The organism is Streptomyces rubradiris, from assembly GCF_016860525.1.
In the GTDB taxonomy this organism is placed as follows: Bacteria; Actinomycetota; Actinomycetes; order Streptomycetales; family Streptomycetaceae; genus Streptomyces; species Streptomyces rubradiris.
In genome coordinates this window covers 1,804,499-1,861,312 of record NZ_BNEA01000001.1, presented here as the reverse complement: position 1 = coordinate 1,861,312, position 56,814 = coordinate 1,804,499, and the positions used below count along the sequence as shown (strand labels likewise).

Here is a 56,814-nt window from a genome sequence, read left to right as displayed (position 1 = left end):
GCTGCCGCACCGCGCTCAGCAGGGTCGACTCCCGTACTTCCGCCGTCAGCGCCGGGGCCGGGGCCGCGCCCAGCACGCCCGCCGCCACCCCCGCCACCACCAGCACCGCGACCGCGTTCACCGCCGCGCCCCCGACCCCGTCCGCCGCCCGCAGCGGGCCCCGGTCCAGCCGCCCGCGCAGCCGCCGCGCCGGCCGGCCCGCCAGCCCGCGCCCCAGCACCGCCGGCACCAGCAGCGTCACCGCGGCGAGCGCCGTGACCGCCGCCGAACCCCGCACCTGGCCCGTCGTCCACGGCAGCAGCCACATCCCGACGGCCGCGCCGCCCGCGAACCCGGCCAGCGAGACGCACCCGGCCACCAGCCCGCGCCGGTATCCCGACACCGCGGAGCAGACGGCCACCACGGCGAGCAGCAGATCCAGCAGGTTCACGGCAGCCGCCTTTCCCGTCCCCCGGAACTGACCCGGACCGGGACGAAGGTTCCGCCAGGTGGCAGAGCGCGCGGCGCGGGTACGGCCCGGCGGCTTGACAGTGGGATCATGCGTGTCCTCCGAAGAGCCCCGCAGGCCCCGGCACGGCCCGCCGCGGGGAGCCCCCGTACCGCACGGCGGATACCCGGGGCGCTGCTGGTGCTGCTCGGCTGCCTGCCCGGGCTGCTCGCCGTCGGCGCTCTGGTCCTGTGCGCCCGCGGCGCCGAGCGCGCCGCCGCCCGCCCCGACCGCCCCGCCGCCGGAGCCCGGCCGCCCGCCGGGCACCGGGCCGCCCGGCCGCGCATCGTGCCGCGCTCCGCCTGGCTGGACCGCGTCACCGGGCACACCCAGCCGCCCCCGCGCTACGACGACAAGGTGGTGGCCGTCTTCCTGCACCACACCGACTCGCCCAACGACTACGCCTGCGCCGACGCGCCGCGCATCATCCGCGGCCTGTACGCCGGCCAGACCGGCGCCCGGCACTGGGACGACATCGGCTACAACTTCCTCGTCGACCGCTGCGGCACCATCTACGAGGGCCGGGCCGGAGGCGTCGACCGGCCCGTCACCGGCGCCCACTCCCAGGGCTTCAACCACCGCACCGCCGGGATCGCCGCCCTCGGCACCTTCACCGCCGGCGTCCCCGTGCCCCGGGCCATGACCGAGGCCATCGCCGCCCTCGCGGCCTGGAAGCTCGGGCTCGCCGACATCGACCCGCGCGGCCGGGCCCGGCTGGTGTCCAGCAGCGGAGAGAGCCGCTACCGGTCGGGTGCCACCGCCACCCTGCCCGCCCTCGCCGGGCACGACGCCGGATTCCACACCAGCTGCCCCGGCGCGGCCCTGACCGCCCGCCTCCCGGCCATCCGGGAACGGGCCGCCCAGCTCCAGGGCCGCCCGGCCGCGACGCCCTCCCGGAAGCCGGTCACCACGCCACCCCGCAAGCCGGCCGTGACGCCGCCCCTGAAGACCCACGGCCCGCGCACCTCCCCCCGCCCCACGGCCGCGCCCAGCACCGGCGTCAAAGCCGGCGGCGGCCCCGGCCGGGCCGAGCCGACCGGAGGCGGGAGACACGGGGAACAGCCGTGAGGCCGTCATGTCCGCAGCCGCTCCCACAACCGGGGAAACCGCTCGGCGAGCACCCGGTCGTCCTCCAGGTCCAGCGGCGTGCCCTCGGGCTCGGCCGGGGCCGGGGCGAGGCCCAGCTCGGGGGCGACGGTGCCGGTCAGCCGCTCGTACGCCTCGTCCGCCGCGTACCCCAGCTCCTCGCCGTCGCCGTCGATCTCCTCGTCGAACTCGCCCAGCAGCCCGGCCAGCGCGTCCGGGTCGTGCAGGGCCCCCTCGAACACCTCCCGGCCCTGGCCGATCAGCCAGCACCGGAAGAAGTCGAACGCGTCGTCGCTGCACCCGTCCAGCAGCAGCCAGGCGGCACCCCACAGGTCCCAGCGGTAGGCGCGGTTGTAGCGGGCCTCGAAGTGGCGGGCGAAGTCCAGCACCTGCTCCGGGTCCAGCCGCAGCAGCCGCTCCACGAGCAGGTCGGCCTGTTCCTCGGGGTCCCCCTCGGCGGCCCCGCGGCTGGAGTCGATCAGCTCCCAGAACTCCGTCTCGTCCATCACGCCACCAGCATCGGGCCTTACCCGGTGGCACGCACCCGGAGTACGGCCGGGGTGCTCAGCCGTCCCCGCGGTGGTACAGGGCGGCGGCGCGGGCCGCGTCCGCCGCGAACCGCTCGCGCAGCGCGGCCGGTGCCAGTACCTCGGCCTCCGGCCCGAGCGCCGTCAGCTGCTCGTACGCGACCTCCTCCGACTCCACGGGCAGTGTCACCGTCACCCGGCCCGCCGCGTCCGGCGCGCCCGGCTCCGCGAGGGCGGTCCGCGCGGCGAGCGGATCCACGGCGTGCGGCAGCCGGCGCACGCCCTGGGGGGAGAGCCGTACGACGACCTCGGCACGCAGGATCGACCGGGCGAACCGCTCGGCCTGCTCCGCCCAGAAACCCGGCAGATCGAACTCCGGATCGCGGTCGAACCGCTCGCCCAGCGGGTCCACGGCGGTGAACCGGTCGATCCGGTACGTGCGGAAGGAGCCGTTTCCGGCCACCCGCGCGCACAGGTACCAGACACCGGCCTTCAGCACGAGCCCGTACGGTTCCAGCCGCCGCTCCACCGTGTCCTCCGCGCGCCGGTACCGGGCGAGGACCCGGCCGTCGTCCCACACCGCCTCGGCGAGCACCGGGAGCAGCGCGGGCGTCTCGGGCTCCCGGAACCAGGCGGGCGCGTCCAGGTGGAAGCGCTGCGCGGCGGCGTCCGGGGCGTCCCGCAGCGAGGGCAGCAGGGCCGCCGACACCTTCAGCCGGGCCGCCGAGGCGGCGTCCGCCAGGCCCATCTCCCGCAGCGCCCCCGGCACCCCGCTCAGGAACAGCGCCTCGGCCTCGCCGCGGGCCAGCCCGGTCAGCCGCGTCCGGTACCCCCCGACCAGCCGGTACCCCCCGGCCCGCCCCCGGTCGGCGTACACCGGCACGCCCGCCTCGGACAACGCCTGGGCGTCCCGCGTCACGGTCCGCTCCGACACCTCCAGCTCCCGCGCCAGCTCGGCGGCGGTCATGACGGGCCGGGACTGGAGCAACAGAACCATCTTGATGAGCCGCGCCGCACGCATGCGCCCATGATGGCAAAGAGGCCCCCGCCGAAGCGGGGGCCTGCTCACCTGACCGGTCCGTTACAGCCCGTACTTCTCCCGGGCCTCCTTGACCGCCGTCGCCTTGATCTCGCCGCGGCGGGCGAGCTGGGACAGGGCGGCCACGACGATCGACTCGGCGTCGACGCCGAAGTGGCGGCGGGCGGCCTCACGGGTGTCCGACAGGCCGAAGCCGTCGGCGCCCAGCGAGGACCAGTCCTGCTCGACCCACTGCGCGATCTGGTCCGGGACCTGGCGCATGTAGTCGGACACCGCGAGCACCGGACCCTCGGCGCCCTGCAGGGCCTGGCGGACGTACGGCACCCGGTCCTCGCCGCGCAGCAGCGCCGCGTCGGCCTCCAGCGCGTCCCTGCGCAGCTCGGTCCAGGAGGTCGCGGACCACACGTCCGCGGCCACGCCCCACTCCTCGGCCAGCAGCTTCTGCGCCTTGAGGGCCCAGTGGATCGCCGTGCCGGAGCCCAGCAGCTGGATGCGCGGGGCGTCCGCCGCCACGGTGATGCCCGCGGACTCGGCCGTGTTGAAGCGGTACAGGCCCTTGACGATGCCCTCGTCGATGCCGAGGCCCTGCGGCTTGGCCGGCTGCGGCAGCGGCTCGTTGTAGACCGTCAGGTAGTAGAAGACGTTCTGGTCCTCGCCCGGCTTGGCCTCGCCGTACATCCGGCGCAGACCCTCACGGACGATCACCGCGATCTCGTAGGCGAACGCGGGGTCGTACGTCAGCGCGGCCGGGTTGGTCGCCGCGATCATCGGGGAGTGGCCGTCGGCGTGCTGGAGGCCCTCGCCCGTCAGGGTCGTACGGCCCGCCGTCGCGCCGACCAGGAAGCCGCGGCCGAGCTGGTCGCCGAGCTGCCACATCTGGTCGGCCGTGCGCTGCCAGCCGAACATCGAGTAGAAGATGTAGAACGGGATCATCGCCTCGCCGTGCGTCGCGTACGACGTCGAAGCGGCGATGAAGTCGGCCATCGAACCGGCCTCGGTGATCCCCTCGTTGAGGATCTGGCCGTTCTTGGCCTCCTTGTAGTACATCAGCTGGTCACGGTCGACCGGCTCGTACGTCTGGCCCTTGGGCGAGTAGATGCCCAGGGACGGGAAGAGGCTCTCCATGCCGAAGGTGCGCGCCTCGTCCGGGACGATCGGCACCCAGCGCTTGCCCGTCTCCTTGTCGCGGACCAGGTCCTTGACCAGGCGGACGAACGCCATCGTGGTGGCCACGTTCTGGGAGCCGGAGCCCTTGTCGAAGGAGGCGAACGCCTTCTCGGCCGGGGCCGGCAGCGCGGGCAGCGTGTGGGTACGGCGGGCCGGGGCCGGGCCGCCGAGGGCCGCGCGGCGCTCCTGGAGGTAGCGCACCTCCGGGGAGTCGGCGCCCGGGTGGCCGTAGGGCACCACGCCGTCGACGAAGTCGCTGTCCTTGATCGGCAGGCCGAGCCGGTCGCGCATCGCCTTGAACTCGTCCACCGTCAGCTTCTTCATCTGGTGGTTGGCGTTCTTCGACGCGAAGCCCTCGCCGAGGGTGTGGCCCTTGACCGTCTGGGCCAGGATCACGGTCGGCGCGCCCTTGTGCTCGACGGCGGCCTTGTACGCGGCGTAGACCTTGCTCGCCTCGTGACCACCGCGCGAGAGGTGGAAGCACTCGAGGATCTTGTCGTCGCTCAGCAGCTTGGCCATCTCGGCCAGCGCCGGGTCCTTGCCGAAGAAGTCCTCGCGGATGTAGGCGGCGTCGCGGGTCTGGTACGTCTGGACCTGCGCGTCCGGCACCTCGCGCAGCCGGCGGACCAGCGCGCCCGTGGTGTCCAGGGCGAACAGCTCGTCCCAGGCCGAGCCCCACAGCGTCTTGATCACGTTCCAGCCGGCGCCGCGGAACTGGGCCTCCAGCTCCTGCACGATCTTGAAGTTGGCGCGGACCGGGCCGTCCAGGCGCTGGAGGTTGCAGTTGATGACGAAGGTGAGGTTGTCCAGCTCCTCACGGGCGGCCAGCGCGAGGGCGGCCGTGGACTCCGGCTCGTCCATCTCGCCGTCGCCGAGGAAGGCCCAGACGTGGGAGGCGGAGACGTCCTTGATGCCGCGGTTGGTCAGGTAGCGGTTGAACCGCGCCTGGTAGATCGCCGACAGCGGGCCGAGGCCCATGGACACCGTCGGGAACTCCCACAGCCAGGGCAGCCGGCGCGGGTGCGGGTAGGAGGGCAGGCCGTTGCCGCCGGCCTCCTGGCGGAAGTTGTCGAGGTGCGCCTCGTTCAGGCGGCCGTCGAGGAAGGCGCGGGCGTAGATGCCGGGGGAGGCGTGGCCCTGGATGTACAGCTGGTCGCCGGAGCCGTCGCCCTCCTTGCCCTTGAAGAAGTGGTTGAAGCCGGTCTCGTACAGCCAGGCGGCCGAGGCGAAGGTCGCGATGTGGCCGCCGACGCCGTGCTTGCTGCCACGGGTCACCATGGCCGCCGCGTTCCAGCGGTTCCAGGCGGTGATCCGGGCCTCCATCTCCGGGTCACCGGGCAGGGCCGGCTCCGCGGAGGTGGGGATGGTGTTGACGTAGTCGGTCTCGAGGAGCTTCGGCAGCGCGATGCCGCCCGCCTCGGCGCGCTCCAGCGTGCGGCGCATCAGGTATGCGGCGCGGTGCGGTCCGGCTTCCCTGGCCACGGCGTCCAGGGAGGCCTGCCATTCGGCGGTCTCCTCCGGGTCGCGGTCGGGGAGCTGGTCGAGCGCGCTCGGCTGGATGGCGTTGGGGTCGGTCATGTCGCCGCCTTCCTCAGTCGAAGGGGGTTCCCTCATCGTCAAGGGTTCGGGGGTGCCCTAGGTCTTTGGCAGGACAGGGCAGTGGACTTCGGTGGAAGTCCGTCGGCGACTGTAACCCTCTGATCGATGATCGATCAAAGGGTTGAGGGGGAAAAAGTCTCGAATCCGAGAAAGTAGGCACCCGGTGCCTTGGAAATGGGCACCCGGTGCCGCTCTGGAGGGGGGTTTTCGCAGGTGAGCGGGGGTATGCTCGGCTGGGTCAGGCGCGCGGCGCGCACCCCAGCACATGCGCCTTCACCAGCTCGGCGATCCGCGGATCACGGCGCTGGAACGCCTGCACCAGCTCCTCGTGCTCCTCGGCGTACGACTGCTGGACCGTGCCCAGCCAGCGGATCGACAGCGCCGTGAACACCTCGATGCCCAGGCCCTCCCAGGTGTGCAGCAGCACCGAGTTGTGCGCGGCCCGCACCAGCTCCCGGTGGAAGCCGACCGTGTGCCGCACCTGGGCCGTGCCGTCGGCCTTCCGGTCGGCCTCGTACAGCGCCGCGACGTGCGGCTCCAGCGCCGAGCAGTCCTCCGCGAGCCGCTCCGCCGCCAGCTCGGCGGCGATCGCCTCCAGGCCCGCCCGGACCGGGTAGCTCTCCTCCAGGTCGGCCGCCGTCAGATTGCGGACGCGCACGCCCTTGTTCGGGGCCGACTCGATCAGCCGCAGCGACTCCAGCTCGCGCAGCGCCTCCCGCACCGGGGTCTGGCTGACCTCCAGCTCGGTCGCGATCCGCCGCTCCACGATCCGCTCACCCGGCTGCCAGCGCCCGCTGACGATTCCCTCCACGATGTGCTCGCGGATCTGCTCGCGCAGCGAGTGGACGACGGGCGCGGTCATGACGGCTCCTTAGGGAGGGGCCGTCCTGCGGCCCCCGGGGCTTTGACGCTTAGACAATACGGCTGGTTCGCTGCGCGGGAAGGGCGCCTGGGGGCGCTTCGACGCAGGTGAGACGAGCCTTACACGCTGCGCACCCGGACAAACACGAACACCCCGCCCGGAAAAAGCTCCGGACGGGGCGTTCGTACGCTGATCAGGCGCGATGGAGTCAGAGGCCGAGCTCGACCTCGAACTCGCCCGCCTCCAGGATCGCCTTGACCGCGGTCAGGTAACGGGCCGCGTCGGCGCCGTCGACCAGACGGTGGTCGTAGGAGAGGGTCAGGTAGGTCATGTCGCGGACGCCGATGACCGTGCCCTCCTCGGTCTCGATGACGGCCGGACGCTTGACCGTGGCACCGATGCCGAGGATCGCGACCTGGCCCGGCGGCACGATGATCGTGTCGAACAGCGCGCCGCGCGAACCGGTGTTGGAGATGGTGAAGGTCGCGCCGGCCAGCTCGTCCGGCGTGATCTTGTTGCTGCGGACCTTGCCCGCGAGTTCCGCCGTGGCCTTGGCGATGCCCGCGATGTTCAGGTCGCCGGCGTTCTTGATGACCGGGGTCATCAGGCCCTTCTCGGAGTCCACCGCGATACCGACGTTCTCGGTGTCGAAGTAGGTGATGGTCCCCTCGGCCTCGTTGATCTTGGCGTTGATGACCGGGTGGGCCTTCAGCGCCTGCGCGGCGGCCTTGACGAAGAACGGCATCGGGGAGAGCTTGACGCCCTCGCGGGCCGCGAAGGAGTCCTTCGCCCGGGCGCGCAGCTTCATCAGGCGGGTGACGTCGACCTCGACGACCGACGACAGCTGCGCCTGCTCGTGCAGCGCCTTGACCATGTTGTCGCCGATGACCTTGCGGATGCGGGGCATCTTGACGGTCTGGCCACGCAGCGGGGAGGCCTGAAGCGCCGGGGCCTTCTTCGCGGCGGCGGCCGGGGCGGCCGCGGCGGGGGCCGGGGCAGCGGCGGCGGCCTTCGCGGCCTCGGCGGCGGCGAGGACGTCCTGCTTGCGGATGCGGCCGCCGACGCCGGTGCCCTTGACGGTGGCCAGGTCGACGCCGTTCTCGGCGGCGAGCTTGCGCACCAGCGGGGTCACGTACGCGCCCTCGTCGGTCGCCTGGGTGGCGGTCGGCGAGGTCGGCGCGGTGGCCGGGGTGACCGGAGCCGGAGCCGGAGCCGGGGCGGGCGCCGGAGCCGGGGCGGCAGCGGCGGGAGCCGGAGCGGCGGGGGCCGGGGCCGGGGCGGGCGCCGGGGCAGCGGCCGGAGCCGGAGCCGGAGCCGGGGCGGGAGCCGGAGCCGGGGCAGCCGCGGGGGCGGCCGGGGCGGCCTCGGCGGCGGGGGCCGGAGCGGCACCCGGGGCACCGATGACGGCGAGCTTGGCGCCGACCTCGGCCGTCTCGTCCTCGCCGACCACGATCTCCAGCAGCACACCCGAGGCGGGGGCGGGGATCTCGGTGTCGACCTTGTCCGTGGAGACCTCGAGCAGCGGCTCGTCGGCCTCGACGGTCTCGCCGACCGACTTCAGCCAGCGGGTCACGGTGCCCTCGGTGACGGACTCGCCCAGCGCGGGCAGGACCACGTCGGTGCCCTGCGCGCCACCGGCCGGGGCGGCCGGAGCGGCCTCGGCGGCGGGCGCCGGAGCCGGGGCCGGAGCCTCGGCGGCCGGGGCGGGGGCGGGCTCGGCGGGGGCCTCGGCGGCGGGGGCCTCGGCGGCCTCGGCGGCCGGGGCCGGAGCGGCGGCGGGCGCACCCGTGCCGTCGTCGATGAGGGCCAGCTCGGCGCCGACCTCGACCGTCTCGTCCTCGGCCACCTTGATGGAGGCCAGGATGCCGGAGGCGGGGGCGGGGATCTCGGTGTCGACCTTGTCGGTCGAGACCTCGAGCAGCGGCTCGTCGGCCTCGACGCGCTCGCCCTCGGCCTTCAGCCAGCGGGTGACAGTGCCCTCGGTGACGCTCTCGCCGAGCGCCGGAAGGGTTACGGAAACCGCCATGGTTTCGGTTGCTCCTAACGAATTGCGGAAGTCTGTGGTCGTCGCGCCCGATGACGGAAGGCGTCAGTCGTGCATGTGGAGGGGCTTGCCGGCCAGGGCCAGGTGGGCCTCGCCGAGCGCCTCGTTCTGCGTCGGGTGGGCGTGGATGAGCTGGGCCACCTCGGACGGCAGCGCCTCCCAGTTGTAGATCAGCTGCGCCTCGCCGACCTGCTCGCCCATGCGGTCGCCCACCATGTGGACACCGACCACGGCACCGTCCTTGACCTGGACGAGCTTGATCTCGCCCGCGGTCTTCAGAATCCGGCTCTTGCCGTTGCCGCCGAGCGGGAACTTGATGGAGACGACCTTGTCCGCGCCGTAGACCTCCTTGGCCTTGGCCTCCGTGATGCCGACGGAGGCGACCTCCGGGTGGCAGTACGTCACCCGCGGAACACCGTCGTAGTCGATCGGAACGACCTTCAGACCGGCCAGGCGCTCCGCCACCAGGATGCCCTCGGCGAAGCCGACGTGCGCGAGCTGGAGGGTGGGGACGAGGTCACCGACGGCGGAGATGGTCGGGACGTTGGTGCGCATGTACTCGTCGACGAGCACGTAGCCGCGGTCCATCGCGACGCCCTGCTCCTCGTAGCCGAGGCCCTGGGAGACCGGGCCGCGGCCGACGGCGACGAGCAGCAGCTCGGCCTCGAACTCCTTGCCGTCCGCCAGGGTGACCTTCACACCGTCCTGGGTGTACTCGGCCTTCTGGAAGAACGTGCCCAGGTTGAACTTGATGCCGCGCTTGCGGAAGGCGCGCTCGAGAAGCTTGGAGGAGTTCTCGTCCTCGACCGGGACGAGGTGCTTCAGGCCCTCGATGACCGTGACGTCGGCACCGAAGGACTTCCACGCCGAGGCGAACTCGACGCCGATGACACCGCCGCCCAGGATGATGGCGGACTTCGGCACGCGGTCCAGGACCAGGGCGTGGTCGGAGGAGATGATGCGGTTGCCGTCGATCTCCAGGCCCGGCAGGGACTTCGGCACGGAGCCGGTCGCCAGCAGGATGTGGCGGCCCTGGACGCGCTGGCCGTTCACGTCGACGGACGTGGGGGAGGACAGCCGGCCCTCGCCCTCGATGTACGTCACCTTGCGGGAGGCGATCAGACCCTGCAGACCCTTGTACAGGCCCGAGATGACCTCGTCCTTGTACTTGTGGACGGCCGGGACGTCGATGCCCTCGAAGGAGGCCTTGACGCCGAACTGCTCGCTCTCGCGGGCCTGGTCGGCGACCTCGCCCGCGTGGAGCAGAGCCTTGGTGGGGATGCAACCCTTGTGCAGGCAGGTGCCGCCGACCTTGTCCTTCTCGATCAGGGCGACGTCCAGGCCCAGCTGAGCCCCGCGCAGGGCCGCGGCGTAACCACCGCTACCACCGCCGAGGATCACTAGGTCGAAAACGGTGCTGGCGTCGTTCGCCACGTCACGTCCTCCATGCATGTGCGCCGTGCGCCGGTCGGCGATGACCGGCAGGCGGCTGGTGTCCGGCCGCTTGATGCTTCGGCCCTTCGGTGGGGGCCCTGTCCTGCCGGGCTCCATCTTTGCACTTGTCGGACGAGATCGAGACGCCGGGCCGGTGTGTGAGACGTCCCACGTTCGGCGTCCGAAGGGGCGTGGGGAACCGGACAACCGACCCCCCACGCCCCGAACCGGGCTCGCGGGCGCCCTTAGCCGAGGTCACCCTCGGCCGTGAGCTCGGCCAGCCGGACCAGCGTCCGCACCGCCGAACCCGTGCCGCCCTTCGGGGTGTAGCCGAACGGGCCGCCCTCGTTGAACGCCGGCCCGGCGATGTCCAGGTGCGCCCAGGCGATGCCCTCGCCCACGAACTCGCGCAGGAACAGGCCGGCCACCAGCCCGCCGCCCCAGCGCTCGCCCATGTTCGCGATGTCGGCCACCTGCGAGTCCATGCCCTTGCGCAGGTGCTCCGGCAGCGGCATCGGCCAGGCCGGCTCGCCGACCTCCTCGGCCGCCTCGTGCACCGCGGTGCGGAACGCGTCGTCGTTGGCCATGACACCGAACGTCCGGGTGCCCAGCGCCAGCATCATCGCGCCGGTCAGCGTGGCGACGTCCACGATCGCGTCCGGGTTCTCCTGCGAGGCGGCCCACAGCGCGTCGGCGAGAACCAGCCGGCCCTCGGCGTCGGTGTTGAGCACCTCGACCGTCTTGCCGCTGTACATGCGCAGCACGTCACCCGGGCGGACGGCGGAGCCGGACGGCATGTTCTCGGCCAGCGCCAGCCAGCCGGTGACCTCGACCTCCAGGCCGAGCCGGGCGGCGGCGACGACCGCGGCGAACACGGCGGCGGCACCGCTCATGTCGCACTTCATCGTCTCGTTGTGCCCGGCCGGCTTCAGCGAGATGCCGCCCGAGTCGTAGGTGATGCCCTTGCCGACGAACGCCAGGTGCTTGTCCGCCTTCGGGTGCTTGTACGACAGCTTGACCAGGCGCGGCGCGGCCGCCGAGCCGCCGCCGACGCCGAGGATGCCGCCGTAGCCGCCCTTGGCCAGCGCCTTCTCGTCGAGCACCTGCACCTTGATGCCGTGCTCCTTGGCCGCGGTCTGCGTGAGCGCGGCGAAGGCGGCGGGGGTGAGGTCGTTCGGCGGCATGTTGACCAGGTCGCGGGCGCGGTTCAGCTCCTCGGAGACCGCGACCGCGCGGGCGAGCGCGCCCTTGTGGGCGGCGTCGCGCGGCTTGCCGCCGAGCAGCGCGGCCTCGGCCAGCGGCGCCTTGCCGTTCTTGGCCCTGGCGTTCTTCGCGTCCTGGGCGCCGCCCTTGTAGACGTCGAAGGAGTAGGCGCCGAGCAGCACGCCCTCGCCGATGGCGCCGATCGCGCCGGGGCCGTCGACGGGCAGCGCGAACGCGGCCTTCCTGGTCCCGGAGAGCGCGCGGGCGGCCACACCGGCGGCCTTGCGCAGCGCCTCGGCGTCGTAGCCGGCGTCGTCGTCCGAGGGCTCCGCGCCCAGGCCCACCGCCACCACGAGCGGGGCCTTGAAGCCGGCCGGCGCGGGCAGCTTCGTCAGCTCGCCCTCGGCACCCGAGGCGCCGAGGGTCTCCAGGACGCCGGCCAGCTTGCCGTCGTACGCCTTGTCCACGGCCTCGGCGCCCGGCGCGACGACGGGCCCCTGGGCGCCCTTGGCGACACCGATCACGATCGCGTCGGCCCGCAGGCCGGGCGCCGCGGCGGTGCTGAGAGTCAGAGCAGTCACGGTGGTGAGTTCTCGCTTCCGATGTGAAGTTGCAGTGGCCGAAATGGGGTGGGTCGACCGGGCCCGACAGCCGACCCTAGGTCCAGGCCTGGGGACAGATGGCAACCGGGGCCTTCACCCTGTCGGCGAACACCCGGAACGAGACTACGCGCGTGGGTGCGGTCGATCATTCCTTCGGGTGGTCACCCGCGTGTGGCGTCGCGTCCGGTCCGGGTTCTCCGCCGCACGCTAGCGGCCCAGCGAGAGCACCACGAGCGCGGTCGTCGCCGCCGTCTCCGCGAGCGCGCCGAACACGTCCCCGGTGACCCCGCCGAACCGGCGCACACACCGCCGCAGCAGCGGTTCGGCGACCGCGAGACCGGCGGCCACCGCGAGGGCGGTGCGCACGCCGTCGTACCAGCCGAGGCAGGCGCCCGCCGCCCCGGCCGCCGCCGTCACCGCGGCCGCGGCCCCCAGCGCGGCGGGCCCCGGCACCACCCCGGCCACGGCCGCGCCCAGCCCCTCCGGGCGGGCGGCCGGCACCGCGGCGCGGGCGGCCAGGGTGAGCGCCAGCCGGGCCGTGACCGCCGAGACCACGGCCGCCAGGGCGCCCCGCGCCCAGGAGCCGTCGTAGAGCTGGGCCAGTACGGCCACCTGGGCCAGCAGCACCAGGACGAGGGTGAGCACTCCGAACGGCCCGATGTCCGACTGCTTCATGATGCGCAGCGCGTCTTCGGCGGGCTTGCCGCTGCCCAGCCCGTCGGCGGTGTCGGCCAGCCCGTCCAGGTGCAGCCCCCGGGTCAGCGCGGCGGGTACGGCGACCGAGGCGACGGCGGCGAGCGGCGCACCGGCGCCGAGCAGGAGCAGCAGCAGGCCGAGCCCGGCCGCGCAGCCGCCGACGACCAGCCCGGCCACCGGGGCCCACAGCATCCCGCCGCGCGCCGCCGCCCGGTCCCACCGGCGCACCCGCACGGGCAGCACGGTGAGCGTGCCGAAGGCGAACCGCAGCCCGTCGGAGACGGAGGCCGGAGGGGACGGGGACGACGAGGACGACGAGGACGACGAGGACGACGAGGACGACGTGAACACCGGCGCAGGGTACCGGGCGGTTCGGGACCCCGGTTTCCCGCCTGTCCGGGCTTTTGGCGGCTGGGCCGGTGCCGGGCTCAGGTCCGCACCGGTGGGGCGCCCGGCCGGCCGGGCGGGGTCCGGTGCGGGCGGGGGCGGGCCGGGGCGAGCTCCCGCAGGGCCGCGAGCAGGCACAGCAGGCCCACCGCGGTGAGCGCGGCCAGGTGTTCCTTGCCCGCCAGGTTCTCCTTCAGCAGCACCTCGGCGACCATCGCCAGGGTCACCGTGCCCGCCGTCGCGTAGGCGCCGTACCGCCAGCCCACATACACCGCGAGCCCCACGACCGCCGCCGACGGGCCGGTGTCCACCACCTGCGCGTCGGTCCACGGCAGCCCGAACGGGGCGTGCGCGCCGAGGGTGACGCCGAGGCGCGCGTACAGGGTCCCGGCGAGTGTGGCGGCGTAGGCGATGGCCAGCGTCCGCCACCGGCCCAGGCACAGCTCCGCGATCCCGAACACCAGCAGGATCTGCGCCAGCGCCCCCCACACCGGCAGGTCCGGCGCGGGCACGAACAGCGACAGCGGGGTGCGCAGCAGGGCCGTCCCCAGCGGGTCGCCGGCCCGTACGGCGCCCAGGTCCTGTACCAGTGGGTCTCCCCACGGCTGGTGCTGCGCGTGGTGGAGGAACCCCGTCAGGCCCACCGCGGCCGCGGTCAGCGGCAGCGCGGCCGGCCCCCGCCGGCGCAGGGCCTCGCGCACGGTGGCGTACAGCGGGCCCCACTCGGCCCGGGCCCAGCGGGCGAGCGTTCTCCTCATACGATCCTCATCCCCGTACGGTCGTCGGTGCGTTCCGCACCTGCCTGCGGCGCGGCCACCCGGGCAGGCCCGGCGCCTCCAGGAAGCCCTCCGCGCGGGCCGAGGCGAGGCCGATGCGCGGCAGGTCCGCGGTCTTCTCGAAGAGCAGGAACCGCGGTTCCCAGGCGGGCCGGTACTTGGCGTTGGCGCGGTACAGCGACTCGATCTGCCACCAGCGGGAGAAGAAGCCGAGCAGCGACCGCCACAGCCTCAGCACCGGTCCGGCGCCGAGGCGCGCGCCACGTTCGAAGACCGAGCGGAACATCGCGAAGTTGAGCGAGACCTGCGTGATCCCGATCTCGCGGGCGCGCCGCAGCAGCTCGATGACCATGAACTCCGTCAGCCCGTTGGCGTGGCCGTCGACGTCCCGTTCCCGCCGCATGAGGTCCAGCGACAGCCCGTGCGGGCCCCACGGCACGAAGGACAGCAGCGCCCGCAGCCGCCCCTCGGCGTCCACGCACTCCAGCATCACGCACCGGCCGTCGCGGGGGTCCCCGAGCCGCCCCAGCGCCATGCTGAAGCCGCGCTCGGTCGCGCCGTCCCGCCAGTGCTCGGCGCGCTCCACGAGGTACGCCATCTCGGGCGCCGGGATGTCCTCGTGGCGCCGGACGCGCACCCGGTACCCGGCCCGCCGCACCCGGTTGTACGCCTGCCGGACGGTACGCATGGCCCGCCCCTCCAGCGTGAACTCGGCGACCTCCACGACCGCCTCGTCCCCGAGTTCCAGCGCGTCCAGGCCGTGCCGGGCGTAGACCGTGCCGGCCTCCTCGCTCGCGCCCATCACCGCCGGGATCCATCCGTGCGCCCGCGCCTCGGCCAGCCACGGCGCGATCGCCCCCGGCCATGCCTCCGGGTCGCCGAGCGGGTCCCCGGAGGCCAGGCTCACCCCGCCGACGACGCGATAGGCGACGGCGGCCTTCCCGGTCGGGGACCACACCACGCTCTTCTCCCGGCGCAGCGCGAAGTAGCCGAGCGAGTCCCGGTCACCGTGCCGCTCCAGCAGTTCCCGCAGCCGTTTCTCGTCGTCCTCGGTGAGCGGGTCGACGGCGCGCCGGGAGCGGAAGGCGGCGTACAGCACGGCGAGGAGCAGGGCGGTGCTGAGCACGTTGACGGCCACGTTCGCCCAGTTGGGCGGGTCGAGGCCGGGAAAGCGGGACTCCTCGGCCGCCACCGACACCAGCCGCAGGGTGCCGTAGTACCAGCGCTCGGGGAACGTCGAGCGGGCCGCGTCCGGCGCCTGGTTGGTGACCGTCACCAGCAGCCCGGCCAGCAGGCTCGCGGCCAGGCCGCCGCCGACGGCCACGGTCGCCGCGAGCCGGGGGTTGGAGCGGTCGCCCTTGGCGTAGAACTCCCGGCGGCCGATGAGCAGCGCGCCCACGAAGGCGGCCGTCAGCGCCAGGGAGACCCAGTTCTGGGCGTACCGGCGGATCTCCGGGAAGGTCATGGCGAACGCGAACAGGGCCAGGAAGAGCCCGCTCATCACCAGGTTCAGGATCCACGCGGCCCGTTTGCGGCGGCGCATGGTGATGGCCAGGAAGGCGGTGAGGACACCGGAGGCGAAGCCGGCCGTCAACAGGTACGGCGTGAAGAGGTCGTCCTGGTTGTGCCGGCGCACGTCCTGGCCGAGCGAGACCCACACCGCGCTCAGGAAGTTCACGAACGCGACGGTCCGCAGATACCAGACGGCGCACGCGGCGGCCCGCCGGGAGGCCCCGGCGGGCCGGCGCGCCCTCAGTCGCCGCGGCACGGCAATGCGGGCATCTTCCATAAGCGAGGATCATAAGTGCGCAATTGCTGCAAATCGCACTTTTCACCCGCCTTGTGGCATCAGTCCATGGACTGTTCCTTCTCCGCGGTCTCCTGCGCCGTCCCCTGCACCGGCTCCTCCGTGGTCTCCTGCACCGGCTCCTCCGCCGGCTCCTTCTCGGGCAGCTCCGCGGCCAGCGCGGCGGCGGCCCGCACCAGCGGCATCGCCAGCAGCGCGCCCACGCCCTCGCCGACCTTCACCCCCTGCTCCAGCAGCGGCTCCAGGGCCATCCGGTCCAGCGCCTTGGCCTGCCCCGGCTCCCCGCTCGCGTGCCCGGCCAGCCACCAGTCCGGCGCCCGGAAGGCGATCCGCTGGGCGACCAGCGCGCACGCCGCGGCCACGACCCCGTCGAGGATCACCGGCAGCCTGCGCACCGCGCACTGCAACAGGAACCCGGTCATCGCCGCCAGATCCGCCCCGCCCACGGCCGCCAGCAGCTGGAGCTGGTCGCCGAGCACCGGCCGGGCCCGCCGCAGCGCGTCCCGGATCGCCGCGCACTTGCGCATCCACGTCAGGTCGTCGATCGCGAGCCCGCCGCGCCCGGTCACCACGGACGCGTCCGTACCGCACAGCGCGGCGATCAGCACCGCCGCCGGCGTGGTCCCGCCCACGCTGACATCGCCGAGCACCACCAGATCGGTGCCCGAGTCGGCCTCCTCGTCGGCGACCGCGACCCCGGCCCGCAGCGCGGCCTCGGCCTCCTCCAGGGTGAGCGCGTCCTCGATGTCGATACGGCCGCTGCCGCGCCGCACCCGGTGCCGCACCACGTCCGGCGGGAAGGCGTCCGGCGGGCAGTCCAGGGCCATGTCCACGACCCGTACCGGCACCTCCAGCCGGCGGGCGAGCACCGAGACGGGGCTCGCGCCCTCCAGCACCGCCCGCACCAGCTGCTCCGCGCCGCCCGCGGGCCGCGCGGAGACGCCCAGCCCGGCGATGCCGTGGTCACCGGCGAAGAGCACCACCCGCGGCCGCTCGACCGGCCGCACCGGCACCTCGCCCCGCGCGGCGGCCAGCCACTCGCCCAGCTCGTCCAGGCGGCCCAGCGCCCCGGGCGGCACGATCTGGCGCTCCCGCCGGGCCTCGGCGTCACGGCGTACGCCCCCGTCCGGGCGCTCGATCAGATCGGTGAAGTCGTCCAGATTAAGGCTGCTCATTCGCCGAACAGTACCGCCCGGCCGCGCACCGCTCCGCGCCACATCGCCACCTCACCCCCACGAGGTCTTTGCACCCCGGATCGGCATCCCATACGTTCCGCTTTGCCGCGGAATGTCGCACAGGGAGCCGCCCATGCCGACCACGCCCCTCACCCCGCAGTTCACCACCCCCTACGACCCCTTCCAGGAGCCGCGCCGCGAGGACTGTCCCTGGTGCGGCTCCAGACGCCTGCGCACCCGGCTGCGCGCCCCCGACCCGCTGCGCCACCGGGCCGGCACCTTCACCGTCGACGCCTGCGGCGACTGCGGCCACGCCTTCCAGAACCCCCGGCTCAGCGCGGAGGGACTCGCCTTCTTCCACCGGGACTTCTACGAGCGGCAACTGGAGGAGTTCGCCGCCCGGGTGCTGTCCGCCCGCGCGGTGCGGCGCCGGCACCGGGCCACCGCCTGGCGCCTGTCGGCACTCGGCGAACCGGAGAGCTGGCTGGACGTCGGCACCGGGCACGCCCGCTTTCCCGAGGCGGCGAAGGAGTTCTTCCCGTACACCAGCTTCGACGGGCTCGACCCCACGGCCCGGGTCGAACAGGCGCTGCTGGAGGGCCGGGTGGAGGAGGCGCACCGCGGCTATCTGACGACCCCCGGGACGGCGGCCCGGCTGCGCGCCCGCTACGACGTGGTCACCATGTTCCGCCATCTGGAGCACACCCCCGACCCGCGCGCCGAACTCCGCGCCGCGCTGACCGTGCTGCGTCCCGGCGGCCACCTGGTCGTCGACGTCCCGGACCCGGCGTGCGTGTTCGCCGCGCTGCTGGGCCGGTGGTGGCTTCCCTACGGCCAGCCCCGCCATCTGCACCTGGTGCCGCGGGCCAACCTGTGCGCGGAGCTGACCGGGCTGGGCTGCGCGATCCTCGTCGTGGACCGCGCGGCCCCGCACATCCCCTACGACCTGTCGGCGGCCGTCGCCCTGTCCCTGGCCCACGCCCACCCCTTGCTCCACCTGGCCGCCACGCCGGTGATGGCGCTGGCCCGGGCCCTGGACCGAGGGGGCGCTCCGCTGGCTCGGCGGACCCGGTTCTCCAACGCTTACCGGGTGGTGGCGCGGAAGGGGAGGGGGTAGCCGCGGTGCGTCGCCGGCCGCGGGTGCGTCGTGGCCGTTCGCGCCCCGCGGCGGAGCCGCACACGGACAGAGCCCCGCACCCCTTCGGGGCGCCCCCGCTCACCCCCGCAGCACCACCGCCTGCCCCGCCACCACCAGCACCACCTGTTCGCACTCGCTCGCGAACGCCGTGTTCACGCGGCCGAGTTCGTCGCGGTAGCGGCGGCCGGAGGGGGTCGCGGGGACGATGCCCGAGCCGACCTCGTTGGACACCGCGACCACGGTCCGCCGGGTGGCGCGCACCGCGTCCGTCAGCTCCCGTACGCGCTCCCGCAGCAGCTTCTCGCCCCCGCCCGCCCACTCCGCGTCGTCCCACGCCCCCACGGCGTCCATCACGTCCGTCAGCCACAGCGACAGGCAGTCGATCAGCACCGGCGGCCCGTCCTCGGCCAGCAGCGGCACCAGGTCGGTCGTCTCCGCCGTACGCCACGATCCCGGCCGCCGCTCCCGGTGCGCGGCCACCCGTGCCGCCCACTCGGTGTCCCCGGCGCGCGTGCCGCCCGTCGCCACGTACAGCACGTCCGGGAACGTCTCCAGCCGCCGTTCCGCCTCCACCGACTTGCCCGAGCGGGCCCCGCCCAGCACCAGCGTCCGGCGCGGCACGTCCGGCACCTCCTCGTACGCCCCGACCACCAGCGTCGTACCGTCCGGCACCGCCCGCGCCCCGGCCGCCGCGAGCCGGCGCCGCAGCTCCGGGCCGCCCGGCACGTCGTGGTCCAGGTGGACGGCGACCACGTCCGTCGTGGGGCCCGCCGAGCCCACCGCCCGGAGCCGGGCGAGCGCGTCCGGGCGGCCCACGACGTCCGCGAGGACCATGTCGTAGGACTGCGCGGTGGCCTGCTCCAGGCCGGCCGGTGCCGCGCCCGGCGGCAGGTACAGCAGCCGCTGCCCCTCCGGTCCCGTCACCGCGTACCCGGTGCCGCCCGCGTCCATCGCCACCGCCCGCACCCGATGCCCCGTCAGCAGCGCCAGCTCCCGCCCGTCCGGGACCCGGCCGGGCTGCGGCAGCCCGGCCGGCACCTCCACCGCCGGGCCGTCGTGCGGATGCGACAGCAGCACCTGCCCTACCCCGCCCAGGGAATGCCCGGCGCGCGCCGCCGCGAACGCCGCGCCCGGCGTGAGGTCGAGCAGCAGCGCGTCGTCCACGAGCACCGCGGTCGCGGCCCGCGCGTCCGGTCCGAGCGCGGTGGCGCAGACGGCGCAGGAGCAGTCGGGGCGAGGCAGTCCCGCGGGGGCACCGGTACCGAGCAGAGTGATTTCCACGGACCGATTTTCGCTCCTCCCGGGGGGTCTTGCGCTTCCGGCTAGGCTGCCAGCAGGTGTTGGATCAAAGGAGGCCTGTATGACGGCATGGACGTGGCGGTTCGAGAAGGCCGACGGGACGGAGGTCCAGCCCGCCGTCCTGCCCGAGGAGTTCACCACGCAGGGCGATGCCGAGTCCTGGATCGGCGAGAACTGGAAGGCGCTGCTGGAGGGCGGGGCCGACCAGGTGCGGCTGTTCGAGGAGGGGACCGAGATCTACGGGCCGATGAGCCTGCACGCCGACGCCTGACCGGACCGGCACGGGTGGTGGGGAGGGGCCCGCTTTCCCGGAGGGCCCCCTCTCTTGGCGGCGCCCGCTTTCTTGGCGGTGTCCGCTTTCTTGGCGGTGCCCGCTCTCCTCACTGCTCGCCCAGCGTCACCTGCGCCGTGCGCTCGTCGCCGTCGCGCAGGAACGTCACCGTCGTCCGCCGGCCCGGCCGGGCCGTGGCCAGCGCCTCGGCCAGCGAGGTGATGGTGGTGATCCGCCGGCCTCCCAGCCTGGTGATGATGTCACCGGGCCCGAGCCCCGCCCGGTCGGCGGCGCCGCCCGCCCGGGTGCTGACCACCGCCACCCCGACCGGCTGGTAGCGGTCGTCGACGACGGTCCGCGCGGTGATGTCGAGGGCCGCCCGCCCGGAGTCGACGACCTTGCCCTCCTTGACGATCTGGTCGGCGACCGTCTTCACCATCGTCGCCGGGATGGCGAACCCGATGCCCGGCGCCGCGCCGCCGCCGAGGCTCTGGTCGACCGCCGCCAGGGTGGGGATGCCGATCACCCGCCCGTCCAGGTCGACCAGGGCGCCGCCGCTGTTGCCCGGGTTGATCGCGGCCGAGGTCTGCACCATGTTGGCGATGGTCGCGCCCGTGCCGCCGCCCGAGCCGCCCTCGCTGACGGTCCGCCCGGTCGCCGAGACGATGCCCTGGGTCACGCTGGACGACAGCCCCAGCGGCGATCCCATGGCCAGTACGATCTGACCCACCGCCACCTTCCCGGAGTCCCCGAACACCGCCGGCCGCAGCCCGTCCGGCTGCTTCTCCAGCCGGATCACGGCGAGATCCTGCTCGGGATAGGAGTAGACCAGGCGCGCCGTGAGCGGCTCCTCGTTGTTGGCCGTGGTCACCTGGAACGTCGTCTCCGAGCCGACCACGTGCGCGTTGGTGACGATGTGCCCGTCGCCGTCGTACACCACCCCGGAGCCCAGGTCCCGGCTCGCCTGGATCTGCACGACCGAGGGCAGCACCTCCTTGATGACGCGCAGGTACCGGCTCTGCAGATCGTCCGCGGCCATCGGCACGGCCGCCCCGGGGCTCGCCGGGGTGTCCCGCCCGGCCGGGGCGGCGGCGGTGGTGCAGCCGGCGGCGAGGGCCGCGCAGCACGCCAGCGCGGCGGCGGAGACGGCCGTACGGGCACGCGCGCGGATACGGGAAGCGTCCATGTCCCGAGTGTCACCGCACGGTGATCATCCGTCCCGTGCGCTTGCCCCGAACGGGCTCAGCCCCGTACCCCGCACAGATGCAGCAGCGCCGCCACCCCGCGGTAGGGGTCCGTGCGCCCGGCCCGCTCCTCGACCGCGAGCAGCGTCGGCAGGTCCTGGGGCAGCGCCGCGTTGTGCGCCGCCGTGTCAGTGAAGACCCGGACGCCGTACCAGGCCTGCAAGGGGGCGGCGATGCCGGCGAGCGTGGCGGTCAGCGCGGACAGCCGGTCGGCGCGCACGTCCAGGCCCAGCCGGTTGCGGTAGGTGGTGGTGTCGAAGGCGGCCAGGGCGCCCGCCCAGTCACCGCCGAGGCCCGGCCGCATGGCGAGCGCGTCGCCGTTGCGGACCAGGAGGGAGAGCAGTCCGCCGGGGGCCAGCATCCGGGCCAGGCCCGCCACCAGCGGATCGGGGTCCTCCACGTACATCAGTACGGCGTGGCACAGCACCACGTCGAAGCCGCCGGGCAGGAAGTGCGCCCCGGTGTCCCGGCCGTCGCCCTGCACCAGCCGCACCCGCTGCCGGATGCCCTCCGGCTCCCGGGCCAGGTTCGCGCGGGCGGCGGCGATCATCCTGGGGTCCCGTTCGACCCCGGTCACCTCGTGGCCCAGCCGGGCCAGCCGCAGCGCCTGCGCGCCCTGGCCCATCCCCACGTCGAGCACCCGCAGCCGCCGCCCGACCGGGAACCGCCCGGCTATCTGTTCGTCCAGTTGCCGGGTCACCAGCTCCTGGGACACGAGGTCGCGCAGCCCGCCCAGCTCGTGCGGCCTGGCCGCGGACGCCCCCCCGGTGAACGCGTCGGCGTTCAGGGCCGCTCTCCGCGCTTGACCCGCGGCTTCGGCAGGCGCAGCCGGCGCATCTGCAGGGACCGCATCAGCGCGTAGGCGACCGCGCCGCGGGTGTTCTCGTCCGGGAAGCGTTCCGCGAGCCGCTTCTTCAGCCGGAAGCCGCTCACCGCCGCGTCCAGCACGATCAGCACGATCACGATCAGCCACAGCAGCAGCGCCAGGCTCTGGATCGCCCCGACCCGCACCACGCTCAGCACCAGGATGACCACGGCGAGCGGCAGGAAGAACTCCGCCACGTTGAACCGCGAGTCGACCCAGTCCCGGGCGAACCGGCGGACCGGGCCCTTGTCCCGGGCGGGCAGATAGCGCTCGTCCCCGTTGGCGAGCGCCTGGCGCTGCCGCTCCAGGGCCTGCCGCCGCTCCTCGCGCTGGCGCTTCGCGGCCTCCTTGCGGGTCGTCGGCGTGTTGGCGACGCTGCGGCGCTGGGTACGGGCCTCACTGCGCTTGGGCGTGGGCCTGCCCTTGGGGGCCTGCGGGTCACGGGGCTGCTTGGAGTCGGTCACCGCCGCCTTGGTGGCGGGGGCCTTCTCTTCCTTGGCACGGCTACGGAACACAAATCCCAAGGGTAAGGGCTGCACCGGCATGGACCCAGCCCGGTGGGGAACGATCCGGCAACGCCACTCGTCTGAAAGGGACAGAGGGGGACACGGGAAGGGCGCGGGGAGACCGGGGCGCGGGATCACCTACTCCTTGAGCGGGAGCGGAGCGGTCCGCAGTCGTCCTCGGGGAGGAGCGCATCGCCCCGCGAACAGTGCGGTAATGGAGACAGGGCCCGTACTGTGGGTCTTGTCGCAGGATCGGTGAGCTGGAGTCCGTCAGAAGGGGGCGCGCGAAGCCCATGAGCGGTGTCATGAAGCGTATGGGGATGATCTTCCGCGCGAAGGCGAACAAGGCCCTGGACCGGGCCGAGGACCCGCGCGAGACCCTCGACTACTCGTACCAGAAGCAGCTGGAGCTGCTGCAGAAGGTGCGGCGCGGCGTCGCCGACGTGGCGACCAGCCGCAAGCGCCTGGAGCTCCAGCTCGGCCAGCTCCAGCAGCAGTCCGCCAAGCTGGAGGACCAGGGCCGCAAGGCGCTCGCGCTCGGCCGGGAGGACCTGGCCCGCGAGGCGCTGTCCCGCAAGGCCGCGCTCCAGCAGCAGGTCACCGACCTGGAGACGCAGCACGCCACCCTCCAGGGCGAGGAGGAGAAGCTGACCCTGGCGGCCCAGCGCCTCCAGGCCAAGGTGGACGCCTTCCGCACGAAGAAGGAGACCATCAAGGCCACCTACACCGCCGCTCAGGCCCAGACCCGCATCGGCGAGGCGTTCTCCGGCATCTCCGAGGAGATGGGCGACGTCGGCCTCGCCATCCAGCGCGCCGAGGACAAGACCGCCCAGCTGCAGGCCCGGGCCGGCGCCATCGACGAGCTGCTCGCCTCCGGCGCCCTGGACGACCAGTCCGGCATGCACAAGGACGACATCCAGGCCGAGCTGGACCGGCTCTCCGGTGGTACGGATGTAGAGCTGGAACTGCAGCGCATGAAGGCCGAGCTGGCCGGAGGCGCCCCGCAGCAGGCCATCGAGGGCGGCGGCGCCGGTCAGGGGCAGTCCCAGCAGCAGCCGCAGGACACCCCGCGCTTCGACAAGCAGTAGCCGGGCGCCGGGGCCCGAGCCGAGGAGGCCGACATGATCGTACGGATCATGGGGGAGGGCCAGGTGCGGGTGGACGACACCCACCTCGCCGAACTGAACAAGCTGGACGACGACCTGCTCGCCGAGATGGAGAGCGGCGACGAGGACGGCTTCCGTCGCACGCTCACCGCGCTGCTGGACGCCGTCCGCCGCCTCGGCACCCCACTCCCGGACGCCGCGCTGGAACCGTCGGACCTGATCCTGCCGTCGTCCGACGCGACCCTGGAAGAGGTCCGGGAGCTGCTGACCGACGAGGGCCTGATCCCGGGCTGACCGGGCCCGGGATGGATCAGGACTTGTACCGCGTCCTCAGGGCGTCGGTGTACTCGCCCCTGGCGAGGTACCCGTCACCGTCGGCGTCGATCTCCGAGAACTCCCGCAGGGCCTCGGGGACGGGCACTCCCTTGGCCTGGTGCCACGCCAGCCACTCGGTCACCGAGACCTTGCCGTCGCCGTCGCTGTCGGACATCTCCAGCACGGCGACCTCGAAGGGGATGGCCGTCCGCTCCAGGAACTCGGGGCGGCGGTAGGCGGTGACGAACTCGCGGGCCGAGACCGTGCCGTCCTCGTCGGTGTCCAGGCCGGCGCGGAGATCGTCCCAGAGCCGGTTGCCGAGGTGGGTGATCCGCCGCCAGCGCTCGCTGCCCGGGACGGCGCCGGAACGCATCAGCGTCGTCTGCACCAGCTGGTCGAGGTCCACCTGCGCGATCTTGCCGTCCCCGTCGCTGTCGAGCTGCCGGAACAGCGTCTGGAAGTAGTCGCGCTCGGCCTGCGTCGCCATGGCTCTCACCCGTCCTCATACGTCTCGCTGGTCACGTGTGACCCCAGAGTGCCGAAGCAGCCGGGCGCCGGAACGGGCGTTCACCCGGTGATCACCCGAACGGGCGACCCGGCGTCCTCCGGCCCGGGTCACAGAGCCCGAGGGGCGCCGTACTGTTCCGGGGTGAGCACTCTCGAACGCGCCTGGAGCGGCCTGAAGGCCCACCCCCTCGCCCTGGACGCCGTCCTGGCCGCGGGCGTCCTGGTGTGCATGGTCGCCGGCTCCTTCGTGGTGCCGAGGGACGGGCACGGCGTCACCTGGGGGGTGCGCACCCCGGACGCCCTCAGCCTGTTCCTGATGCTGCTCGGCGCCGTCGCGCTGGTCTTCCGCCGCCGGCGGCCCCGCGCCGTGCTCGCCGTCACCGGCACGCTCTCCGTGGTCGAGTGCGTCACCGGCGACCCGCGCGCCCCGGTGGCGATGTCCGCCGTGGTCGCCCTGTACACCGTCGCCGCGACCACCGACCGCGCCACCACCTGGCGGCTCGGCCTGCTCACCATGACCGTGCTGACGGCCGCCGCCATGCTCGCCGGCCCGCTGCCCTGGTACGCCCAGGAGAACCTGGCCGTGCTCGCCTGGACCGGCATCGGCGCCACCGCCGGGGACGCCGTGCGCAGCCGCCGCGCGGTCGTGCAGGCCATCCGGGACCGCGCCGAACGCGCCGAACGCACCCGGGAGGAGGAGGCCCGCCGCCGGGTCGCCGAGGAACGGCTGCGCATCGCCCGCGACCTGCACGACATCGTCGCCCACCACATCGCCCTGGTGAACGTGCAGGCCGGGGTCGCCGCCCACGTCATGGACAAGCGGCCCGACCAGGCCAAGGAGGCCCTCGCCCACGTCCGCGAGGCCGGCCGCAGCGCGCTGGACGAACTGCGCGCCACCGTCGGCCTGCTGCGCCAGTCCGACGACCCCGAGGCACCCACCGAGCCCGCCCCCGGCCTGAGCCGGCTGGCGGAGCTGGCGGCCACCTTCCGCAACGCCGGCCTGCCGGTGGAGGTGGCCCGCACCGACCGGCCCGGCGAACTGCCCGCCGCCGTCGACCTGGCCGCATACCGGATCGTGCAGGAGGCCCTGACCAACGTCCGCAAGCACGCCGGCCCCGAGGCCCGGGCCGAGGTGAGCGTCGTACGCGCCGGACCCCGCCTGGAGGTCACCGTGCTGGACGACGGGGCGGGCGGGCCCGGCGCGCCCGAGGACGGCGGCGGGCACGGGCTGCTCGGCATGCGCGAGCGGGTCACCGCCCTCGGCGGCACCCTGACCACCGGACCCCGCCCCGGCGGCGGCTTCCGCGTCCATGCGATCCTGCCGGTCCACCCGACGGCCGCCCAGGGAGAGCCCGTATGACCATCCGTGTCCTGCTCGCCGACGACCAGGCGCTGCTGCGCAGCGCGTTCCGGGTGCTGGTCGACTCCGAGCCCGGCATGGAGGTGGTGGGGGAGGCGTCCGACGGCGCGGAGGCGGTCCGGCTGGCCCGCGAGCACGTCCCCGACGTCGTCCTGATGGACATCCGGATGCCCGGCACCGACGGCCTCGCCGCCACCCGGCAGATCGGCGCCGACCCCGCCCTGGCCCGGGTCCGGGTGGTCATCCTGACCACCTTCGAGGTGGACGACTACGTGGTCCAGGCGCTGCGTGCGGGCGCCTCCGGCTTCCTCGGCAAGGGCAGCGAGCCGGAGGAGCTGCTGACCGCCATCCGGGTCGCGGCCGCCGGGGACGCCCTGCTCTCCCCGGCCGCCACCAAGGGCCTGATCGCCCGCTTCCTCGCCCAGGGCGACACCGGCGCCGTGCCCGACCCGGCCCGCGCCGAGCGGCTCGCCGCCCTCACCGGCCGGGAGCGGGAGGTCCTCGTCCAGGTGGCCGGCGGGCACTCCAACGACGAGATCGCCGAGCGCCTCGCGGTCAGCCCGCTGACGGTGAAGACGCACGTCAACCGGGCGATGGCCAAGCTGGGCGCGCGGGACCGGGCGCAGCTGGTCGTCATCGCCTACGAGTCGGGGCTGGTCCGTCCGAGGAGGGACTGATCTCCACCCGCGTGTACTGCGCGCGGAGTAGGGGATCGCCGGGGAACGGGACCTGGGGCCTACGGAACGGCGGTCCCGGATGGCTCAGGGTGGGGGAGACCTGTGCCGTCCCCGGATGAGAGAACCTGATCCATGTCCTGGCTGTCCCGCTTCAGCCTCGCGCAACGGGCCCTCGTCGGGCTCGTGTCGCTGGTCGCGCTCGCCTTCGGGCTGATCGCGATACCCCAGATCAAACAGCAGCTGCTGCCCACCATAGAACTGCCCATGGTGTCGGTGATCGCGCCGTACCAGGGCGCCTCGCCCGACGTGGTCGAGAAGCAGGTCGTCGAGCCCCTGGAGGACAACCTCCAGGGCGTCGACGGCGTCACCGGTGTCACCTCCACCGCGAGCGAGGGCAACGCCGTGATCATGGCGTCCTTCGACTACGGCAACGACACCGAGCGGATCGTCGCCGACGTCCAGCAGGCGGTGAACCGGGCCCGCAACCAGCTCCCCGACGACGTCGACCCGCAGGTGGTCTCCGGGTCCACCGACGACCTGCCGACCGTGGTCCTGGCCGTCACCTCCGACAAGGACCAGCAGGCGCTCGCCGACCAGCTCGACACCACGGTGGTCCCGGCCCTGAAGGACATCGACGGCGTCGGCCGGGTACAGGTCATGGGCGTCCGCGACCGCCAGGTCACCGTCACCCCGGACGACGCGAAGCTCGCCCGCGCCGGTCTCACCGCCGCCGACCTCGGCCAGGCCCTCCAGGCGGGCGGCGCGACCGTCCCGGCCGGCTCCTTCGACGAGGGCGGCGCCAACCGCACCGTCCAGGTCGGCGGCGGCTTCACCTCGCTGCGGCAGATCGAGGACCTGATGGTCACCGGTCAGGGCACCAAGCCGGTCCGCCTCGGCGACGTGGCCGCCGTCGAGGAGCGGCCGGCCCCGGCCGACTCCCTCGCCCGCACCGACGGCCGGCCCAGCCTCGCGGTCAACGTCACGATGGCCCACGACGGCAGCGCGGTCTCCATCTCCGACGCGGTCAAGGACAAGCTGCCCGCACTGCGCGCGGACCTCGGCTCCGGTGCCGAGCTGACGGTGGTCAGCGACCAGGGCCCGGCCGTGTCCAAGTCCATCAAGGGCCTGACCACCGAGGGCGCGCTCGGGCTGCTCTTCGCGGTCCTGGTGATCCTGGTCTTCCTGGCGTCGGTCCGCTCGACCCTGGTCACGGCGGTGTCCATCCCGCTGTCCGTGGTCCTCGCCCTGCTGGTGCTGTGGACCCGCGGCCTGTCGCTGAACATGCTCACCCTCGGCGCGCTGACCATCGCGGTCGGCCGGGTCGTGGACGACTCGATCGTGGTCCTGGAGAACATCAAGCGGCACCTCGGCTACGGCGAGGAACGCAAGGAGGCCATCCTCACCGCGGTGCGCGAGGTGGCCGGCGCGGTCACCTCCTCCACCCTCACCACGGTCGCGGTGTTCCTGCCGATCGGCCTGGTCGGCGGCATGGTGGGCGCCCTGTTCGGCTCGTTCAGCATCACCGTGACGGCGGCCCTGCTGGCCTCCCTGCTGGTGTCGCTGACGGTCGTGCCGGTGTTGTCGTACTGGTTCCTGCGCGCTCCCAAGGGCACCCCCGGGGACGCGGCGGAGGCCCGCCGCAAGGCCGAGGAGAAGGAGGCGAACAGCCGCCTCCAGCGCGCCTACGTCCCCGTGCTGCGGTTCGCCACCCGGCGCCGGCTGACCAGCGTGCTCATCGCGATCGTCGTCCTGGTCGTCACCTTCGGCATGTCCGGCCTGCTGAAGACGAACTTCTTCGACCAGGGCGAGCAGGAAGTCCTCACGATCAAGCAGAAGCTGAAGCCCGGCACCAGCCTCGCGGCCACCGACGCGCAGGCCCGGCGGGTGGAGAAGCTGCTGGCCTCCACCGAGGGAGTGAAGGACTACCAGGTCACCGTCGGCTCCTCCGGCCTCCTGGCGGCCTTCGGCGGCGGCACCGACACCAACCAGGCGTCGTACCAGGTCATGCTGGAGGACTCCGCCTCCTACGACGAGGTGCAGCGCCACCTGGAGGACGGGCTGAAGAAGCTCGACGGCGTCGGTACGACCACCGTCTCGGCCGGTGACGGCTTCGGCAGCCAGGACCTGAGCGTGGTGGTCAAGGCCTCCGACCCCGAGGCGCTGCGGACGGCGGCGGAGCAGGTCCGCAGCACGGTCGCCGGCCTCGACCACGTCACGGACGTCACCAGCGACCTCGCGCAGAGCGTGCCCCGGATCTCGGTCAGGGCGGGCGCGAAGGCGGCGGCCGCCGGGTTCGACGACCAGAAGCTCGGCGCGGCGGTGGCGCAGGCGGTGCGCGGCACCACGGCGGCCAAGGCGGTCCTCGACGACACCGAGCGGGACGTCGTCGTACGGTCCGCGCGGCCCGCGACCACGCTGGACCGGCTGAAGGACCTGCGCCTCGGCCCGGTGAAGCTCGGCGACATCGCCACGGTGAAGCTGGTGGACGGCCCGGTGTCCATGACCCGCATCGACGGGCAGCGCGCGGCCACCATCACGGCCCGGCCGACCGGGGACAACACCGGCGCGATCAGCGGCAAGCTCCAGTCCAGGATCAAGGCGCTGAAGCTCCCGGCGGGCGCCACGGCCGAGATCGGCGGTGTCTCCTCCGACCAGGACGACGCGTTCAAGAACCTGGGCCTGGCCATGCTGGCGGCCATCGCGATCGTCTTCATGCTGCTGGTCGCGACGTTCCGCTCGCTCGCCCAGCCGCTGATCCTGCTGGTCTCCGTCCCGTTCGCGGCGACCGGCGCGATCGGCCTGCTGGTGGCCACCGGCACCCCGCTGGGCGTGCCCGCGATGATCGGCATGCTGATGCTGATCGGCATCGTGGTGACCAACGCGATCGTGCTGATCGACCTGATCAACCAGTACCGGGCCCAGGGCTACGGCGTGGTGGACGCCGTGGTCGAGGGCGGCCGGCACCGGCTCCGCCCGATCCTGATGACGGCGCTGGCGACCATCTTCGCCCTGCTCCCGATGGCGCTGGGCATCACCGGCGAGGGCGGCTTCATCGCCCAGCCCCTCGCCGTGGTCGTCATCGGCGGCCTGATCACCTCCACCCTGCTGACCCTCCTCCTCGTCCCGACGCTCTACGCGATGCTGGAGCTGCGCAAGGAGCGCCGGGCGGCGAAGCGGGCGGCGAAGCGGCGGCCGGACACGGAGCGGACGCCGGAGCCGGCCGGGGTCTGAGCCACGACGGAAAGGGGGGCCGCACCCGAAGGTGCGGCCCCCCTTTCCGCGTACGGACGGCCGGAGGCTACGGCAGCGCCAGCATCCGCTCCAGCGCCAGCTTGGCGAACGCCTCCGTCTCCTTGTCGACCTCGATCCGGTTGACCAGGTTGCCCTCGGCCAGGGACTCCAGCGCCCAGACCAGGTGGGGCAGGTCGATGCGGTTCATGGTCGAGCAGAAGCAGACCGTGCGGTCGAGGAAGACGATCTCCTTGCCCTCGGGCGCGAACCGGTTCGCCAGCCGCCGGACCAGGTTCAGCTCGGTGCCGATGGCCCACTTGGAACCGGCCGGGGCGGCCTCCAGGGTCTTGATGATGTATTCGGTCGAGCCGACGTGGTCCGCCGCCGCCACGACCTCGTGCCGGCACTCCGGGTGGACCAGGACGTTGACCCCGGGGATGCGGGCGCGCACGTCGTTGACCGAGTCCAGGCTGAACCGGCCGTGCACCGAGCAGTGGCCGCGCCACAGGATCATCTTCGCGGCCCGCAGCTCGTCGGCGGTCAGGCCGCCGTTCGGCTTGTGCGGGTTGTAGACCACGCAGTCGTCCAGGGACATGCCCATGTCCCGGACGGCGGTGTTGCGCCCCAGGTGCTGGTCCGGCAGGAACAGCACCTTTGTTGCCGAGGGCTCCCCCTGCTCGAACGCCCAGTCCAGCGCCCGCTTGGCGTTGGAGGAGGTGCAGATCGTGCCGCCGTGCTTGCCGGTGAAGGCCTTGATGTCGGCGGAGGAGTTCATGTACGAGACCGGGACGACCTGCTCGGCGATCCCGGCCTCGGTGAGCACGTCCCAGCACTCGGCGACCTGCTCGGCGGTCGCCATGTCCGCCATGGAGCAGCCGGCGGCCAGGTCGGGCAGGACCACCTTCTGGTCGTCGGACGTCAGGATGTCCGCCGACTCGGCCATGAAGTGCACACCGCAGAAGACGATGTACTCGGCCTCCGGGCGCGCGGCGGCGTCCCGGGCCAGCTTGAAGGAGTCGCCCGTGACATCGGCGAACTGGATGACCTCGTCACGCTGGTAGTGGTGGCCGAGCACGAAGACCTTGTCGCCGAGCTTCTCCTTGGCCGCGCGGGCGCGTGCGACCAGATCGGGGTCGGACGGCGACGGCAGGTCGCCGGGACACTCGACGCCCCGCTCGCTCTTCGGGTCGGCCTCGCGGCCGAGCAGCAGCAAGGCGAGCGGACTCGGCTGCACGTCGAGCTCCGGGGTCTGGGCGGTGGTCACGACACGCACCCTTTCTACTTTTCGTCTAACTGACGCTATCTATCATAACTGGTTCATGTCACTTTGACGATGGCCATAGCGTCGATGTGACGTGAATCCCGCCGGGGCGCCTCTCCCGGCCGCTGTCCCACCGGCGGGCCATGTGCGAGCATGAGGAAGCGACAGGAAACGCGACAACGCGATTGCCCGGCCCGGAATGAATCCGCGGAAGCGCCGGTTGCACTCGTCGGCAAGCAGTCTCCGTACAACCCGGGAGAGATGTAGATGTCCGTATCGGACGAGACCACCACCGTCACCGACGGCATCATCCTGACCGACGCCGCCGCGGCCAAGGTCAAGGCCCTGCTCGACCAGGAAGGCCGCGACGACCTCGCGCTGCGCGTCGCCGTCCAGCCCGGCGGCTGCTCCGGCCTGCGCTACCAGCTCTTCTTCGACGAGCGCTCGCTCGACGGCGACGTCGTGAAGGACTTCGGCGGGGTCAAGGTCGTCACGGACCGCATGAGCGCTCCGTACCTGGGCGGCGCCACCGTCGACTTCGTGGACACGATCGAGAAGCAGGGCTTCACGATCGACAACCCGAACGCGACCGGCTCCTGCGCCTGCGGCGACTCCTTCAGCTGAGCCGAGCCGGCACCGGACGGTGAAGGCGGCGGCCCCCTCCACGGGGGCCGCCGCCTTCGTCCGCCGGGAACCGGAGGCATTCCGGGAACCGGAGGACCTTCGCCCACCGGGAACCGGACGGTCAACGCGGCTGCGCCGACGCCTCCGGGCGCGGTACGTCCGGCCCGGCCTCGGGAATCTCCCGGCCGTCCGCGCCGGTCACCGTCCGCCCGTTCAGCGGCGCGTCCAGCGTCACGGTCTTCACGTGCTCCTTGGCGATCATCACGCACATCCCGTCCGGCCAGGGCGTCTTGGTGACCGTCACCGTCACCCGGTCGCCGCTCTCCCGCGCCGAGACCCGGTAGTCGGCGCACACCCCGCCGGAGAACCGCACGCTCAGCCTCCGCCCGTCCGCCGAGTACGAGGTCACCGGCCCGCTCCGGCTCTTCCCGGACGGCGCCGGCGCGGGGGAAGCGGACGCGGACGCCGGTGCCAGGTAGGCCGGGTCGACCGCCGGACGCGTCACCGTGACCGCCTCGCCCCCGCCGGCCCCCCGCGCCCGGAACAGCCAGGACGGCACCAGCGTCTGCCGCCCGCCCACGGAGTGCGCGGCCAGCCCGAACACCGCCTCGTCCACGGTGACCGTCCCCCGCAGCCGCTTCGGCGCCCCCGTGGACGCCCCGCACGGCTCCTCCAGCCGGTCCTTCAGCGGCACCGGGCTCGCGCACCCGCCGATCCCCGCCCGGTGGCCGCCCCCGGCCGCCCCGTTCATCAGCTCCAGCGTGCGCGCCGCGCCCAGCACCGGATACGTGTCCCCCTTCACCGGCGCGGCCAGCAGCCCGTGGCCGGCGAGCAGTTCGCCCCCGCGGCCGACGGTCAGGCCGGTCGTCCAGCCGTACGTGGGCAGCCCGCCCACCACCGGATCGGCGGTCACCACCCGCCCGCCGCCCGACACCCGGCTCGCGTCGGTCCGCGCGCCCTCCAGCCCGGCCGCCTCCAGCACCGGCTTCGCCGCCCGCTCGGCGTCGGCCACGCTCACCGGACCGCCGGCCGGGGTGCCCGGGGCCGGGGAGCAGACGGTCACCTTGCGGCAGTCGTCGGTGCCGGGCGCGTACCGGCTGTACGACCAGCCGCCCGGCGCGTCCCGGTGCACCGTCAGGGAAGGCCCGAAGCCGTCCTGGCCGCCGACCCGCCAGCTCCGCCCCTCGGCCACCGGGGTCCCGTCCATGCCGAGCGCCCGCGCCAGGCGTGCCACCCGCTCCCGGCCGACCTCGGCCCCCGGCTCGTACACCGGTGCCGACCCGGGCCCGTCCGGCAGTTCGCCGGCGGCCACGTACCGGGCGCCGGACGGGTCGGGCTCGCCGGGCGCGACACCGCCCGTGCCGGAACCGGTCCAGCCGTCCAGGGGGAGCGGCGGGGGAGTGCGGACCCCCGTGGGCGCGGCCGGGTCGTCCGTGGATTCACCCTGGCCGCCGGCCGCCAGGTACGCCCCGCCACTGCCGACGAGCAGCACGGCGGCGGTGACGACGGAGACGACGAGCGCGGTGGGGCGCCGCCTCGTCCGCCCGGTCCCGTGGCGCTCCGGGGCGCCGGAGTCTTCAAGGTGCTCGGTGTTCACCGCGTCGCTCCTCGCTGGTCGTGTCCCGCGCTCCCCGCGCGGGGGACGGCGATGGGACGCGGCACGGCGGCGCGCGGTTCCCGGGCGTGCCCCGGGTCAGTCGCCGTAGTCCGACATCGCGTCCAGCAGCCGGGCGGACCGCGCCGGCACGGACACCCCGTGGATGCGGGACGGGGACACCGGACGGGACTCGGCCCGCTCCGGGGCCGCCCAGTGCGGAACCATCCGGGCGCAGTCGCCCCACAGGGAGGCGAGGCCGCCGTCGGGCTCGGCCGGGGCGGGGGAGAGGACCTCGGGGTACGTCATGAACGCACCGTACGCGCGGGGCGGGCCGCGAAGAAGGATCTACTATCGGGTAGTTTCATCAGCTTCTGCGCAGGCGGCCGAACCGGTAGCGTGAACTGTCAATCCAGCCTCCCCAGGAGAATCCCCGTCGTGCGCATCGCAGTCACCGGCTCCATCGCCACCGACCACCTCATGACCTTCCCCGGCCGCTTCGCCGACCAGTTCGTCGCGGACCAGCTGCACACGGTTTCGCTCTCCTTCCTGGTCGACAACCTCGACGTCCGCCGCGGTGGCGTCGCCGCCAACATCGCCTTCGGCATGGGCCAGCTCGGCACCCGCCCGATCCTGGTCGGCGCCGCCGGCTTCGACTTCGACGAGTACCGGGCGTGGCTCGACCGGCACGGCGTGGACACCGACTCCGTCCGCATCTCCGAGACCCTGCACACCGCCCGCTTCGTGTGCACCACCGACGCCGACCACAACCAGATCGGCTCCTTCTACACCGGCGCGATGAGCGAGGCCCGCCTCATCGAGCTGAAGACCGTCGCGGACCGCGTGGGCGGCCTCGACCTGGTCCTCATCGGCGCCGACGACCCCGAGGCGATGCTCCGCCACACCGAGGAGTGCCGCTCCCGGAACATCCCGTTCGCCGCCGACTTCTCCCAGCAGATCGCCCGCATGGAGGGCGAGGAGATCCGGATACTGCTGGACGGCGCGACCTACCTCTTCTCCAACGAGTACGAGAAGGGGCTCATCGAGTCCAAGACCGGTTACAGCGACGCGGAGATCCTCTCCAGGGTCGGCCACCGGGTCACCACGCTCGGCTCGCGTGGCGTGCGCATCGAGCGGACCGGCGCGGACCCGATCGAGGTCGGCTGCCCGGAGGAGGACTGCAAGGCCGACCCCACGGGCGTCGGCGACGCCTTCCGCGCCGGGTTCCTGTCCGGGCTGGCCTGGGGCGTCTCGCTGGAGCGCGCGGCGCAGATCGGGTGCATGCTCGCCACGCTGGTCATCGAGACCGTGGGGACGCAGGAGTACCAGCTGCGGCGGACCCACTTCATGGAGCGGTTCGTGAAGGCGTACGGCGACGAGGCGGGGGAGGAGGTCCGGGCCCACCTGGGCTGACGCCGGATTCGGCTGTTCGACTACTCGTCCGCCCCTGGTCCGCCGTTGCCGAGTGCGGCGCGTGGGGAGCTGGTCGCGCAGTTCCCCACGCCCCTTCGGGGCTGCGCCCCGGCCCCCTCAGCTCACCCGGCGGACCACGTACGCCGCCCCTCGCTCCGCCGGTTCCTCGCCCACGTACTCCTGCCCCCGCATCTGGCACCACGCCGGGATGTCCAGGCGGGCGGCCTCGTCGTCCGACAGCACCCGTACGAGGCCGCCCACCGGGACCCCGCCGAACACTTTCGCCAGTTCGATGACCGGGATCGGGCAGCGCTTGCCGAGGGAGTCGACGACCAGCTCCTCGGCCCGTACGGCCGTCGCCGGGGCCGGTGCGCCCAGCTTCTCCCGGACGCCCGCCACCGCCGCCGGCAGCACCTGAAGGAACCGCTCCACGTCCTCCTGCGCCGTGCCGGGCGGCAGCGAGACCCGGACGTTGCCCTCGCTCAGCACCCCCATCGCCTTCAGCACATGGCTGGGTGTCAGCGTGCCGGACGTGCAGGAGGAGCCGGAGGAGACCGAGAAGCCGGCCCGGTCCAGCTCGTGCAGCAGGGCCTCGCCGTCGACGTAGAGGCAGGAGAAGGTGACGATCCCGGGCAGCCGGCGCCCGGCGTCGCCGACCACCTCCACGTCCGGCACCAGCTCCGGCACCCGGGCCCGGATCCGCTCCGTCAGCTCCCGCAGCCGTACCGCCTCCCGGGCCGCCTCGGCCCGTACCGCGCGCAGCGAGGCCACGGCCGCCACGATGCCCGGGATGTTCTCGAAGCCGGGCGCCCGGCCCGACTCCCGCTCGTCCACCGGCCCTTGGGCGGCGAACCGCACCCCCTTGCGGACGACGAGCAGCCCCACCCCCGAGGGCCCGCCCCACTTGTGCGCGCTGGCCGTCAGCAGCGACCAGTCGCCCCCGACCGGCCCCCAGCCCAGCGACTGCGCCGCGTCCACCAGCAGCGGCACCCCGGCGGCCCGGCACACCTCGGCCACCTCGGCCACCGGCTGTTCGGTGCCCACCTCGTGGTTGGCCGACTGCAGGCAGGCCAGCGCGGTGTCGGCGCGGAGCGCCTCCGCGTACCCCGAAGGGTCGACGGCTCCCGCCCGGTTGACGGCCACCTGGGTGACGGTCCCGCCGTCCGCCTCCCACACCTCAGCCGAATGGAGTACGGAGGAATGTTCGACGGCGGACACGATCAGGTGGCGTCCGACCCGCCGCCGCCCGGCCAACGCCCCCGCGATCCCGGTGTGTACGGCCCGCGTCCCGGACGGCGTGAACACCACCTCGTCGGCCCGGCAGCCGACGGCCTCCGCGGCCGCCTCCCGGGCCGCGTCCAGCAACATCCGCGCCTTACGCCCCTCCCGGTACAACCGCGCGGGATCGGCCCACCCTTCATCCAAAGAGGCCAACAGGGCCTGACGGGCCACGGGATGCAGGGGAGTGGCGGAAGCAGCGTCAAAGTAGGCCATACGGCAACGCTAAACCGCCGGTCAGGGCAGCGCCCCGAAGGGGCGCGGGGAACGGCGCGACCAGCCACAACGCACCCGCAGCCGCCAATCAAGCGAACCACCCCACCTAGTAGGCACCCCTCCTCGCGAACCCTCGGAGAGGGTGGGCTAGGGTTTGGTCCGCATAAACATCCAAACCCCTGCCCGACGCAGGGCGGCGACCGACCAGCGAGAAGGCCGCAGCCGACCGCGCGGGCGAGACTCTCGGGAAGGCGCTACGTGAGTCCCAACGGCTCCGACCGCTCGCCGCGGCGCCCGATGCGGCGGAAGCTGCTGCAGGCACTGACCGCGGGCCTGGTCCTGGCGACCGCAACCGGTTGCACATACAAGGACTTCCCCCGCCTTGGCATGCCCACCCCGACCACGGAAGAGGCTCCGCGGATCCTCTCCCTGTGGCAGGGCTCCTGGGCTGCCGCGCTCGCCGTCGGCGTGCTGGTGTGGGGCCTGATCCTGTGGAGTGCTTTCTTCCACCGGCGCAGCCGCACCAAGGTCGAGGTTCCTCCGCAGACCCGGTACAACATGCCGATCGAGGCCCTGTACACCGTGGTCCCGATCATCATCATCTCGGTGCTCTTCTACTTCACGGCCCGGGACGAGTCGAAGCTCCTGGACACCTCCAAGAAGCCCGACGTCACGGTCAACGTGGTCGGCTTCCAGTGGAGCTGGGGCTTCAACTACATCGAGAACGTCCCCGGTTCCACCGGCGATGCCAAGACCGACAAGAACCTGGACGCCATTCCGGACCGGTTCAAGAAGGAATTCCCGGCGAACGCCGGCGGCGTCTACGACGTCGGTACGCCCGGCACGCGGAACCCGCAGACGAACAACCCCGGTCCGACGCTCTGGCTCCCCAAGGGCAAGACGGTCCGCTTCGTCCTGACCTCGCGTGACGTCATCCACTCCTTCTGGGTGGTGCCGTTCCTCATGAAGCAGGACGTCATTCCGGGCCACACCAACGCCTTCCAGGTGACCCCCAACAAGGAGGGCACCTTCCTCGGCAAGTGCGCCGAGCTCTGCGGCGTCGACCACTCCCGGATGCTGTTCAACGTGAAGGTCGTCTCCCCCGAGCGTTACGAGCAGCACCTCAAGGACCTCGCCAAGAAGGGGCAGACCGGTTACATTCCCGCCGGCATCGCGCAGACGAGCCACGAGAAGAACCGGGAGACGAACAACCTGTGAGCATCCTCAACGAACCCCAGGGTGCCGCGGCAGCTGAAGGCTCGTACGCCGACGAGCTGCCGGTCAGGCGCAAGCAACCCGGCAATGTCGTGGTGAAGTGGCTGACGACCACCGACCACAAGACGATCGGCACGCTGTATCTGGCGACGTCGTTCGCGTTCTTCCTGATCGGTGGCGTGATGGCGCTCGTCATGCGCGCCGAGCTGGCCCGTCCGGGCCTGCAGATCATGTCGAACGAGCAGTTCAACCAGGCGTTCACGATGCACGGCACGATCATGCTGCTGATGTTCGCGACGCCGCTGTTCGCCGGTTTCGCGAACTGGATCATGCCGCTCCAGATCGGCGCGCCCGACGTGGCGTTCCCGCGGCTGAACATGTTCGCCTACTGGCTGTACCTGTTCGGCTCGCTCATCGCGGTGGCCGGCTTCCTCACCCCGCAGGGTGCCGCCGACTTCGGCTGGTTCGCCTACTCCCCGCTGTCGGACGCGGTCCGTTCGCCGGGCGTCGGCGCCGACATGTGGATCATGGGTCTGGCCTTCTCCGGCTTCGGCACGATCCTCGGCTCGGTCAACTTCATCACCACGATCATCTGCATGCGTGCCCCGGGCATGACCATGTTCCGCATGCCGATCTTCGTGTGGAACGTGCTGCTGACCGGTGTGCTGGTCCTGCTGGCCTTCCCGGTGCTGGCCGCCGCGCTGTTCGCCCTGGAGGCGGACCGGAAGTTCGGCGCCCACATCTTCGACGCGGCCAACGGCGGCGCACTGCTGTGGCAACACCTCTTCTGGTTCTTCGGACACCCAGAGGTGTACATCATCGCCCTGCCGTTCTTCGGCATCATCTCCGAAGTCATCCCGGTGTTCTCCCGTAAGCCGATGTTCGGCTACATGGGTCTGATCGCCGCGACGATCGCGATCGCCGGTCTGTCCGTGACCGTGTGGGCCCACCACATGTACGTCACCGGCGGGGTGTTGCTGCCCTTCTTCTCCTTCATGACCTTCCTGATCGCCGTGCCGACCGGTGTGAAGTTCTTCAACTGGATCGGCACGATGTGGAAGGGCTCGCTGTCCTTCGAGACGCCGATGCTCTGGGCCACGGGCTTCCTGATCACCTTCACCTTCGGTGGTCTGACCGGTGTCATCCTGGCCTCGCCGCCGATGGACTTCCACGTCTCCGACTCGTACTTCGTGGTGGCCCACTTCCACTACGTGGTCTTCGGTACGGTCGTCTTCGCCATGTTCTCCGGCTTCCACTTCTGGTGGCCGAAGTGGACCGGCAAGATGCTGGACGAGCGCCTCGGCAAGATCACCTTCTGGACGCTGTTCATCGGCTTCCACGGCACCTTCCTGGTCCAGCACTGGCTGGGCGCCGAGGGCATGCCGCGCCGGTACGCCGACTACCTGAACGGAGACGGCTTCACCGCGCTGAACACGGTGTCGACCATCAGCTCCTTCCTGCTCGGCCTGTCGATCCTGCCGTTCCTCTACAACGTCTGGAAGACGGCCAAGTACGGCAAGCCGGTCGGCGTGGACGACCCGTGGGGCTACGGCCGCTCCCTGGAGTGGGCGACCTCCTGCCCGCCGCCGCGGCACAACTTCCTCACCCTGCCGCGGATCCGCAGCGAATCCCCGGCGTTCGATCTGCACCACCCCGAGATCGCCGCGCTCGAGCAGCTTGAGCACGCCGGTCACGGCACCGCCGTCGCGGGCAGCAAGGAGGCCGGCAAGTGAAGATCCAGGGTCGGATGTTCATCTGGCTGAGCGTCTTCATCCTGATCATGGCCATCGTGTATGGCGTGTGGTCGAAGGAGCCGGCCGGTACCACCGCGCTCTTCCTGGCCTTCGGCCTGGCCGTCATGATCGGCTTCTACCTGGGCTTCACCGCCCGGCGGGTCGACGCGGGCGCCCAGGACGACAAGGAGGCCGATGTCGCGGACGACGCGGGCGAGCTGGGCTTCTTCAGCCCGCACAGCTGGCAGCCGCTCATGCTGGGCTTCGGCGGCGCGATCGCCTTCCTCAGCATCGCGGTCGGCTGGTGGCTGATCTACTTCTCCGCCCCGTTCATCCTGATCGGCCTGTTCGGCTGGGTGTTCGAGTACTACCACGGTGAGAACCGGACCCAGTAGGGCGCCGGACGCACCGGGAGCCCGGATCTTCCTCACGGAGGGTCCGGGCTCTCCTCGTTTGCCGGAGCATCGTTCGCTCGGATGAATGACCCGCCGTGCCGGTAATCATTTGATCTCATAGCGTGATCGCATGAACCACACTGTGCGGACCCGTACCGTCGTCGGCTGCACCCTGCTGGTGACCGCCCTCGGTGCGGGCGTCACCGCTTGCGGTTCGGACGGCAACCCCCTGTCGGCCAGGCCGTACGACGCAGCGGACCTGATCTCCTTCAACGGCCCCGCCGAAGCGGGCAAGCGAGCCGACCCGGACAAGCCCCTGGAGGTCACCGCCAACAGCGGTGAGGGCCGGATCACGGACGTCACCGCCCGGGACTCCACAGGGCGCTATGTGACGGGCGAACTGGCCGCCGACGGCAGCCGCTGGCACAGCACTTCCCCGCTGGCCGCGGGCGCCCACTACACGGTCACCGTGAGCACCGAGGACGAGGACGGCGCGCCCGGCCGCAAGACCCTCACGTTCGACACCGGCAAGCCCGCGGGCAAGAAGCGCCTGAACGTCGGCTTCGGGCCGGGCGCGGGCACCTACGGCGTCGGACAGCCCATCACGGCCCAACTGGACCAGGGGATCAAGGACAAGGCGCAGCGTGCCGTGGTGGAGCGGGCCCTGCGGGTGGAGTCCACGCCGGCCGTGCAGGGCTCCTGGTACTGGGTGAACGACAAGGAACTCCACTACCGGCCCAAGGAGTACTGGCCGGCCCACGCGACCATCCGGGTGCACAGCAACCTGGAGGGCGTCCGCGTGGGCGACCGGCTGTGGGGCGCGAAGTCGCAGCCGCTGAAGATCACCACAGGGGACAAGGTCGAGGTCGTCGCGGACGCCGCCGCGCACCAGCTGACGTACTACAGGAACGACCAGCCCGTCGAGCAGATCCCGGTCACCGCCGGCAAGCCCGGCTTCGAGACCCGCAACGGCGTCAAGGTCGTACTGGAGAAGCAGTACTTCGTACGGATGCGCGGCACCACCGTCGGCATCGCCGAGGGCACCTCGGACTCCTACGACCTGCCGGTGTATTACGCCACCCGGGTCACCTGGTCCGGCGAGTACGTCCACGCCGCGCCCTGGTCGGTCGGCTCGCAGGGCTACGAGAACGTCAGCCACGGCTGCGTCGGGATGAGCACGTCCAACGCCGAGTGGCTCTACGACAACATCCGCGAGGGCGACATCGTCAAGGTCGTCAACTCCCAGGGCCAGACCATGGAGCCCTTCGGCAACGGCTTCGGCGACTGGAACGTCGACTGGAAGAAGTGGCGCACGGGCAGCGCCCTGACGAACAGGCCCCAGGACACCCCGGCAGAGGCGGTACGCCTCCAGCCAAGGGCCGCATAGGCGCCCCGAAAGGGGCGCGGGGAACTGCGCGACAAGCCACGACGAACTGGCACTCGCGCACGCTCCTCCGCGCCCCCGAGCACCTAGGCGCCCACAAGCCTCTTCTGACGCAGCAGAGAGGCCAGCGCGGAGGCGAACTCCACCGGATCCACCGGCAGCGTCACAGCCGCGTCCGCACGGCTCCACGTGGCCAGCCACGCGTCCTGCGGCCGTCCCATGAGCAGCAGCACCGGCGGGCAGCCGAACACCTCGTCCTTGATCTGCCGGCACACGCCCATGCCGCCCATCGGCACGGCCTCGCCGTCCAGCACGCAGACGTCGATGCCCCCCTTGTCCAGCTCCCGCACCACCGCCTCGGGGGTGGCGCACTCCACGAACTCCACCAGGGGGACGTCGGGGGCGGGCCGGCGCCCGGCGGCCAGCCGTACTTGCTCGCGAGTGTTGGAGTCGTCGCTATAGACCAGCACCGTGGCGGTCGGCTGCATTGTTCCTCCGGGACGTCGGCGTCGTACGGACGGGACGGGCAGGGCCGTCTGGGCGGATGCTACTCCCCCGAACACCACGTCAGCACCGGTTCGGCGGGCGGCAACACTCCGAACGGCACCCCCCGGAGTGAGCGCGAGATAAGCGACCGACATAATGTCGGTCGTGGCGACAGCAACGACAGTAGAAACCGGGCACGCGCACCCGTCGGTCAATCGGCCGAACCTCACCAGCGTCGGAACCATCATCTGGCTGAGTTCCGAGCTGATGTTCTTCGCGGCCCTCTTCGCGATGTACTTCACCCTCCGGTCGGTGACCGGACCGGACCACTGGAAGGAGATGGCGCACGCGCTCAACGTGCCCTTCTCCGCGACGAACACCACGATCCTGGTGCTCTCCTCCCTCACCTGCCAGCTCGGCGTGTTCGCTGCCGAGCGCGGCGATGTGAAGAAGCTCCGTGGCTGGTTCATCATCACCTTCATCATGGGTGCGATCTTCATCGGCGGTCAGATCTACGAGTACACCGAGCTGGTGAAGAAGGACGGCATCTCGCTGTCCTCGGACCCGTACGGCTCGGTGTTCTACCTGACCACCGGCTTCCACGGCCTGCACGTGACGGGCGGCCTCATCGCCTTCCTGCTGGTCCTCGGCCGTACCTACATGGCCAAGAGGTTCACCCACGAGCAGGCGACCGCCGCCATCGTCGTGTCCTACTACTGGCACTTCGTCGATGTCGTCTGGATCGGCCTCTTCGCCACGATCTACCTGATCAAGTAGCCGGGATCGCTCCCGCACATCCAGAAGCACCGACGCAGAAGATCCTGACACCGGGGTAATCCGTGAAAAAGCTCTCCGCACGACGACGCCATCCGCTGGCGGCGGTCGTCGTCCTACTCCTCGCGCTGGCGGCCACTGGGGGGCTGTACGCCGCGTTCGCGCCCGCGGGCAAGGCGCAGGCCGATGAATCCTCCCAGTCCCTGACCATCAAGGAGGGCAAGAAGCTCTACGAGGTCGGCTGCGCCAGCTGCCACGGCACCGGTGGCCAGGGCTCCTCCGACGGCCCGAGCCTCGTCGGCGTCGGCGCCGCGGCCGTCGACTTCCAGGTCGGCACCGGCCGTATGCCCGCCGCGACCTCGCAGGGCGCCCAGGTCCCGCGCAAGAAGCCCATCTACACGCAGGCCCAGATCGACCAGCTCGCCGCGTACGTCGCGTCGCTGGGCGCCGGCCCGAGTGTGCCCACCAAGCAGCAGTACGGCCCCGACGGCGCGGACATCGCCAAGGGCGGCGAGCTGTTCCGCACCAACTGCGCGCAGTGCCACAACTTCACCGGCAAGGGCGGTGCCCTGACCAAGGGCAAGTTCGCCCCGACGCTGGAGGGTGTCGCTCCGAAGCACATCTACGAGGCCATGCAGACCGGCCCGCAGAACATGCCGTCCTTCCCCGACACCACGATGTCGGAGAAGAACAAGAAGGACATCATCGCGTACCTGAACGCGGTCAACGGTGACAAGACGGAGAACCCGGGTGGTCTGGAGCTGGGCGGCCTCGGGCCGGTCAGTGAGGGTCTGTTCGGCTGGATCTTCGGCCTCGGCACGCTGATCGCGGTCGCCGTCTGGGTCGCCGCTCGGACCGCAAAGGCCAAGAAGTCATGAGTAGCCAAGACATTCCTGAAGAGAACCTGCCCGCTGAGCAGGACCACGCGCACGGCGCGGTAGCGACCGCGGACGAGGAGAACCCGTTCGCGGACCCGGGGCTGCCGCCGCACGAGCACCGGATCCAGGACATCGACGAGCGGGCCGCCAAGCGGTCCGAGCGCGCGGTGGCGTTCCTGTTCACGGTGTCGATGCTGGCCACCATCGGCTTCATCGTCTCGTACCTGGCGATCCCGAACGACAAGTCGATCTTCGTCTTCCCGATCGGGCATCTGAGCGCGATGAACTTCGCGCTGGGCCTGACGCTGGGCGTGGCGCTGTTCTGCATCGGCGCGGGCGCGGTCCACTGGGCGCGCACCCTGATGTCGGACGTGGAGATCGCCGACGACCGGCACCCGATCGAGGCCTCGCCGGAGGTGCGGGCCAAGGTCCACGCGGACTTCCGCCAGGGTGCCGCGGAGTCCGGCTTCGGCCGCCGCAAGCTGATCCGCAACACCATGTTCGGCGCGATGGCGCTGGTGCCGCTCTCCGGCGTGATGCTGCTGGGCGGTCTGGGCCCGGCGCCGAAGACGAAGCTGCGGCACACGATGTGGGCCAAGGGCAAGCGTCTGGTCAACATGAACACCGGCCAGCCGCTGCGTCCGGAGGACGTGGCCGTCGGCTCGCTGACCTTCGCCATGCCCGACGGGATGTCGGAGCACGACGAGGACTTCCAGAACGAGATCGCCAAGGCGGCGCTGATGATCGTGCGGCTCCAGCCGGACGACATCAAGGACAAGCGCGAGCTCGACTGGTCGCACCAGGGCGTCGTCGCCTACTCGAAGATCTGCACCCACGTGGGCTGCCCGATCTCGCTGTACGAGCAGCAGACGCACCACGTGCTGTGCCCGTGCCACCAGTCCACCTTCGACCTCACCGACGGCGCCCGAGTGATCTTCGGCCCCGCCGGCCACGCCCTGCCGCAGCTGCGCATCGGCGTGGACAGTGAGGGTTACCTCCAGGCGCTCGGCGACTTCGAGGAGCCCGTCGGTCCTGCTTTCTGGGAGCGCGGATGAGTACTGCACCGAACGAACAGTCCCGCTCTCGCGGGAAGGCACCGGCCGGCGAGCGCGTCGCCGACTGGGCCGACGGCCGGCTCGGGATCTACTCCCTGGCCAAGGCCAACATGCGCAAGATCTTCCCCGACCACTGGTCGTTCATGTTGGGCGAAGTGTGCATGTACAGCTTCATCATCATCATCCTGACGGGTGTGTATCTGACGCTGTTCTTCCACCCGTCGATGAACGAGGTGGAGTACCACGGCTCTTATGTCCCGATGCAGGGACAGCTGATGTCCGAGGCGTTCAACTCGACCCTGCACATCTCCTTCGACGTGCGCGGTGGTCTGCTCATCCGGCAGATCCACCACTGGGGCGCGGTGGTCTTCCTCGCCGGCATGTTCGTGCACATGATGCGCGTGTTCTTCACCGGCGCGTTCCGCAAGCCGCGTGAGATCAACTGGCTGTTCGGCTTCCTGCTGTTCGTCCTCGGCATGTTCACCGGCTTCACCGGTTACTCGCTCCCGGACGACCTGCTCTCCGGCACCGGTGTGCGCATCGCCGAGGGTCTGGTGCTGTCCGTGCCGATCGTCGGCACGTACCTGTCGTTCTTCCTCTTCGGCGGCGAGTTCCCCGGTCACGACTTCGTGGCCCGGTTCTACTCGATCCACATCCTGCTGCTGCCGGGCATCATGCTGGGCCTGATGGTGGCCCACCTGATCCTGGTCTTCTACCACAAGCACACGCAGTTCGCGGGTCCCGGCAAGACCGAGAAGAACGTCGTCGGCATGCCGCTGCTGCCGGTCTACATGGCCAAGGCCGGAGGCTTCTTCTTCCTGGTCTTCGGTGTCCTGGCGGTGCTGGCCGCGGTCGCGCAGATCAACCCGATCTGGGCGATGGGCCCCTACCGTCCGGACCAGGTGTCCACCGGCGCCCAGCCCGACTGGTACATGGGCTTCTCCGAGGGCTTCGTGCGTGTGATGCCGGGCTGGGAGATCAACGTCGCGGGCCACACGCTGGTCCTCGGTGTGCTCATCCCGCTGATCGTCTTCGGTCTGATGCTGGTCTCGATCGCGGTCTACCCGTTCATCGAGTCCTGGATCACCGGTGACAAGCGCGAGCACCACATCCTGGACCGCCCGCGCAACGCCCCGACGCGCACCGCTCTCGGTGTCGCCTGGCTGACGTTCTTCGCGATGGCCATGGTGGGTGGCGGCAACGACCTGTGGGCGACGCACTTCCACCTGTCGGTCAACGCCGTCACGTACTTCGTCCGGATCTTCCTGTTCGCCGGCCCGGTCATCGCGTACATCGTCACCAAGCGGATCTGTCTCGGCCTGCAGCGCCGGGACCGCGAGAAGGTGCTGCACGGCCGCGAGACCGGCATCATCAAGCGCCTGCCGCACGGTGAGTTCATCGAGGTGCACGAGCCGCTCAGCCAGGAGCAGCTGCACACGCTCACCGCGCACGAGCAGTACGCGCCGGCCGAGATCGGCCCGACGGTCGACGAGAACGGTGTGGAGCGCAAGGTCCCGGCCTCGCAGAAGCTGCGGGCGAAGCTGTCCAACGCCTACTACGGCGAGCACGCCCAGATCCCGAAGCCGAGGGCGGAGGAGTACAAGGAGATCACGAGCGGCCACGGCCACCACTGATCCGCCGTCACTGATCGCCACGCAGGCGGCCCCACGGACCCGGTCCGTGGGGCCGCCTTTTTGTGTACGGGACGTGTCGGCGGTTATCGACCCGTTATACGGCTGTCGCCAGATCGAGGCTATGATCACACTGTCGTGATCTTGAGCCGGGGCCAGAAGCCCGCGCGGGCCGCCCACGGCGTGATAATGGGGGAGTCACTGATGGCAGAACCTGCCGAGCCGGAATTCTTCTTCGATCCGACCGACCCCGGCTTCCGCCGGAACCCCTACCCGGTCTACGCGAAGCTCCGGGACGCACACCCCCTCCTCGCGGGCCCGCTCAACTCCTGGGTGGTCAGCCGCTACGAGGACGTCGAGGCCCTGCTGCGTGACCGCCGGCTCGGCAAGGACCTCGGGGGCACCCAGTTCTTCGCCCAGGTGGCCGGCACCGGCCCCGACGAGGAGCCGCCGCCCTTCCTCGGCCTCGGCCTCGACGGCTGGGACGCGGGCCTCTTCCGGCTGCTGGACCCGCCGGACCACACCAAGCTGCGCAACCTCGTCGCCGCGCCGTTCACCCCGTCCGCGGTGGAGGCGCTGATCAAGTCCGTCACCGCGGTCGTGGACGACCTGCTGGCGGACCTCCCCGAGCGGTTCGACGTCATGGAGGTGCTGGCCTCCCAACTGCCCGTGCGCGTGCTCGGTGACATGATGGGCATCGACCGCGAGGACCAGAAGCTCCTCGCCGCCTGGTCGACGGAGATCGCGCACATCCTGGAGCTGGGCGCCGCGCCGTCGGAGGATGTGGCGATCGCCTGCCAGCGCGCGGTGGCGCAGTGCACCGAGTACTTCGTCAAGGTGCTCCAGGAGCGCGCGGGCGGCGACGGCACCGACCTGATCACCGAGCTGACCCGGGCCGGCGAGACCATCGAGGGCCTGACGATCCAGCAGGTCGCCGCGGTGTGCGTGCTGCTCATCGTGCCCGGCCTGGACACCTTCGCCAACCTCATCGGCAACGCCGCGGTCATCCTGGCCGAGCACCCGGACGTGCTGGAGCGGCTCGCCGCCGACCCCTCCCTCGCCGACGACGTGCTGGACGAGGTGCTGCGCCTGGAGCCGCCCACGCACGCCTCCTGGCGCGTGGTCAACGAGCCGGTCACCCTGCACGGCCGGACCATGGAGCCCGGCGCCGTGGTGCTGCTGATGCTGGCCGCGGCCAACCGGGACGAGCGGGCCTTCGAGAACCCCGACACCCTGGCCCTCGGCAAGCACGGCCGCAGGCACCTGTCGTTCGGCCGCGGTATCCACTACTGCCTCGGCGACAACCTCTCCCGCCTGATGGCCAAGGAGGCGCTGATCGGGCTCGCCAAGCGCTGCGCCTCGATCAAGCCGGACGACGACGAGGTCGCCCTGAAGCCCGGCCTGTGGCTGCGCGGCCCGGCCCGGCTCCCCGTCACCACGACTCCGAGGGTGGGCTGATCCGATGACCACGGAAACCTCCGGCAGCGCCGCCACGGAGCCGATCCTGCTCGAACTCGTCGACGAGGAGGGCCGGACGATCGGCGTCGCCGAGAAGCTCTCGGCGCACCAGGCGCCCGGCCGTCTGCACCGCGCCTTCTCGGTGTTCCTGTTCGACACCGAGGGGCGCATGCTGCTCCAGCAGCGGGCGCTGACGAAGTACCACTCGCCGGGCGTGTGGTCCAACACCTGTTGCGGGCACCCGTACCCGGACGAGCCCGCGCAGGAGGCGGCGGCCCGCCGTGTCGGCGAGGAGCTGGGCCTGCACGGCATCCCGCTGGAACCGGCCGGCACGGTCACCTACGAGCACCCGGACGAGATCTCCGGCCTGGTCGAGAAGGAGTACAACCACCTCTTCGTCGGCCTGGTGAAGGACATCCCGGAGCCGGACCCCGCCGAGATCCACGACTACCGTTTCGTGACCCCCGGGGAGCTGGCCGCGCTGCGGGCCGAGACCAGCTTCTCGGCGTGGTTCCCCACCGTGCTGGAGGCGGCCCTGCCGGGCGTACGGCACGTCGCGCCGGGCGGCGGCTGGTGACCACCCCCTGACCCGCGAAAGAGCCGCTGCCCACGGGAAGACCGTGGGCAGCGGCTCTTTCGCGCGAGCGCCTAGGCCAGGGCGCGCAGCACGCTGTCGTTGGCTTCGGTGTCGCCGACGGTGACGCGGACGCCCTCGCCGGCGTAGCAGCGGGCCTGGACGCCCTCGCCCGCCAGGGCCAGGCGGATGTCCTCGGTCCGCTCCGGTTCGTCCAGCCACAGGAAGTTGGTGTGGCTCGGCAGCACCTTCCAGCCGCCGCGGGCGAGCCCGCCGGACAGCCGCTCGCGCTCGCCGACGATGACGGCGATCCGCTCCTCCAGCTCCGGCTGGGCCCGCAGGGACGTCTCCACCGCCACCGCCGACAGGGTGCTCAGGGCGTACGGCAGCTGGTACCGGCCGATCCTCTCGGCCCACTCGGGGGACGTCACGCCGTACCCGACGCGCATGTTGGCCAGCCCCCATGCCTTGGAGAAGGTGCGCAGCACCAGCAGGTTCGGGAACTCCCGGACCCAGCCCAGCGAGTCCGTACGGCCGGACGGGGCGACGAACTCGATGTACGCCTCGTCCAGGACCACCAGGACGTGCTCCGGGACCCGGGCGACGAACTCCTTCAGCTCGTCGCCGGGGACCAGCCGGCCGGTCGGGTTGTGCGGGTTGCACACGATGACCGCGTCCGCGTCCTGGACCGCCTTCGCCAGCGCGTCGAGGTCCTGATGCCCGCCCGGGAGCAGGGGCACCTCGACGCGGCGCGCCCCCACCATGCCGGCGAGCAGGGGATAGGCGTCGAAGTTGCGCCAGCCGTATGCCAGCCCCCCGCCGGCGGACACACTGGCCTGGAGCGCCTGGAGCGCGACGCCCACGGACCCCGCGCCGAGCACGACCTGCTCACCGGGCAGCCCCAGCCAGTCGGCGACGATCCCGCGCAGCCGCTCGGGATAGAACTCCGGGTACCGGTTGACCGCGGCGGCGTGCCGGGCGATCTCGGCGGCGACGGAGTCGAGCGGCGGCAGCGGGTGCTCGTTGAGGGTGAGCCGATGCGGCTGGGGCATCAGCCGACGCCCACCGAGGTCAGCAGGTCGCGCGCGTCCTGGAGCGTGGAGTCGGCGCCGAGTTCGTTGCCGTTCAGCGTCGGGGTGCCGAACTGCCGCTCCAGGGCCACGATGAACTCGACGACCCCCATCGAGTCCATGCCGGCGTCTTTGAACGACGCGCCCTCGAAGAGGCGGTCGGTGGACTGGGGGAACCGCTCGTCGAGCAGCGCCCTCAGGTTCTGGTCGATGGTGTTCATGACTCTCTTCTCCGTGGTCTGTGGGGAGGGTGTGGTCAGCCGTCGATCACGGTGAGGCCGCCGGGCCAGGTGAGCAGTGCCGAGCCCCAGGTCAGGCCGCCGCCGAAGCCGGTGAGGACCACCGGATCGCCCGCCCGCAGCCGCCCGTCGGCCGCACCCGCGGCGAGCGCGAGCGGGATGGAGGCGGCCACGGTGTTGCCGACCCGGTCGATGTTCTTCACGACGCGCTCGGCGGGCAGCCCGAGTTCCCGGGCGCAGGTGTCGAGGATCCTGACGTTCGCCTGGTGCGGGACCAGGTGGGCGAGATCCTCGGGGGCCAGCGCGGCGGCGTCCAGGACCTTGCGCACGGACCCGGTCATGTACCGGACGGCACGGGTGAAGACCTGCGGGCCGTCCATGTGGAAATACTGGTCGCCCGGGGCCGCCTCGGTCCCGCTCAGCCGCTGCTCGGAGCCTCCGCCGGGCACCGTGATGAGGTCCACGCCGGTGCCGTCGCTGCCCAGGTCGAAGCCGCGCAGGGCGCCCTCCTCGGCCCGGTCGCCGGCGCGCAGGACGACCGCGCCGGCGCCGTCGCCGAAGATCACCCGGGTGGTGCGGTCCCGCGGGTCGAGGATGGTGGAGAAGGTGTCCGCCCCGATCACCAGGGCGCTGTCCGCGACCTGACCGGTGATCAGCCCCGCCGCGGTGGCCAGCGCGTACACGAAGCCCGTGCACACCGCAGCCACGTCGAAGGCGCCGGTCCCGGTCAGCCCGAGTGCGGAGGCGACCACCGGGGCGGTCGCGGGGCAGGGGCGGTCCGGGGTGCTCGTGGCGACGATGACGACGTCGACGCGGTCGGTGCCGGCCGACTTCAGCGCCCGGCGCGCCGCCTCGGTGGCGAGGTGCCCGGTGCTCATGCCCGGCGACGCGATGTGCCGCCGGCCGATGCCGGTGCGGGTCCGGATCCACTCGTCGGAGGTGTCGAGTTCCGACGAGAGCATGTCGTTGGTGACCACTTGCGGCGGGAGCCAGGTGCCCAGGCCGCTCAGGATCGCCCCGCGGGTCATACCCCGGTGCCCCGGTACGGCGGCCGGATGCGGTAACCGGCGCGGGTGGCCCGCTGGTTGGCCTTGCGGGCGCGGGCGATGGCCTTGGCCGTGCGCGGGATCATCCGGCCGGAGACGAAGTCGATGCCGCGCCGGGGGTTCTTGAAGAACGCGTAGTCGTCCTTGATCATCTCCGGGAACATGGAGTCGTGCGTCTGGATGTCGGTCTCCATGAAGATCCGCGCCGTCGGGTGCAGCGTCTGCGGCCAGGAGCGGCCGGCGTCCAGGTGCCCCCGGGCGATGTCGATCTCGTACTGGATCAGCTCGCGCAGCGAGTCGCTGATGTAGCCGCTGCCGATCTGGCGGTCCAGGTCCGCCCGGGTCAGGCCGAAGCGGGCGAGGTGGTCCAGCGGGAGGTACAGCCGGCCCAGGTCCAGGTCCTCGCGCAGGTCCCAGATGAAGTCCAGCAGCTGGAAGGCCGTGATGGTGTGCCGGCACAGCTCCTCGGCGTCCTCGCTCAGCGGCTCGAAGATCTGGTTGATCCAGATCGCGGGCAGCAGCGTGACCGTCTCCAGGAAGTCGTCCAGCTCCTCCTCGTCGGCGTACTCGTACGTCGTCAGGGCCTTGCGGTGGCCGTCGACGAACTCGGGCACGCGCAGGTAGGGCAGGTCCCAGGTGCGCAGGGTGTGGACCAGGGCGCGGGCGAGGGCGGCGTCCGTCCGCTCCGACAGCGACAGCGGGTGCTCACTGGGCAGGTCCTCGCCCTTGGCGACGGCCATGTAGGTGCGCTGCCACTCGTCCAGCCTGCGGGCCCGGACGTCGACGCTGAGGTTGATGTCGTCGGCCAGGTCGTCGATGTAGCAGACGAAGGAGAAGAAGGTGTCGAAGTAGGGCCGCTTGGCCGGGTGCATCATGTAGCGGCCGAGGAAGCGCCCCCGTCCGATCTTGCGGAACAGCTGGGAGCTCGCGATGTAGTCGGCGCGCAGCCCGGAGTCCGTGATGCCTGCGAGGTCCAGCTCTTGCACTGTCATGTGAGTTCTTTCCGATGGGGTCCGCGCGTCCCCGCGGCCCCGCCCGGCCGGATGCGGCGGCGGGGTGCCTCACGGGGAGCTGCGGACGAAGGCGTACGGAGGGCGACGCGTCAGAGAGCGCTGCCGGTCATCTCGTAGGAGACGGCGGCCTGTCGTGGCCCGGGCACCGGCACGGTGGGGGCGTCGGCGGGCAGGAAGGAGGCGAAGGGCGGCTCCTCCTCCACGGTGAGCCTCAGTTCGAGGACCCCGGGCAGGTGCGCGTGGCGCCGGTACTCCGCCAGTCGCCCGGCCAGCTCGGCGGCGGTGCCGGCGCTGCCGACCCACAGCCGGTCGGGGGAGCCCAGGCCCCGCGCCACCGTGCGCACGTCGACCGGCGTGTAGTCCACGGCGGTGATCCGGGAGTCGAAGAACCGCTGCTGGCGCGTGGCGCACATGCCGTGCATGCCGTTGTTGAAGACGACGTACAGGATGGGCAGGCCCAGCTCCACGGCGGTGTGCGCCTCCAGACCGCTCATCAGGAACGCCCCGTCACCGCAGAACACCACGGTCCGGGTGCCCTCAGGCGAGCCGAGCTGGGCGCCGACGGCCGCCCCGACGCTGTAGCCCATGCCGCCCATGCCCAGCGCGATGGTGGAGGAGGAGCCGGCCGGCACGGACCCGTAGTGCATGGCGGCGACGGCGCAGTTCCCGGCGTCGTAGAGCAGGTGGCCGCCCCGCGGCAGGTGTTCCTGGAGCAGCCGGACGGCCTCGCTCTGCAGCAGCGCGTCCCCGTCCCGCTCGCCGGTGCGCCCCGGGACGGGTACGGCGGGCCGGGCCACGAAGCGGGTCAGCTCGTAGCCGGTGACCGGCGGGGCCGTGAACGGGCGCTTTGCGCGCAGCCGTTCCATGAGCCGGAACACCTCGCCGATGTCCCCGCGGACCGTGGTGTCCGCCAGGCCCGAGCGTTCGATCTCGCCGAGGTCGATGTTGACCGCGCCGGCCCGTGCCGGGTCCCAGTCGCCCAGCGCCCGCCGGGTCATCATGGCCAGTCCGGTGCCCACCAGGACCACGAAGTCCGACTTGGCCACGTACTCGGCGGCCGAGGGGTGGCCGCCCTCGCCGACGACGCCCAGGTACAGGTCGCTGTCGTTGGGGAACTCGCCGCGCGCGCCCATGGTGGTCACCACGGGGATGCGGGTCCGCTCGGCGAAGACGCGCACCGCCTCCGGGTCGCAGGAGCGGCGGTTGCCGTGCCCGAGCAGCAGCACCGGGGCACTGGCCTCGCGCAGCCGGTCGAAGAGGGCGGACACCTGCGGCTCGGGCAGCGGTTCGGGCTCGATGAAGCCGCCGAGGTGGGTCGGCCAGTCGGCCGGGACGTCACCGACCTCCAGCTCGTACACGTCCCGGGGCAGCAGCAGGGCCACCGGGCCCTTGCGGCCGCTCAGGCAGGTGGAGACGGCGTCGCGCAGCAGGTCCCAGAAGCCCTCGGCACCGGTGACCCGGACGGTCTTCTTGGTGATGGCCCGCAGCAGGGCCGGACCGTCCACGGTCCGGCCGATCCCGGAGGAGTCCTGGAAGGAGCCCCGGCCGTCCAGGGCGGCCGGCGGCTGCCCGACCAGCGCGAGGACCGGCACCGACTCCGCGTGGGACTCGGCCAGCCCGGCGACGAGGTTCATCATCCCGCCGCCGGAGGTCGAACAGCACACCCCCAGTGTGCGGTGCACCCGGGCGCGGGCGTCCGCCATGTTCGCCGCCCCGTCCTCCCGCTTGGCCAGTACGGACGTCAGACGGCCCTGACCGAGCCTGTCGATCGCGTCGTGGACGTGCTCGATGTTCGCGCCGCTGACGCCGAACACGTATCTGGTGTCCAGGTCGCGCAGTACCGTGACCAAGGCATCGGCCAGCCGCATTGATCCCCCATGTGTGGCGTGTGCTTCGTCGTGGTGCGGTGCGGGGCGGCCGCGGCCGCCCCACGGCGGGCTTCAGGCCTTGCCGGCGCCGAAGCGGTGCTCCAGGATGCGCTTCAGGTTGCCCATCTCGATGCTGTGGCCGGCGTGGAAGACGGGCCAGATGTCACCGACCCAGACGCGGTCGGTGCGCGCCCGGCCCTCGGCGATGTAGTCCGGGACGTTCTCCGTCGTACGGTCGTAGTACGGGTGCTTGCAGTTGGTCCACAGCACCACGGTGCCCGGCTTGTCGAGGACCTTCGACGAGTCGATGATCGTCATGTAGTAGCGCATCCACAGCTCGTGGCCCTGGTCCCAGGCGCACGGGTAGACCACGAGACCGTGCTCGGGGCCCTTCTGCGCGTCGGCGCGGATGTAGATGTCCGTGTTCGGCTGGATCATCTCGTCCGCGCGGTACAGCCCGCCGCCGAGGTGCTTCATGTTGCGGATGCTGTACGTCCACTCCTCCAGGGAGCGGGCGTTGGCCGCGTACTCGAAGACGATGTCGTAGGGGACGTTGATGTGCTCGGCGAGGGAGCAGTACTGACCGAAGATCTCGCCGTGGTCGTACGTCTCCTTCGTCCGGCTCTCCATGAGCTTCATCATGTCGTCCATACCGGTGTTCTCGTTCCACACCAGGTCCAGGCCCTCCAGGTCGGACCGGTCCAGGACGTAGTTCTGGGCCAGACCCGACTCGTCGGGAACGCGCTGGGACATACTTCTCCTCATGCAGTGGTAAAAGAACGAAAGAAATGAAGTGAAAGGGAGCGGGCAGGCGGGGTTGCCCCGGAAAGTCAGTTCCAGCGCCAGACCATGGAACCGACGAGTTCTCCGCCGTGCGAGAAGGTCGCGAACGCGATGAGATCGCCGGGCGAGATCATCTTTTTGTCGAGGGCGTCGGCGAACGTCACCGGAAGAGTGCCCTGGAACATGTTGCCGTAGGTGCCGAGCGTGTCGTGTGCCCGGGAATCGTCGAATCCGCAACGCTTGCGCCACTCGGCGACGTATTTCTCGTTCGGCTGGTGGGTGATCAGGAAAGCGACGTCCTCGTTCTGCACACCGGCCTTCTCCAGCGCGATGTCGACCGCCTGGGGAAGCTGTTCCATGGTGACGGTGTACAGACGCGCCAGCATGGACTGGTCGAACTTCACGGTCAGCGCGCCGGAGCCGGCCGACCAGTAGGGGATCTCCATGCCCTCGACGGTGTCCGGCTCTACCTTGAGCGCTCCCCAGTTCTCCCCGAACGCCTGCTCGTGGATGGAGAGGATGGTCGGCTCGTCGCCGGCCGTGACGAGGGTGGCGGACGCGCCGTCACCGAGCACCCGGGACTCGGGCGCCTTCTGGAACTCCTCGAGGCGGGAGACGAAGTTGGTGACCGTGACCACCGCGACCGTGCGGTACTGGCCGGAGTCGATGAAGGCCCGGGCCGTGTTGATGGAGGAGATCCAGGAGCAGCAGCCGTTGTCCACCTGGAGCACGGCGGCCTTGGTGGCGCCGACCGCGTACTGGATGGCCGTGCCCGTGCCGGGCGAGAAGGCGTCGTTCAGCTGGGAGGCGCAGATGATGAGATCGACGTCGGCCGCCGGTACGCCGTTGCGCTCCAGGAGCTTCTCGAGTGCCTTCGCGCCCAGCTGGGCCGACGTGTAGTCGGGCCAGGCGAAGCGCCGCTCGTGCACGCCCGCGAAGAAGGCGTGGTCGCCGAGCTCGCCGCCCTCGCTCGGCAACTCGCTGTTCCTGACCACCCGCTCCGGCATGAAATTAACCACGTCGACAATGCGAGTTTGTGACACGAATTATCCCCGTCTTTGTACTGATGCTGCCCGCGGAAAATGCCGTTCGGACATACGTCGGGGCCCCGTGAGAACAATGAAGGAGATCGTTGGCCGGCCCCGCTTCCCCCGTCGTGTGCGCCGGCGACGGAGGGGAATTCCCTAGCGCGGTGAGAACGAAAATCACCTTATGATCACGGCGATAACGGATCGATACCGGCGAAGTAACCAGATGATAACGTTCGGTTGGGTGTTTGACCGAATCCCGTCATACCGCAGCGAGTTGATGATCCGTCGGGTTCCGCTGCGCGGCTGATTTACCGCATTGGACCGCCAAACGTGAGCTTTCTAACGGCGATTCACCGTTGGCCGGATTACGCGGTGCCGGACGGCGCCGGGGTCGGGTGGTGTCGGAGCCCGGCCGTCCGGCGGTGCGCGGGCCCTTCCGGCCGGGCGTGCGCGGCCCTTCCGGCGGAGGGGCCGACAGGCGGTTCCGGCCCTTGTGTTCGAAACACCCCCGGCCGGAGTAATGGCCCGGCTATCCGGACAATCTGCGTAGTACGGTGTGAATACACCAAATCACGGCGGTCTGGAGCACTATGGGAAACCGGGACATGCCGGAAGGGCGCCCGCGTGCCGAGCAGTCCGCCGGCGACGGTGTGCACGGTGCCGTCTCCGTGGCGGACGAGGAGAACCCGTTCGCGGACCCCGGAGTGCCGCCGCACGAGCACCGGATCCAGGACATCGACGAGCGGGCCGCCAAGCGGTCCGAGCGCGCGGTGGCACTGCTGTTCACGGTGTCGATGCTGGCCACCATCGGCTTCATCGTCTCGTACCTGCTGATCCCGAACGACAAGTCGGTCTTCGTCTTCCCTCTCGGCCACCTGAGCGCGATGAACTTCGCGCTGGGCCTGACGCTGGGCGTGGCGCTGTTCTGCATCGGCGCGGGCGCGGTCCACTGGGCGCGCACCCTGATGTCGGACGTGGAGATCGCCGACGACCGGCACCCGATCGAGGCGTCACCCGAGGTGCGGGCCAAGGTCCACGCGGACTTCCGCCAGGGTGCCGCGGAGTCCGGCTTCGGCCGCCGCAAGCTGATCCGCAACACCCTGCTCGGCGCCATGGCGCTGGTGCCGCTGACCGGCCTGATGCTGCTCGGCGGCCTCGGACCGGCACCCGGCACCAAGCTGCGCCACACCCTGTGGGCCAAGGGCAAGCGCCTGGTCAACATGAACACCAACCAGCCGCTGCGCCCGGAGGACGTGGCCGTCGGCTCGCTGACCTTCGCCATGCCCGACGGCCTGGCGGAACACGACGAGGACTTCCAGAACGAGATCGCCAAGGCCGCCCTGATGATCGTCCGGCTCCAGCCCGACGACATCAAGGACAAGCGCGAACTCGACTGGTCGCACCAGGGCATCGTCGCCTACTCGAAGATCTGCACCCACGTGGGCTGCCCGATCTCGCTGTACGAACAGCAGACGCACCACGTGCTGTGCCCCTGCCACCAGTCCACCTTCGACCTCACCGACGGCGCCCGAGTGATCTTCGGCCCCGCCGGCCACGCCCTGCCGCAGCTGCGCATCGGCGTGGACAGCGAGGGTTACCTCCAGGCGCTCGGCGACTTCGAGGAGCCCGTCGGTCCTGCTTTCTGGGAGCGCGGATGAGTACTGCACCGAACGAAACCCCTCGACCCGGCGCGGCCGGCCGCCCCCGCGGGAAGGCGCCGGCCGGCGAGCGCCTCGCCGACTGGGCCGACGGACGGCTGGGGCTGTACGCCCTGGCCAAGGCCAACATGCGCAAGATCTTCCCCGACCACTGGTCGTTCATGCTGGGCGAGATCTGCCTCTACTCGTTTCTGATCATCATCCTGACGGGTGTCTACCTGACGCTGTTCTTCCACCCGTCGATGAACGAGGTGGAGTACCACGGCGGCTACGTCCCGCTCCAGGGACAGCTGATGTCCGAGGCGTTCCGCTCGACTCTGCACATCTCCTTCGACGTGCGCGGCGGCCTGCTCATGCGGCAGATCCACCACTGGGGCGCGGTCGTGTTCATCGCCGGGATGTTCGTGCACATGATGCGCGTGTTCTTCTCCGGCGCGTTCCGCAAGCCGCGCGAGCTGAACTGGCTGTTCGGCTTCCTGCTGTTCGTCCTCGGCATGTTCACCGGCTTCACCGGCTACTCGCTCCCGGACGACCTGCTCTCCGGCACCGGTGTCCGCTTCATGGAGGGCGCGATCCTGTCCGTGCCGATCGTCGGCACGTACCTGTCGTTCTTCCTCTTCGGCGGCGAGTTCCCCGGCCAGGACTTCGTGGCCCGGTTCTACACCATCCACATCCTGCTGCTGCCGGGCATCATGCTGGGTCTCGTGGTGGCCCATCTGATCCTGGT

50 protein-coding genes and 1 pseudogene (2 of these 51 only partly in view) are annotated in these 56,814 nt (G+C 71.7%); 22 read left to right on the top strand and 29 right to left on the bottom strand.

Annotated elements, in window-relative coordinates; all coding sequences use genetic code 11:
- A protein-coding gene (locus Srubr_RS08610; protein ID WP_189996489.1) for a MarP family serine protease crosses the window boundary here: on the bottom strand, positions 1–430 show its 5' end (the start). It extends 752 nt beyond the left edge of the window; the window shows 430 of its 1,182 coding nt (coding positions 1–430); its start codon is at positions 428–430; its stop codon lies beyond the left edge, outside the window.
- 108 nt (positions 431–538) lie between these two features.
- Here Srubr_RS08610 and Srubr_RS08605 point away from each other — a divergent pair.
- Positions 539–1,363, top strand: a pseudogene (locus Srubr_RS08605) (peptidoglycan recognition protein family protein); the annotation flags it as partial.
- 197 nt (positions 1,364–1,560) lie between these two features.
- Here Srubr_RS08605 and Srubr_RS08600 read toward each other — a convergent pair.
- The 11 genes from Srubr_RS08600 to cobT form a co-directional block, all read right to left on the bottom strand.
- Positions 1,561–2,079 carry a DUF4240 domain-containing protein gene (locus Srubr_RS08600; RefSeq protein WP_189996723.1) on the bottom strand — a complete coding sequence of 173 codons (519 nt, stop codon included), beginning with the start codon at positions 2,077–2,079 and terminating at the stop codon, positions 1,561–1,563.
- Positions 2,080–2,137: 58 nt separating this feature from the next.
- Complete coding sequence (locus Srubr_RS08595; protein ID WP_189996491.1) at positions 2,138–3,121, bottom strand: helix-turn-helix transcriptional regulator; 984 nt, start codon at positions 3,119–3,121, stop codon at positions 2,138–2,140.
- Positions 3,122–3,181: 60 nt separating this feature from the next.
- Positions 3,182–5,884, bottom strand: a complete 2,703-nt coding sequence (aceE, locus tag Srubr_RS08590; protein ID WP_189996492.1) for a pyruvate dehydrogenase (acetyl-transferring), homodimeric type — start codon at positions 5,882–5,884, stop codon at positions 3,182–3,184.
- Positions 5,885–6,143: 259 nt separating this feature from the next.
- A complete protein-coding gene (locus tag Srubr_RS08585) occupies positions 6,144–6,767 on the bottom strand; it encodes a GntR family transcriptional regulator (RefSeq protein ID WP_030783170.1) in 624 nt (207 codons plus the stop codon).
- A gap of 208 nt (positions 6,768–6,975) precedes the next feature.
- Positions 6,976–8,793, bottom strand: coding sequence for a 2-oxoglutarate dehydrogenase, E2 component, dihydrolipoamide succinyltransferase (gene sucB, locus Srubr_RS08580; RefSeq protein ID WP_189996493.1), 1,818 nt, complete (start codon positions 8,791–8,793; stop codon positions 6,976–6,978).
- A 63-nt stretch (positions 8,794–8,856) separates the two neighbouring features.
- Entirely contained in the window at positions 8,857–10,245 is a 1,389-nt protein-coding gene (lpdA, locus tag Srubr_RS08575) for a dihydrolipoyl dehydrogenase (RefSeq protein WP_189996494.1), read from the bottom strand.
- Between the two features lie 245 nt (positions 10,246–10,490).
- A complete protein-coding gene (locus Srubr_RS08570; protein WP_189996495.1) occupies positions 10,491–12,029 on the bottom strand; it encodes a leucyl aminopeptidase in 1,539 nt (512 codons plus the stop codon).
- A gap of 228 nt (positions 12,030–12,257) precedes the next feature.
- Positions 12,258–13,016, bottom strand: coding sequence for an adenosylcobinamide-GDP ribazoletransferase (locus tag Srubr_RS08565; protein ID WP_373313554.1), 759 nt, complete (start codon positions 13,014–13,016; stop codon positions 12,258–12,260).
- 158 nt (positions 13,017–13,174) lie between these two features.
- On the bottom strand, positions 13,175–13,891 hold the full coding sequence (locus Srubr_RS08560; RefSeq protein WP_189996497.1) for a hypothetical protein: 717 nt from the start codon (positions 13,889–13,891) through the stop codon (positions 13,175–13,177).
- Between the two features lie 7 nt (positions 13,892–13,898).
- Positions 13,899–15,698, bottom strand: coding sequence for a phosphatidylglycerol lysyltransferase domain-containing protein (locus Srubr_RS08555; protein ID WP_189996498.1), 1,800 nt, complete (start codon positions 15,696–15,698; stop codon positions 13,899–13,901).
- Positions 15,699–15,757: 59 nt separating this feature from the next.
- Positions 15,758–16,891 carry a nicotinate-nucleotide--dimethylbenzimidazole phosphoribosyltransferase gene (gene cobT, locus Srubr_RS08550; RefSeq protein ID WP_189996499.1) on the bottom strand — a complete coding sequence of 378 codons (1,134 nt, stop codon included), beginning with the start codon at positions 16,889–16,891 and terminating at the stop codon, positions 15,758–15,760.
- A 133-nt stretch (positions 16,892–17,024) separates the two neighbouring features.
- On the opposite strand from cobT, the gene Srubr_RS08545 reads away from it, so the two are divergent.
- Positions 17,025–18,008: a class I SAM-dependent methyltransferase gene (locus tag Srubr_RS08545; protein WP_189996500.1), complete on the top strand. Its 984-nt coding sequence runs from the start codon at positions 17,025–17,027 to the stop codon at positions 18,006–18,008.
- 99 nt (positions 18,009–18,107) lie between these two features.
- Here the strand turns inward: Srubr_RS08545 and Srubr_RS08540 are convergent, their stop codons facing one another.
- Positions 18,108–19,310 carry a bifunctional adenosylcobinamide kinase/adenosylcobinamide-phosphate guanylyltransferase gene (locus Srubr_RS08540; RefSeq protein ID WP_189996501.1) on the bottom strand — a complete coding sequence of 401 codons (1,203 nt, stop codon included), beginning with the start codon at positions 19,308–19,310 and terminating at the stop codon, positions 18,108–18,110.
- 79 nt (positions 19,311–19,389) lie between these two features.
- On the opposite strand from Srubr_RS08540, the gene Srubr_RS08535 reads away from it, so the two are divergent.
- Complete coding sequence (locus tag Srubr_RS08535) at positions 19,390–19,599, top strand: hypothetical protein (protein ID WP_189996502.1); 210 nt, start codon at positions 19,390–19,392, stop codon at positions 19,597–19,599.
- Positions 19,600–19,708: 109 nt separating this feature from the next.
- On the opposite strand, the gene Srubr_RS08530 is transcribed toward Srubr_RS08535, so the two are convergent.
- The 3 genes from Srubr_RS08530 to Srubr_RS08520 all read right to left on the bottom strand — a co-directional run bounded on the left by Srubr_RS08530 (position 19,709) and on the right by Srubr_RS08520 (position 22,223).
- Positions 19,709–20,785 carry a S1C family serine protease gene (locus tag Srubr_RS08530; RefSeq protein WP_189996503.1) on the bottom strand — a complete coding sequence of 359 codons (1,077 nt, stop codon included), beginning with the start codon at positions 20,783–20,785 and terminating at the stop codon, positions 19,709–19,711.
- Between the two features lie 56 nt (positions 20,786–20,841).
- Complete coding sequence (locus Srubr_RS08525; RefSeq protein WP_189996504.1) at positions 20,842–21,543, bottom strand: class I SAM-dependent methyltransferase; 702 nt, start codon at positions 21,541–21,543, stop codon at positions 20,842–20,844.
- 83 nt (positions 21,544–21,626) lie between these two features.
- Positions 21,627–22,223, bottom strand: a complete 597-nt coding sequence (locus tag Srubr_RS08520; protein WP_373313548.1) for a DUF3043 domain-containing protein — start codon at positions 22,221–22,223, stop codon at positions 21,627–21,629.
- Positions 22,224–22,519: 296 nt separating this feature from the next.
- On the opposite strand from Srubr_RS08520, the gene Srubr_RS08515 reads away from it, so the two are divergent.
- The gene (locus Srubr_RS08515; protein WP_229926735.1) at positions 22,520–23,302 is read left to right on the top strand and encodes a PspA/IM30 family protein; all 783 of its coding nucleotides are present in this window, start codon (positions 22,520–22,522) and stop codon (positions 23,300–23,302) included.
- Between the two features lie 33 nt (positions 23,303–23,335).
- A complete protein-coding gene (gene pspAA / locus Srubr_RS08510; protein ID WP_189996507.1) occupies positions 23,336–23,614 on the top strand; it encodes a PspA-associated protein PspAA in 279 nt (92 codons plus the stop codon).
- 16 nt (positions 23,615–23,630) lie between these two features.
- Here the strand turns inward: pspAA and Srubr_RS08505 are convergent, their stop codons facing one another.
- Positions 23,631–24,122 carry an EF-hand domain-containing protein gene (locus Srubr_RS08505; RefSeq protein ID WP_189996508.1) on the bottom strand — a complete coding sequence of 164 codons (492 nt, stop codon included), beginning with the start codon at positions 24,120–24,122 and terminating at the stop codon, positions 23,631–23,633.
- A 162-nt stretch (positions 24,123–24,284) separates the two neighbouring features.
- Between Srubr_RS08505 and Srubr_RS08500 the strand changes: the two genes are divergently transcribed.
- The 3 genes from Srubr_RS08500 to Srubr_RS08490 all read left to right on the top strand — a co-directional run bounded on the left by Srubr_RS08500 (position 24,285) and on the right by Srubr_RS08490 (position 29,410).
- Positions 24,285–25,502, top strand: a complete 1,218-nt coding sequence (locus Srubr_RS08500; RefSeq protein ID WP_189996509.1) for a sensor histidine kinase — start codon at positions 24,285–24,287, stop codon at positions 25,500–25,502.
- Positions 25,499–26,179, top strand: coding sequence for a response regulator (locus tag Srubr_RS08495; RefSeq protein ID WP_189996510.1), 681 nt, complete (start codon positions 25,499–25,501; stop codon positions 26,177–26,179). Before Srubr_RS08500 ends, Srubr_RS08495 begins: the two co-directional genes overlap by 4 nt.
- A 132-nt stretch (positions 26,180–26,311) precedes the next feature.
- Entirely contained in the window at positions 26,312–29,410 is a 3,099-nt protein-coding gene (locus tag Srubr_RS08490) for an efflux RND transporter permease subunit (RefSeq protein ID WP_189996511.1), read from the top strand.
- Between the two features lie 67 nt (positions 29,411–29,477).
- On the opposite strand, the gene nadA is transcribed toward Srubr_RS08490, so the two are convergent.
- The gene (gene nadA, locus Srubr_RS08485) at positions 29,478–30,674 is read right to left on the bottom strand and encodes a quinolinate synthase NadA (RefSeq protein ID WP_189996512.1); all 1,197 of its coding nucleotides are present in this window, start codon (positions 30,672–30,674) and stop codon (positions 29,478–29,480) included.
- A 264-nt stretch (positions 30,675–30,938) separates the two neighbouring features.
- Between nadA and Srubr_RS08480 the strand changes: the two genes are divergently transcribed.
- On the top strand, positions 30,939–31,295 hold the full coding sequence (locus Srubr_RS08480; RefSeq protein ID WP_030340884.1) for an iron-sulfur cluster assembly accessory protein: 357 nt from the start codon (positions 30,939–30,941) through the stop codon (positions 31,293–31,295).
- 121 nt (positions 31,296–31,416) lie between these two features.
- Here the strand turns inward: Srubr_RS08480 and Srubr_RS08475 are convergent, their stop codons facing one another.
- A complete protein-coding gene (locus Srubr_RS08475; protein WP_189996513.1) occupies positions 31,417–32,892 on the bottom strand; it encodes a hypothetical protein in 1,476 nt (491 codons plus the stop codon).
- 96 nt (positions 32,893–32,988) lie between these two features.
- Positions 32,989–33,198, bottom strand: coding sequence for a hypothetical protein (locus Srubr_RS08470; RefSeq protein ID WP_189996514.1), 210 nt, complete (start codon positions 33,196–33,198; stop codon positions 32,989–32,991).
- 129 nt (positions 33,199–33,327) lie between these two features.
- Here Srubr_RS08470 and Srubr_RS08465 point away from each other — a divergent pair, with 129 nt between their 5' ends.
- On the top strand, positions 33,328–34,302 hold the full coding sequence (locus tag Srubr_RS08465) for a carbohydrate kinase family protein (protein ID WP_189996515.1): 975 nt from the start codon (positions 33,328–33,330) through the stop codon (positions 34,300–34,302).
- A 117-nt stretch (positions 34,303–34,419) separates the two neighbouring features.
- On the opposite strand, the gene Srubr_RS08460 is transcribed toward Srubr_RS08465, so the two are convergent.
- Complete coding sequence (locus Srubr_RS08460) at positions 34,420–35,796, bottom strand: cysteine desulfurase/sulfurtransferase TusA family protein (protein WP_189996516.1); 1,377 nt, start codon at positions 35,794–35,796, stop codon at positions 34,420–34,422.
- Between the two features lie 258 nt (positions 35,797–36,054).
- On the opposite strand from Srubr_RS08460, the gene ctaC reads away from it, so the two are divergent.
- The 4 genes from ctaC (at position 36,055) to Srubr_RS08440 (ending at position 40,526) form a co-directional block, all read left to right on the top strand.
- Positions 36,055–37,014 (top strand): aa3-type cytochrome oxidase subunit II, encoded by a 960-nt coding sequence (gene ctaC / locus Srubr_RS08455; protein ID WP_030783235.1) that lies wholly within the window; start codon positions 36,055–36,057, stop codon positions 37,012–37,014.
- Positions 37,011–38,744: an aa3-type cytochrome oxidase subunit I gene (ctaD, locus tag Srubr_RS08450; RefSeq protein ID WP_189996517.1), complete on the top strand. Its 1,734-nt coding sequence runs from the start codon at positions 37,011–37,013 to the stop codon at positions 38,742–38,744. Before ctaC ends, ctaD begins: the two co-directional genes overlap by 4 nt.
- The gene (locus Srubr_RS08445; RefSeq protein WP_030616654.1) at positions 38,741–39,139 is read left to right on the top strand and encodes a cytochrome c oxidase subunit 4; all 399 of its coding nucleotides are present in this window, start codon (positions 38,741–38,743) and stop codon (positions 39,137–39,139) included. The genes ctaD and Srubr_RS08445 overlap by 4 nt, the downstream gene beginning before the upstream one ends.
- Positions 39,140–39,269: 130 nt before the next feature.
- Positions 39,270–40,526 carry a L,D-transpeptidase gene (locus Srubr_RS08440; protein WP_189996518.1) on the top strand — a complete coding sequence of 419 codons (1,257 nt, stop codon included), beginning with the start codon at positions 39,270–39,272 and terminating at the stop codon, positions 40,524–40,526.
- Positions 40,527–40,609: 83 nt separating this feature from the next.
- Here Srubr_RS08440 and Srubr_RS08435 read toward each other — a convergent pair whose 3' ends face one another.
- Positions 40,610–41,011, bottom strand: coding sequence for a response regulator transcription factor (locus Srubr_RS08435; protein ID WP_189996519.1), 402 nt, complete (start codon positions 41,009–41,011; stop codon positions 40,610–40,612).
- A gap of 154 nt (positions 41,012–41,165) precedes the next feature.
- Here Srubr_RS08435 and ctaE point away from each other — a divergent pair, with 154 nt between their 5' ends.
- The 6 genes from ctaE (at position 41,166) to idi (ending at position 47,382) form a co-directional block, all read left to right on the top strand.
- Positions 41,166–41,786 carry an aa3-type cytochrome oxidase subunit III gene (ctaE, locus tag Srubr_RS08430; protein ID WP_030783240.1) on the top strand — a complete coding sequence of 207 codons (621 nt, stop codon included), beginning with the start codon at positions 41,166–41,168 and terminating at the stop codon, positions 41,784–41,786.
- A gap of 62 nt (positions 41,787–41,848) precedes the next feature.
- A complete protein-coding gene (gene qcrC / locus Srubr_RS08425) occupies positions 41,849–42,661 on the top strand; it encodes a cytochrome bc1 complex diheme cytochrome c subunit (protein ID WP_030783242.1) in 813 nt (270 codons plus the stop codon).
- Positions 42,658–43,716, top strand: a complete 1,059-nt coding sequence (gene qcrA, locus Srubr_RS08420) for a cytochrome bc1 complex Rieske iron-sulfur subunit (RefSeq protein WP_167512970.1) — start codon at positions 42,658–42,660, stop codon at positions 43,714–43,716. The genes qcrC and qcrA (Srubr_RS08420) overlap by 4 nt, the downstream gene beginning before the upstream one ends.
- Positions 43,713–45,350 (top strand): cytochrome bc1 complex cytochrome b subunit, encoded by a 1,638-nt coding sequence (qcrB, locus tag Srubr_RS08415; RefSeq protein WP_189996520.1) that lies wholly within the window; start codon positions 43,713–43,715, stop codon positions 45,348–45,350. The genes qcrA (Srubr_RS08420) and qcrB (Srubr_RS08415) overlap by 4 nt, the downstream gene beginning before the upstream one ends.
- Before the next feature lie 201 nt (positions 45,351–45,551).
- Positions 45,552–46,805, top strand: coding sequence for a cytochrome P450 (locus Srubr_RS08410; protein ID WP_189996521.1), 1,254 nt, complete (start codon positions 45,552–45,554; stop codon positions 46,803–46,805).
- A gap of 4 nt (positions 46,806–46,809) precedes the next feature.
- Positions 46,810–47,382, top strand: a complete 573-nt coding sequence (gene idi, locus Srubr_RS08405) for an isopentenyl-diphosphate Delta-isomerase (protein ID WP_189996522.1) — start codon at positions 46,810–46,812, stop codon at positions 47,380–47,382.
- Positions 47,383–47,453: 71 nt separating this feature from the next.
- Here idi and Srubr_RS08400 read toward each other — a convergent pair whose 3' ends face one another.
- The 7 genes from Srubr_RS08400 to Srubr_RS08370 all read right to left on the bottom strand — a co-directional run bounded on the left by Srubr_RS08400 (position 47,454) and on the right by Srubr_RS08370 (position 54,417).
- Positions 47,454–48,431 (bottom strand): aminotransferase class I/II-fold pyridoxal phosphate-dependent enzyme, encoded by a 978-nt coding sequence (locus Srubr_RS08400; protein ID WP_189996523.1) that lies wholly within the window; start codon positions 48,429–48,431, stop codon positions 47,454–47,456.
- Positions 48,431–48,670, bottom strand: a complete 240-nt coding sequence (locus Srubr_RS08395) for an acyl carrier protein (RefSeq protein ID WP_189996524.1) — start codon at positions 48,668–48,670, stop codon at positions 48,431–48,433. Before Srubr_RS08395 ends, Srubr_RS08400 begins: the two co-directional genes overlap by 1 nt.
- 35 nt (positions 48,671–48,705) lie before the next feature.
- The gene (locus Srubr_RS08390) at positions 48,706–49,716 is read right to left on the bottom strand and encodes a beta-ketoacyl-ACP synthase III (protein WP_189996525.1); all 1,011 of its coding nucleotides are present in this window, start codon (positions 49,714–49,716) and stop codon (positions 48,706–48,708) included.
- On the bottom strand, positions 49,713–50,726 hold the full coding sequence (locus tag Srubr_RS08385; protein ID WP_189996526.1) for a phytoene/squalene synthase family protein: 1,014 nt from the start codon (positions 50,724–50,726) through the stop codon (positions 49,713–49,715). Before Srubr_RS08385 ends, Srubr_RS08390 begins: the two co-directional genes overlap by 4 nt.
- A gap of 110 nt (positions 50,727–50,836) precedes the next feature.
- Positions 50,837–52,615 (bottom strand): thiamine pyrophosphate-binding protein, encoded by a 1,779-nt coding sequence (locus Srubr_RS08380; RefSeq protein WP_189996527.1) that lies wholly within the window; start codon positions 52,613–52,615, stop codon positions 50,837–50,839.
- A 72-nt stretch (positions 52,616–52,687) separates the two neighbouring features.
- Positions 52,688–53,368, bottom strand: coding sequence for a hypothetical protein (locus Srubr_RS08375; RefSeq protein ID WP_229926736.1), 681 nt, complete (start codon positions 53,366–53,368; stop codon positions 52,688–52,690).
- Between the two features lie 77 nt (positions 53,369–53,445).
- A complete protein-coding gene (locus Srubr_RS08370) occupies positions 53,446–54,417 on the bottom strand; it encodes a 3-oxoacyl-ACP synthase III family protein (RefSeq protein ID WP_229926737.1) in 972 nt (323 codons plus the stop codon).
- Between the two features lie 602 nt (positions 54,418–55,019).
- Here Srubr_RS08370 and qcrA (Srubr_RS08365) point away from each other — a divergent pair.
- Together qcrA (Srubr_RS08365) and qcrB (Srubr_RS08360) are read left to right on the top strand one after the other, a co-directional pair.
- Positions 55,020–56,087: a cytochrome bc1 complex Rieske iron-sulfur subunit gene (gene qcrA, locus Srubr_RS08365; RefSeq protein WP_189996529.1), complete on the top strand. Its 1,068-nt coding sequence runs from the start codon at positions 55,020–55,022 to the stop codon at positions 56,085–56,087.
- On the top strand, positions 56,084–56,814 hold the 5' end (the start) of the coding sequence (gene qcrB / locus Srubr_RS08360; RefSeq protein WP_189996530.1) for a cytochrome bc1 complex cytochrome b subunit. The gene runs 925 nt beyond the window's last position; 731 of the gene's 1,656 nt are visible here — the first part of the coding sequence; it begins with the start codon at positions 56,084–56,086; its stop codon lies off the right edge, out of view. Before qcrA (Srubr_RS08365) ends, qcrB (Srubr_RS08360) begins: the two co-directional genes overlap by 4 nt.

Bases quoted from the DNA above. Each gene is read 5' to 3' on its own strand.
- Srubr_RS08515 (WP_229926735.1), top strand. From the start codon at position 22,520: ATGAAGCGTATGGGGATGATCTTCCGCGCGAAGGCGAACAAGGCCCTG.
- Srubr_RS08380 (WP_189996527.1), bottom strand. From the start codon at position 52,615: ATGCGGCTGGCCGATGCCTTGGTCACGGTACTGCGCGACCTGGACACC.
- Srubr_RS08410 (WP_189996521.1), top strand. From the start codon at position 45,552: ATGGCAGAACCTGCCGAGCCGGAATTCTTCTTCGATCCGACCGACCCC.
- qcrA (WP_167512970.1), top strand. From the start codon at position 42,658: ATGAGTAGCCAAGACATTCCTGAAGAGAACCTGCCCGCTGAGCAGGAC.
- qcrA (WP_189996529.1), top strand. From the start codon at position 55,020: ATGGGAAACCGGGACATGCCGGAAGGGCGCCCGCGTGCCGAGCAGTCC.
- Srubr_RS08595 (WP_189996491.1), bottom strand. From the start codon at position 3,121: ATGCGTGCGGCGCGGCTCATCAAGATGGTTCTGTTGCTCCAGTCCCGG.
- Srubr_RS08395 (WP_189996524.1), bottom strand. From the start codon at position 48,670: ATGAACACCATCGACCAGAACCTGAGGGCGCTGCTCGACGAGCGGTTC.
- Srubr_RS08585 (WP_030783170.1), bottom strand. From the start codon at position 6,767: ATGACCGCGCCCGTCGTCCACTCGCTGCGCGAGCAGATCCGCGAGCAC.
- pspAA (WP_189996507.1), top strand. From the start codon at position 23,336: ATGATCGTACGGATCATGGGGGAGGGCCAGGTGCGGGTGGACGACACC.
- Srubr_RS08435 (WP_189996519.1), bottom strand. From the start codon at position 41,011: ATGCAGCCGACCGCCACGGTGCTGGTCTATAGCGACGACTCCAACACT.
- Srubr_RS08555 (WP_189996498.1), bottom strand. From the start codon at position 15,698: ATGGAAGATGCCCGCATTGCCGTGCCGCGGCGACTGAGGGCGCGCCGG.
- idi (WP_189996522.1), top strand. From the start codon at position 46,810: ATGACCACGGAAACCTCCGGCAGCGCCGCCACGGAGCCGATCCTGCTC.
- qcrB (WP_189996520.1), top strand. From the start codon at position 43,713: ATGAGTACTGCACCGAACGAACAGTCCCGCTCTCGCGGGAAGGCACCG.
- Srubr_RS08490 (WP_189996511.1), top strand. From the start codon at position 26,312: ATGTCCTGGCTGTCCCGCTTCAGCCTCGCGCAACGGGCCCTCGTCGGG.
- Srubr_RS08460 (WP_189996516.1), bottom strand. From the start codon at position 35,796: ATGGCCTACTTTGACGCTGCTTCCGCCACTCCCCTGCATCCCGTGGCC.
- Srubr_RS08390 (WP_189996525.1), bottom strand. From the start codon at position 49,716: ATGACCCGCGGGGCGATCCTGAGCGGCCTGGGCACCTGGCTCCCGCCG.
- Srubr_RS08440 (WP_189996518.1), top strand. From the start codon at position 39,270: ATGAACCACACTGTGCGGACCCGTACCGTCGTCGGCTGCACCCTGCTG.
- Srubr_RS08400 (WP_189996523.1), bottom strand. From the start codon at position 48,431: ATGCCCCAGCCGCATCGGCTCACCCTCAACGAGCACCCGCTGCCGCCG.
- Srubr_RS08535 (WP_189996502.1), top strand. From the start codon at position 19,390: ATGACGGCATGGACGTGGCGGTTCGAGAAGGCCGACGGGACGGAGGTC.
- ctaE (WP_030783240.1), top strand. From the start codon at position 41,166: ATGTCGGTCGTGGCGACAGCAACGACAGTAGAAACCGGGCACGCGCAC.
- Srubr_RS08560 (WP_189996497.1), bottom strand. From the start codon at position 13,891: ATGAGGAGAACGCTCGCCCGCTGGGCCCGGGCCGAGTGGGGCCCGCTG.
- Srubr_RS08495 (WP_189996510.1), top strand. From the start codon at position 25,499: ATGACCATCCGTGTCCTGCTCGCCGACGACCAGGCGCTGCTGCGCAGC.
- Srubr_RS08375 (WP_229926736.1), bottom strand. From the start codon at position 53,368: ATGTCCCAGCGCGTTCCCGACGAGTCGGGTCTGGCCCAGAACTACGTC.
- sucB (WP_189996493.1), bottom strand. From the start codon at position 8,793: ATGGCGGTTTCCGTAACCCTTCCGGCGCTCGGCGAGAGCGTCACCGAG.
- Srubr_RS08505 (WP_189996508.1), bottom strand. From the start codon at position 24,122: ATGGCGACGCAGGCCGAGCGCGACTACTTCCAGACGCTGTTCCGGCAG.
- Srubr_RS08530 (WP_189996503.1), bottom strand. From the start codon at position 20,785: ATGGACGCTTCCCGTATCCGCGCGCGTGCCCGTACGGCCGTCTCCGCC.
- Srubr_RS08545 (WP_189996500.1), top strand. From the start codon at position 17,025: ATGCCGACCACGCCCCTCACCCCGCAGTTCACCACCCCCTACGACCCC.
- aceE (WP_189996492.1), bottom strand. From the start codon at position 5,884: ATGACCGACCCCAACGCCATCCAGCCGAGCGCGCTCGACCAGCTCCCC.
- Srubr_RS08600 (WP_189996723.1), bottom strand. From the start codon at position 2,079: ATGGACGAGACGGAGTTCTGGGAGCTGATCGACTCCAGCCGCGGGGCC.
- Srubr_RS08480 (WP_030340884.1), top strand. From the start codon at position 30,939: ATGTCCGTATCGGACGAGACCACCACCGTCACCGACGGCATCATCCTG.
- Srubr_RS08385 (WP_189996526.1), bottom strand. From the start codon at position 50,726: ATGACAGTGCAAGAGCTGGACCTCGCAGGCATCACGGACTCCGGGCTG.
- Srubr_RS08470 (WP_189996514.1), bottom strand. From the start codon at position 33,198: ATGACGTACCCCGAGGTCCTCTCCCCCGCCCCGGCCGAGCCCGACGGC.
- cobT (WP_189996499.1), bottom strand. From the start codon at position 16,891: ATGAGCAGCCTTAATCTGGACGACTTCACCGATCTGATCGAGCGCCCG.